The following is a 57671-nucleotide window of genomic DNA, read 5'->3' on the forward strand; positions in this document are numbered from 1 at the left end:
TCTCGTCGCGGCGAGACGCTGCGCTTCAACGCCTGGCTCAGAAGCGACAGCAGATCCCGCGTCACCGGGCGCAACGGCACGGTCTTGCGGGTGATGATGCCGAGCGTGCGCGACACCGCCGGTGACCGCAGCGGAATGGCGACAAGGTCGACGGCGTCGACGACATCGAGCGCGAGCTGGGGCACGATCGCGTAGCCGATGCGCGAGCGCACGAGGCCGACCGCCGTCACGACGCGCTGAACCTCGTAGCGCCACGTCAACGCCTCGCGCCTGGCACCGAGGGCATCATCGATCAGGATGCGGTTGCCGGTCTCGGCGCTGACGCGCACGAGCGGTTCGCCTTGCAACTGCGCCCATGTCAGCGATGTCGCATGCGCGAGTGGCATGCTGCGATGGCTGACCAGCACGAAGGGTTCCTTGACGACCGGCTTGAGTTCGAGATCCCAGCGGTTGGCCGCGACGATGGTGACCCCGAATTCGGCCTCGCCCGACTGGACCTTGTCTGCGATCTCGGACGCCGAATTGTCATGAATCCGGACACCGACGCCGGGGTGTCGCCCGGCGAAGGCGGCGATCACGGCCGGCATGCAGTGCACGGCGATCGTCGGCAAGCATCCGAGTGAAACCTGCTCCTCGCCGGCGCGCACATCGACCCTGACCTCGTCGAGGGCCGATCCAAGATCCTCGAAAATGCGGCGCGCCCGAGGCAGCAGGGTCGTGCCGGCGGCTGTCAGCGAGACCTGACGGGTCGTGCGCAGGAAGAGGGGGGTGCCGAGCGATTCCTCCAGCTTGCGGACGCGGTGACTGAGCGCTGTCTGGGACAGGTTGAGATGGGAGGCCGCAGCCCGAAAACTGCCGCGTTCCGCAATACTGATAAAGGCTTGCAAGCCGAGGACGTCCACGCGCATCGCTTACGGTAACGTCTCGCATGGCCAAATGCGAGAGCGGCGACACGCCGATCAGCGTGTCCTGGCGTGGAGAAACCGGCCCGGTCGCCATACGGGTCGCCTTCGGGCCGGCGTTCGATCCGGAAAGGTGCACGCATGGCTGGCGCGACGAAGGCGGGAGCGTGGCGTCCAGGCCCGCGCCCGCGCAACTTCTGACCGGAATTGGCGCCTGCGCTTCAATAAGATTCTCGTAGCGCAAGGCTGCAAAGCCGGCTCCAATGAAGCCAATGATGGTCCACTCTTCGCAAGGGGCGGAGATGGCCAATCAGCCGTAAATGCGGGGAGAAGACCATGACGTCGCTGAAATCCATCATCGCCACATCGGCACTCGCGGCGGGCCTCGCGGTCGCCGGCATGGGCGCTGCGGCCGCGCGCGACCTCACCGTCGTGTCCTGGGGCGGCAACTACCAGGACGCCCAGCGCAAGATCTATTTCAAGCCGTTTTCGGACAAGGCCGGCAAGCCGGTGCTCGACGAGTCCTGGGATGGCGGCATCGGCGTCATCCAGGCCAAGGTGAAGGCTGGCACGCCGAACTGGGATGCGGTGCAGGTCGAGGCCGACGAGCTGGCGATCGGCTGTGCCGATGGTCTCTACGAAAAACTCGACTGGCCCAAGCTCGGCGGCAAGGACAAGTTCCTGGCGAGCGCCGTGAGCGATTGCGGCGTCGGCGCGATCGTCTGGTCGACGCTGCTGTCCTATGATTCCGAAAAGCTGAAGACGGCGCCGACCTCCTGGGCCGATTTCTGGGACACCAAGGCATTCCCGGGCAAGCGCGGCCTGCGTCGCGGCCCGAAATACGCGCTCGAGTTCGCGCTGATGGCGGACGGCGTCGCGCCGAAGGACGTCTACAAGGTGCTGCGCGACAAGGGCGGCGTCGATCGCGCCTTCAAAAAGCTGGATGAGCTCAAGGCCGACATCGTCTGGTGGGAATCCGGCGCCCAGCCGCTGCAGCTGCTCAAATCCGGCCAGGTCGTGATGACGGCGGCCTATAACGGCCGCATCAGCGGCATCAACAAGACCGAGGGCACCAAGTTCAAGGTCGTCTGGCCCGGCAGCATCTACGCCGTCGATAGCTGGGTGATCCTGAAGGGCAGCCCGAACAAGGACCAAGCGATGGACTTCATCACCTTCGCCAGCCTGCCGGAGAACCAGTCCAAGCTGCCGCAGGACATCGCCTACGGCCTGCCGAGCAAGGCCGCTGCCGCCGCCGTCCCGGCCGATCTCGCCGCCGACCTGCCGACCGCGCCGCAGAACCTCGAAAACGCGATCGCGATCGATGTCGACTTCTGGAACGACAACATCGAGGACCTGACCAAGCGCTTCAACGCCTGGGTCGGCAAGTAACATGGGTCGGCAAGTGAGCTGGGTCGGCAAGTAAGCCGGGTCGGCAACTAACCGGCAACGCTGCGCCACTGCGCATGCCAAAGGCCCGGGCGGGCGTGGTCGCGCCCGGGCCGTTCCGGCGGAAAGCCCCGCGCGGGACGCTTCCCTGAAGCGCCCGCGCCTTGACCGCCTGACTTCGCTTTCGCCGCTACAGGACATTTAATCCTTTGCGAGATTCGGACCCGTTCATCCATTTCGAGGCCATCAGCAAGGTCTTCGGCACTGTCACGGTCGTCGACGCTCTCGATTTCCATGTCGGACGTGGCGAATTCGTCAGCCTGCTCGGCCCCTCCGGCTCCGGCAAGACAACGCTCCTGATGATGCTGGCCGGTTTCGAGACGCCGAGCGGCGGCAGCATCCATGTCGATGGCCGGCGGGTCGAGCATCTCCCGCCGCACAGGCGCGAGATGGGCGTGGTCTTTCAGAACTACGCCCTGTTTCCGCATATGACGATCGCCGAGAATGTCGGCTTTCCGCTCAAGATGCGCGGCGTGGCCCGGGCGGAGCGCGACGACAAGGTCAAACGCGCGCTGGAACTCGTGCGCCTGGCCCATCTCGCCGACCGCAAGCCCTCCCAGCTGTCCGGCGGGCAGCAGCAGCGCATCGCCTTGTCCCGCGCCCTCGTCTACGAGCCCAAGGTCGTGCTGATGGACGAGCCGCTGAGCGCGCTCGACAAGCAGTTGCGCGAACATATGCAGCTCGAGATTCGCGAATTGCATCGCAAGCTCGGCCTGACGGTCATCTTCGTCACGCATGACCAGGGCGAGGCGCTGACCATGTCGGACCGCGTCGCGGTCCTGAACCATGGCAAGATCGAGCAGTTCGATACGCCGTCGGGCCTTTACGACCGGCCGCGCACGCGCTTCGTCGCAGAATTCATCGGCGAGACCAATCTGTTCGCCGGGCAGGTCTCGCAGCGTGCCGGCCGGACGACCTCGGTCAGGCTGGCATCGGGCGACAGCGTGACCTGCGACGCGGCGACGGCGTTTGAAGTCGGCGACGCCGTGATGGTCTCGGTGCGTCCGGAAATGCTGCACATCGTCCCGGATGCGACCCTCCCGAACGCGTTGCCGGTGATCATCGAGGACCATGTCTATCACGGCGATCATATCCGCCTGCATCTGGCTTGCGGGAATGACCGCCTCGTCGCCAAGGCCGGCCGACGCGATGCCGCGCCTGCGGTGGGCAGCACGGCCTTCGCCAGCTTCGCGCCCGGCGATTGCACGCTGGTTGCGCCATGAGCGCACGCCTCAAGGCCGTGCTGCTCGTCCTGCCGCTGGTCGCGTTCCTGGGCCTGTTCTTCCTGTGGCCGCTGTGGATGATGGTCGCGACCTCGGTCCAGGGCGGCACGGTGCGCCTCGCCTTTCCCGAGACGGCCGCTGCGATCGCGACTTGGGACGGCGTCAGCCCGCCGCCGGCGCCGCTGCAGGCGGCTTTGCTGCGCGACTTGCGCCTGGACACGCCGCAGGAGCGCTTCGGCGATGCCGTCCGCACGCTGAACAGCCAGCAGGCTGGATTCCGCACGCTGCTGCCGCGCACCGTGCGTGCCGTGCGCGAGGCGGGCGAGGCCGAGGCGCTCGACCTCGCCGCGCTGGACCCGCGCTGGTCCGACCAGGCCTACTGGCTGGCGCTGAAGCGCAGCATGCCGGCCTACACCGACGCCAACCTGCTCGCTGCCGTCGATCTCAAGCGCAGCGATGACGGACGGATCGAGCCGGTCCCGGCCGATTTCGCGGTCAACCGGGTGATCATGCTGCGCACCTTCGTGATCGCCGCGCAGGTCACACTGCTCTGTGGCCTGATCGGGCTGCCTTTCGCCATGCTGGCGGCGAGCGTCACGGGCTGGAAGCGCAACCTGCTGCTGGTCGCGGTGCTGCTGCCGCTCTGGACCTCGCTGCTGGTCCGCACCGCCGCCTGGCTGATCCTGCTGCAGGATACCGGGCTCATCAACCAGACGCTGCGCGCGCTCGGGCTGATCGATGGGCCACTGTCGCTCATCTACAACCGCACCGGCGTGCTGATCGCGATGACGCATGTGCTGCTGCCGCTGATGGTGCTGCCGATCTATGCCAGCCTGATCGCGATTCCGCGCAACCTGATGCCGGCGGCGGCTGCGCTCGGCGCGGCTCCGCTGCAGGCTTTCCGCCATGTGCTGCTGCCGCTCGCGATGCCGGGCCTGCTCTCGGGCTCGCTGCTCGTCTTCATGGTGGCGCTGGGCTACTACATCACGCCTGCGCTCACCGGCGGCGCGGGCGACCAGATGATCAGCTCGGTCATCGCCTTCTATGCCACCGGCACGGCGAACTGGGGCATGGCGGGGGCGCTCGGCCTGTTCCTGCTGGTGCCGACGACGGTGCTCTACATCGTCTATGGCCGGCTCTCGCGCACCCCGCTGGTGCAGACATGAGCGGCGTTTCGCTGCGTCCGGCGGGCACTGCCTTCGGTGCGTTGCGGCTCGCCTTCGGCGCGCTCGCGGTCGCATTCCTGCTGTTGCCGCTGGTCGCGATCCTGCCGCTCGCCTTCACCGACAGCGTCTTCCTGGTCTATCCGATCAGCGGTCCGTCGATGCGCTGGTTCGGCGCGCTGGCGGAAAGCCAGGCCTGGACGCGGGCGATCGTCAATTCGCTGTTCATCGGCACCGGCGCGACCATCCTCTCGACCGTCATCGGCACGCTGGCGGCGCTGGGCCTGAGGCGGGAGCTCGTGCCGTTCTCCGGGGTGCTGCGCTCGATCTTCCTGCTGCCGATGGTGGTGCCGGCGGTCGTGCTCGGTGTCGGCATGCAGGTGCTCTACGCCCGCATGGGCCTGGCCTCGAGCTATCCCGGCGTCATCATCGCCCATGCGGTGCTGTGCGTGCCTTTCGTGCTGGTCAATGTCGCCGGTGCGCTGGCGAGCATCGACCCGGCGCTGGAGCGCGCGGCGGCGAGCCTTGGCGCCCCGCCTGTCAAGGTCTTTCGGGAGGTCACGCTGCCGCTCGCCTTGCCGGGCATCCTGACGGGGGCGGTCTTCGCCTTTGCAACCTCGCTCGACGAGGTGGTGATCACGCTCTTCGTCGCCGGCCCCAACCAGACGACCCTGGCCCGCCAGATGTTCTCCTCGCTGCGGGAGAACATCAGCCCGGCGATCGCGGCGGCGGCGTTCATCATCATGATCCTGACATTCGCGCTGCTGCTCGCCGTCAAGGGCGGTGCGGTTCTCGGCGCCTTGCGAAAGCGGCGGGAGGCGAAGGCGGGTTAGCGCGGCGCCGGGCCCGGCCAGCCGCCAGCGGCGACCGCAGGCCCTGTCGCCGGAGGTTCGAGACATTTTCAGGAGATCAGCGTTGAGCACTTCATCCTATGCAGACGGCGCGGCCTATGTCCGGGGCCGCTTCGTACCCATCGCCGAGGCGACGATCCCGGTGACCGACTGGGGCTTCACCCGCTCGGACGTCGTCTATGACGTCGTCCATGTCGTGAAGAACGGCTTCTTCCGCCTCGATGACCATCTCGACCGCTTCGAGCATTCGATGCAGCAGCGCCGGATCCGGCCGCCGGAAGATCGCGCCGCGATCGAGGCGATCCTGCATCGCTGCGTCGCGCTCAGCGGCCTGTCCGACGCCTATGTCGCGATGGTTGCCTCGCGCGGGCGGCCGCGGGTTGCCGGCTCCCGCCGGCCCGCCGATTGCGACAACCACCTCATCGCCTATGCGCTGCCCTGGATCGACGTGATCCCGAAGGATGTGCAGGAACGCGGCGCGCATATCTGGCTCGCCTCGACGCCCCGCGTGCCGGACGCCAGCGTCGATCCCACGGTGAAGAACTACCAGTGGAGCGACCTGACCTCGGGCCTGCTCGAAGCCCATGACGAGGGTTTCGACACGGCGGTGCTGTTCGACGCACAGGGCTTCCTGACCGAGGGGCCGGGCTTCAACGTCTTCATCGTTAAGGACGGCAAGGTGAGCACGCCCGATCGCGGCAGCCTGCACGGCATCACCCGCAAATCGGTGCTGGAGCTTTGTGCCGAACTCGGCATCGAGGCGGCGGTGGAGCCGATCCCCGGCACGGATATCGAGCATGCCGACGAGGTGTTCCTGGCGACCACCGCGGGCGGCGTGATGCCGGCCTCGCGGATCGGCGGGCGTATTCTCGGCAATGACCGGCCGGGGCCGATCTCGCTCAAACTGAAGCAGGCCTATTGGGCAAGGCATGACGAGGGCTGGCACCGCACGCCGGTGCGCCCGCTCGAGGCTGCGGAATAGCCGGTTCGAAACCCGACGGGAGCATCATCATGTCGAAGCCGCGCATTCTGGTCGGCCAGCTCTGGCACGAGGGCCATTCGTTCAACCCCGTCGTCACGGACCGCGACGAGGTCCAGATCCTGCGCGGCGAGCCGCTGCTGGAGCTGGCGCGACGATCCGAGACGGCTTTCAGCGGGGTCGTCCGCGCCGCCGAGCGGCTCGGATACGAATGCGTGCCCGTGCTTGGCGCCCGGGCGAGGCCCGGTGGTCCGGTCGCGCAGGAGCTCTTCGAGGAGATCGTGGCCGCGTTCGTCGCGCAAGCCGGGCAGGGCGGCTTCGACGGCATTTGCCTGGAGCTGCACGGCGCGACGATCGCGCAGGACTGCGTCGATACCGAGGGAGAACTGCTGGAACGCCTCCGCGCGACGGTCGGCCCGGAGATGCCGATCGCGGTCGCGCTCGATCTGCACGCCTATCTCACCGAGCGCATGGCCCGCAACGCGACGATCATGACGGGCTATCGCACGCAGCCTCATGCCGACATGGTCGAGACCGGCGAGCGGGCGATGATGCTGCTCGACCGCATCCTGAAGGGCGCATCGGTGCCCCGCGGCGTGGTCACCTTCGTGCCCTTCCTGATGCGCGGCAGCGACGAGACCACGGCCGAGCCGATGCGCACGATCTGCGCACAGGCCGAGGACTGGCGCGCAAAGCCCGGCCTCGTCGACCTCTCGATCTTCAACATCCATCCCTTCATCGACGGGCCGCGGGCCGGGCAGGCCGTTCTCGCCTATGACGATGGCAGCGGCATTGCGCGCGACGCCTCGCAGGCCCTGGCGGAGGTACTCTGGGAGGCGCGGGATCGCTTCACCGAAACCCTGCCGAGCGTCGCCGATGCGCTCGCCTTGGCGCGGGACTCATCCACGCCCTTCGTCCTCGGCGACCAGGGTGACCGGGTTCTCGGCGCCGGTCCGGGCGATTCCGTCGAGATCGCCCGCGTCGCCCTGGAGCAGTTCCCGGATCTGGCGGTCGCGACGGTCGTCTACGATCCGGACGTCGTCGCTGCCGCGAGCGCCGCTGGCATCGGCCAGACGGTCTCGCTGTCGATCGGCGCGAGCGTCAACAAGAGCCTCCGGCCGCTGCGGGCGAATTGGCAGGTGACGCGGCTGGGCCGGGCACGCTTCGTCAACGAGGGCCCCTACATGGCGGGCGTCGAGGCGGATTTCGGCGATTATGCGGTCCTGACGGCCGGCGCCCTCAATGTGGTGGTGACGACGCTGGTGCCCAATGTGCACGACCCCGCCTTCTACGCGGCCGTCGGGCTTCCTGTTGGATCGCAGAAGGCCGTCGTTGCGCGTTCGGCCAACCACTACAAGCTGTCCTTCGCCGGGAGCGCGGTGCCGGTGACGGTCGATACGCCGGGCATGACCGCCTTCCGGCCCCAGGATCTGCCCTTCGAGCGGATCCGGCCGGTGCATCCCCTCGATGCGGTGCAGTGGACACCGGCGCTTGGTTTCGTTGCGCTGTCCTGAGACAGCCCGTCACCCCATCTCGGCGAGGCGCAGCTCCTCCTGGGCAGCCTTGATGAAGGCACCGACATTGGGTGAGCCGCGGCGGTTCGCCGGGAAGATCAGGCTGACCGGGAGGGCAGGCGGCTCGAAATCTTGCAGGATTCTGCGCAGGCGGCCGTCGGCGAGGTCGCGCCTGACCTGATAGGACAGGACACGGCAGATGCCGAGGCCGGCGGTGGCGGCGTCGATGGCGGTCTCGACACTGTTCGTGATGAGCCGTGCCTCGACGCGTGCGGCAGGTCGTCCGCTCGCGGTGAAGCGCCATTCGCCGTTGGCGGTGAAGGTGTCGAAGGCGATGAGGTCGTGCCCGGCGAGCCCGGCCACGTCGGTCGGCTCGCCCCTTGCCGCGAGATAGGCGGGGCTGGCCACGAGAATGCGCCGTACCTGGGCCAGCTTCACCTGATGCAGTGCGCTGTCTGCGAGCTCGCCGATACGCACGGCCGCGTCGACGCCTTCCTCCGCGAGGCGGACCACGCGGTCGGCGAGCTGGAGCTGGACCGAAAGCCGCGGATGGGCGCGCAGCAGGCGGGTCACGACCGGGAGCACGTGCATGCGGCCAAAGACGACGGGAGCGGTCACGACGAGGCGCCCGCGCGGCTCGGCGTCCTCGCCGCGAATCCGGCGTGCAGCGTCGTCGAGCTGCTCCAGCGCGGACTGGCAGGCCTCCAGATAGGCGGCGCCCTCCGCTGTCAGGCTGACCGAGCGGGTGGTGCGCAGCAGAAGCGGCGTGCCGAGCTCGTCCTCGAGCAGCGCCACCGCCCGGCTGGCCGCTGTCGGCGAGAGGCGAAGCTGCCGTGCCGCCGCGGCGAAGCTGCGGAGGCGAGCGACCGCGGCGAAGGTGCGAAGCGCCAGCATCCGGTCCATGGATAATCCCGCCTGTTGAAATGATGTCGTTCAATCTTGCCGGATTATCGCCTTCATGGAAACGATGCAGAATCCCTCATCCCGAAATGCAAGGCATGAGAGACAGGTCATGACCGCTACCCTATCCAGCGACATTGCCTTCACCCCCCGGGTCAAGGCGCTCCAGCATCAGCGCGGCTCGCGGGCCACCTATGCCCGGATGGAGGCCCATGGGGGCTTCCGGACGGCCGTCAGCCCCGATCTCGTCGCCTTTCTGGCGGAGATCGACACGGCTTTCCTGGCGACCGCGACTGCGGAGGGGCAGCCCTATGCCCAGCATCGGGGCGGGCCGCCGGGCTTCATCCGGGCGCTGGACGAGCGAACCCTCGGCTTCGCCGATTTCTCCGGAAACCGGCAATATGTGACCACCGGCAACCTTGAGGAGAACGACCGGGCGTTCCTGTTCCTGATCGACTACGCCCGCCGGCGGCGCGTGAAGCTGTGGGGCCGCGCCCGTGTGGTGCAGGATCCCGATCTCGTCGCGCGCCTCATGCCGGCGGGCTACGAGGCCCGCCCCGAGCAGGCGATCCTGTTCACGGTCGAGGCCTGGGACATCAACTGTCCCCAGCATATCCCGCGGAAGATCGACGCCGCTCTCGCGGCGGAGGCGCTCGTCCGGATCGAGGCCGAGCGTGACCGTCTCGCCGCGGAGAACGCGGCGCTCCGGGCAAGGCTGGCCGGCGCCTGAGCCCCGCTTCGGCAAAGGCCTCGCAGCATCTCGACAAAGGCGCGTTCTGTCCCGATGAATGGAGCGCGGATTCTGGTCCGCTGCTTCGCGAGGCCTGATGTTCCGTTTCCTGCACAGCTCGGACCTGCATATCGGCAAGCGCTTCGGCACCATGCCCGAGGAGCTGCGCGGGCGGCTGCGCGATGCGCGTCACACCGTGCTCGACCGGCTGGTGGCGCAGGCGCGGGCCGGCGGTGCGGGGACGATCCTGCTGGCCGGCGACTGCTTCGACACGGAGACGCCGAGCCCGGCCATGCTGCGCCAGGCGCTCGCCGCCATGGCGGGCCATGCGCCGCTGCGCTGGGTCGTGCTGCCGGGCAATCATGATTCGCTGCTCGCCGACGAATTATGGGCGGCGGCGCGCGCTGCCTTGCCGGCTAATGTTCTGCTCGCGACCGAGCCCATGCCAATCGAGCTGGAGGCCGGCGTCGCGCTGCTGCCGGCGCCCTGCACGACGCGCCGCCCCGGCCGCGATCTCACCGACTGGATGGACCGGGCCGCGACCGCCGAAGGTGCGCTGCGCATCGGGCTCGCCCATGGCGCGATCCAGAGCTTCTCGGAGGATGGCGTCGGGCTCGACGTCATCGCGCCCGACCGGGCCGCGCGCTCCGGGCTCGACTATCTCGCACTCGGAGACTGGCACGGCCAGATGCGGATCAATTCGCGGAGCTGGTACAGCGGCGCGCCGGAGCCCGACCGCTTCAAGCATGACGGGCCGGGCAAGGCGCTTCTCGTCTCGCTCGCTGGCCCCGGGGCCGTGCCGGAGGTCTCAGCCGTCGAGACCGGCAGCTTCGACTGGCGCACCCTGCCGCTCGAGCTGATCTCCGGCGATGATGCGACGACGATTCTGGCCGGGCGGCTGCCCTCCGGCAGCGTCCGCCGCCAGATTCTGCTGCGCGTCGTCGCGTCGGGGCGGCTGCGCCCGCAGGCGCGTGCTGCGCTCGATGCCGCGGTCGCGGCTGTCGCGCCGGAATTCGCGCATCTGCTGGTCGAGACCGAAGGCCTGGCAAGCGATTGCGAGAGCGAGGATCTCGACGCCATCGACCGCGCCGGCGCACTGCGGCACGCCGCCGATCTGCTGCTGGCCGAAAGCCTCGACGAAGGCCGCCCGGGCGGCGAACGCCAAGCCGCGCGCGATGCGCTGGTCAGGCTGTTCACCTATTGCGAGGCGATGCCGTCATGAAGCTGACGGGCTTGCGCCTCCACAATGTCCGGCGCTTCGCCGGGCGCGGCGTCGCCGTCGAGGGCATCGGCGACGGCGTCAACGTACTCTGCGCGGTCAATGAGTTCGGCAAATCGACCTGTTTCGACGCGCTGCACGCTCTGTTCTTCCAGCCGCATACCGGCACGCCCGGCGCGGTGCAGGCCCTGCGGCCCTATAGTGGCGGCAACCCGCTGGTCGAGGCCGACATCCTGACCGGAGAGGGGCCGTTTCGTCTCACGAAGCAGTTCTATGGCGGGCGGCGGGCGATGGTGCGGGAGCTTGGCTCCGGTCGCCTCGTTGCGCAGGCCGACGAGGCGGAGCGCTTCATTGCCGGGCTGGTGCAGGGCGGCACGACGGGGCCGGCCGGGCTGCTCTGGGTGCGGCAGGGCATCACCGGCATCGAGCGGCGGGCGAAGAGCGATGAGGAGGGCGAGAAGCGGGCGCGCGAATCGGTGCTGACTTCGGTGCAGGGCGAGGTCGAATCGCTGACCGGCGGGCGGCGCATGGCGCAGGCGGTCGCGGCCTGCGAGGAGGAACTGTCGGTTCTGGTGACGGCGACGGGGCGGTCGAAGGCCGGCGGCCCCTATGCGGCGGCCATCGAGGAGCGCGACCGGCTGGTCGAGACCGAGCGGCGGCTGGCAAGCGAGGTGCGCGAACTGCGCGAGGCGCTGGACCGCCGCCGCGCCCTGCGGGCTCGGCTGGCCGAACTGGAGAGCCCCGAGCAACAGGCCGCGCGCCTGCACGATCTGATCCAGGCCGAGGCGGCCCTTGCGGCGGCCAAGGCTCATGGCGAGGCGTTGCACACGGCCGAGATCGAGGCGGCGCTGGCGCGCAATCGCCGCGAGACCGCGCGGCAGGCCCTCGACGGCCAGCGCCAGAACCTGGCGCGGTTCTCCGTGCTGCGCGATCGTGCTGCCGAAGGCACCCGCAAGCGCGACGAGGTTCTGGCGCGGCAGCGCGAGGCTGGCGAATCCGGGCGGGCTGCCGCGCTCGCCGTCGAGGCGGCCGAAGCTGCCGAGCGTGAGGCGCGCGATCTGCTGACACGGCTGGAACGGGCGTTGCAGGCGCGCGATGCGGCCGAGCATCTCGCAGGGCTGCAGCAGGCCCATGCCCGGGCCGAGGCCGGACGGGCCGAGGTCGAGACGATCCAGGCCGAGCTGAAGGCGCTGATGCTGCCGGCTCAGGCGGTCGCGCAACTGGAAGCTCAGGAGACCGAACTGGTCGGGCTGCGGGCGGTGGTCGCGGCGTGCGTGCCGCTGCTGCGGGTGGATTACCGCGAGGGCGTGGCCGGCGCGATCGGGCTCGACGGTGTGGTGCTGGCGGACGGCGAGGAACGCGCCCTGACGGGCAGCGCGGCACTCGACATTGCGGGCGTGGGCCGGCTCACCCTGACGTTGCCGCAGGGCCGCGACGGACGCGAGGAGTTGGCTCGGGCCGAGGCGCAGCGGCTGGCGTTGCTCGCGACGCTCGCCGTGGCGAGCCTGGCGGAGGCGCGCCAGCGCGAGGGCACGATCCGCGATTTGAGCGGCCGGCTCGATCTGGCAAAGCAGCGGCTGGCCTTGCTGGCGCCGAACGGTCTTCAGCTCCTGCAGGAGACGATCGCGCGGCTCGAGGCCCAGAGCTCGGGAGCGGTCGAGATCAAGGGCGATCCGGAAGCGGTGCGTGCTGCGCTTGCGACGGCGGAGGCGCGCGTCACGGCCTCTCGCAACGCGCAGCGCGAGGCACAATCGGCGCGCGATGGCGCGAGCTCGGCGGTCGTCGAGGCCGAGCGGGCGCTGGCGAGCGTGGCCTCCGAACTTGCCGGCCTGGCCGCGATGCTCGGCGCGGAGGAGGGACGACAGGTGAGGGAGGTGCAACTCGCGGACGCGCTCGCCGAGGCGGAGCAGGTTTTCGGCGTGGCGCAAGGGCAGGTCGAGGCTCTGCGCGTCGGCGCCTCCGATCTCGCCGGAGCCGAGGCGAAGTTCCGGCGGATGCGCTCCGTCGTCGATGGCGCGTCGGCCGAAACCGCGAAGCTGCGCGAGGAGGCCGCCGAGCTGAACGGGCAGATCCGGACGCGGGCGGATGCAGCCGTCGAGGAAGCCTGGCAGGAGGCCGGCGACAGGCTGGCGGCGGCGCAGCGGCGGCTTGCCGGGCTGGAGCGCGAGGTCGCGCTGCTGACCCGCCTGCGCGCGGCGCTGGAGGCGGCCCGGGCCGAGGCGCGCGATCATTACTTCGCGCCGGTGATGGCCGAACTCAGGCCACTGCTCGGCCTGCTGTTCGAGGATGCGACGGTCACCTTCGACGAGGAGACGCTGTTGCCGCGCACGGTCAGCCGCAACGGCCTGGAGGAGCCCGTCGGCGTGCTCAGCGGCGGCATGCGCGAGCAGCTCGCCGTGCTGACGCGGCTCGCCTTCGCACGGCTTCTGGCGAAGGACGGCCAGCCGGCGCCGGTCATCCTCGACGACGCGCTGGTCTATTCCGACGACGACCGGATCGAGCGCATGTTCGACGCGCTGCACCGGCAGGCCAGCAACCAGCAGATCATCGTGTTTTCCTGTCGCCAGCGCGCCTTCGCCCAGCTCGGCGGCAACATCCTGCGGATGGTGCCGTGGACGCCCGAGGTCTGAGGGCGGGATCGAGGTCTTCGTGGCGCGCTGCCCTTGCACATGACCGCGCCGTCATCCCGGAGCTGCGCGGCTTCGCCGCTTGCCCAGGATGACGCGGTGTTTCCGGGGAGAGACGACAGCCACTCAGAGGATCGTCGCGCCGAAGTTGCGGGCCGGGTCCATCTCCAGCGCGAGCTTTCCGGTCGGCTCGGCTGCGGGGCCGCCGGTGCGCGAAAGCCAGCGGCCGGAGCCGGGCCTCGCCTTCAGCGTGCCCTCGCCGACGATCTCCTCGCCGCGCCGGATCACCGTCTCGGGCCAGCCTGTGACCTTGTAGCCGGCAAAGGGGGTGAAGCCGGTGAGATCGTGCATCGCCTCGTCCGTGATCGTGACCTCGCGCTTCGGGTCCCAGATCGCGATGTCGGCGTCGTAGCCCGGCTGGATCGCGCCCTTGCCGGGGAGGTTGTAGATGCGAGCCGGCGCGGTCGCTGTCAGGTCGACGAAGGCTTCCAGCCCGCGCCCGGCGAATTCCGACCGGCCCTTCGAAACCAGCGCATCGAACATCAGCGGCAGGCGGGTCTCGAGCCCCGGCAGCCCGTTGGCGATCTGCTTGAAGTTGGCGTTCGGCCCGGCCGAGAGCTTGCCGGTCTCGTCGAAGCGATAGGGCGCGTGGTCGGAGGAGACCGTCTGGATGTCGCCCAGCGCCAGCGCCTGCCAGAGCGCATCCTGATCGGCGGCCTCGCGCGGCGGCGGCGAGCACATCCATTTCGCGCCCTCGATGCCCGGCTTGTCGAGATCGGCCTTGGTCAGGAAGAGATATTGCGGGCAGGTCTCGGCGAAGACCTTGAGACCCTGTCCGCGGGCCTGGCGGATGACGGCGGCGCCCTCGGCGGTCGAGACATGGAAGATCATGATCGGCTGGTCGATCAGCGCGGCCTGCGTGATCAGCCGGGTGAAGGCCTCCGATTCCGACCCGCGCGGATGGCTGATCGCGTGGAATTTCGGCGCGGTATAGCCGCGCTCGACCAGCTTCTTGCCCATCCACGAGATCATGCCGTGGTTCTCGGCATGGACGCAGATCAGCGCCCTGTGCTCGCGCGCGGTCAGCATCAGATCGAGCAGCGGCTCGTCGTCGACCTTGATCAGGTCATAGGTCATGAAGACCTTGATCGAGGCGTGGCCCTCTCTGATCAGGGCCGGCAGGTCCTCCCGAATCGTCTTCTCGTCCGGATTGGCGACGATCATGTGGAAGGCGTAGTCGATCAGCGCGCCGCGTTTCGCCAGCGCCGCATAATCGTCGACGACCTTGCGCAGATCGAGACCGCGATGCTGGGCGGCGAAGGAGACCAGCGTGGTGTTGCCGCCAAAGGCTGCCGAAGCGGTGGCGCTCTCGAAGGTGTCGGCATTGAGCAGGCCGCCGGCCGAGACCTGCTCGACATGGGCATGGGTGTCGATGCCGCCGGGCAGCACGAATTTGCCGGCAGCGTCGATCTCGCGCTTGCCCTTGCCGAGGCCCTGACCGATTGCCGCGATGGTGCCACCGCTGACCGCGACATCGGCGGTGAAGCTGCCCGAGACCGTGCCGACCGTGCCGCCGCGAATGACCAGATCATAGGTTTCAGTCGTCATCTCGTTCTCCTGGCACATGCGGCGCGGCAAAGGGGGCCTGCGCCGCGTGACCATAGCAAACCTCCGGCCGTCGGCGAGGCGCGGCTGGTGCAGGGCTATGATTTGTTCGCGCGAGGTATTCGCGGCGCTTATATGCGGATCCGCCGCATCGACCGCTTGCCAGAAGGCCCGATCCCCGCTCTAGCGTGAAGCATGACGATGACGCTGCATGATGGGCTCCGCTCGTGACCGGCTCCGACCAAGAACACCGTCCGCTGACGCTTGCGGCGCTGGGCTGGTCCGATTTCTTCGCGGCGCAATGCGAGCCCGACGAGGCCGGCCTCGTCCCGGTGCGGATCGCGACGGTGCACCGTGCGCGGATGAGCGCGATCTCCGAGGCGGGGCCGATCCGGCTGGAGCTGCCGGTCCACACCAATACGGGCGACTACACGGTCGGGGACTGGGTGCTGGTCGAACCCGGCACGCATCTTCTGCGGCGCCTGCTGCAACGCCGCAGTGTGCTGGCGCGGCGCGTCGAGGGCAGCAAGACGCCGCAACTGGCCGGCGCCAACATCGACACGCTGTTCATCGTCACCTCCTGCAACGCCGATTTCAACGTGGCGCGGCTGGAACGCTATCTGGCGCTCGCCAATGAGAGCGGTGCCGAGCCGGTGATCCTGCTGACCAAGGCCGATCTGGTGCCCGACGTGCGGGTCTATCGTGAGCAGGCGGCGGCGCTGCAACGCGGGCTGACGGTCGCGAGCGTGAATCCGCGCGCGCCGGACGCGGCCGAAGCGCTTGCCGCCTGGTGCGGCGCGGGGCGCACGGTCGCGCTGGTCGGCTCGTCGGGGGTCGGCAAGTCGACGCTGGTCAATGCGCTGGCAGACGCGAGCGAAACCGAGCTGCAACAGACCGGCGACATCCGTGCCCACGACGCCAAGGGCCGCCACACCACGACCTCGCGCTCGCTGCATGCGATTGCCGGCGGCGGCTGGGTGATCGACACGCCGGGCATGCGGACGCTTCATGTCAGCGATGCGGCTTCCGGCCTTGAGACGCTCTTCGCGGAGATCAGCGAACTCACCCATCTCTGTCGTTTCCGCGACTGCAGCCATGAGCACGAACCCGGCTGCGCCGTGCAAGCCGCGGTCAAGCAGGGCACCATCGACCCCGAACGCCTGGCGCGCTGGCGCAAGCTCGACCTCGAGAACAAGGCGAAGACGCCCGACGCGAGGGGGCCGAAGGGCAAGCGGCGGTAGCAGCCCTTGCCGGTGCGGCAGTCTGTCCATGCCGCGCCTTGCGTTTCCCGCGCTATCTCTGGTGCGGTCGCAACGAGGCCGATGGACTCTGAATGGCGATGCCAACTGATCCCGGAACGCAGGAGCCCTATCGGCTGGCCGCGGATGAGGTCGCCGCCACGCTCGGAGTCGAGCCGGAGCGCGGACTTTCGGCCATGGAGGCGCGGGCGCGGCTCGACCACTACGGCCGCAACGAGCTGACGGCGGAGGCGCCGACACCGGGATGGCGCAAATTCCTGGCGCAGTTCACCGACATGCTCGTGATGCTGCTGATCGCCGCCGCGCTGATCTCGGCGCTGCAGTGGTTCCTCGAACGCGATTCCGCCCTGCCATACGAGGCCATCGCGATCATCGCGATCGTGCTCCTCAACGCGGTCATGGGCTATCTGCAGCAGGCCCGGGCGGAGCAGGCCGTGGCTGCGCTGCGCCGGATGTCGGCTGCGTCCGCCAATGTGATCCGGGATGGTGCGAGGCAGCGCGTGCCGTCGGCCGAGATCGTGCCGGGCGACGTCATCCTGATCGAGGAGGGCGATACGATTCCCGCCGATGCGCGGCTGATCGAATCGACCGTGCTGCAGACGGCCGAGGCCACTCTCACGGGCGAAAGCCTGCCCGTGTCGAAGGACACCGCCGCGATCCTCGAAGATGCGGCGCTGGGCGACCGGCACAACATGGTGTTCAGCGGCACGGCGGCGAATTACGGGCGCGGGCGGGCGGTGGTCACGGCGAGCGCGATGCAGACCGAGATGGGGCGCATCGCCGGCATGCTGAAGCGCACGCCGAGCGAGGTCACGCCGCTGCAGGAGGAACTCGACCGGGTCGGGCGACTGCTCGGCATCGTGGTCGTCGCCATTGCGGTGGTGATGATCGCCACCATTCTGCTCGTCGAGGACATCAACGGCCTTCCGGCCCTCTTCGACGTCCTGATCCTGGGCGTGGCCCTGGCCGTTGCCGCGGTGCCCGAGGGGCTGCCTGCGGTGGTGACGGCGGTGCTGTCGCTCGGCGTGCAGCGCATGGCCCGGCGAAAGGCCATCATTCGCCGCCTCGCCGCGGTCGAGACGCTCGGCTCGGCCGATGTCATCGCCTCGGACAAGACCGGCACGCTGACCCGCAACGAGATGACGGTGCGCCGGATCGTCACCGCCAGTGGGAGCGTCGCCCTCGGCGGCACGGGCTATGCTCCCGAAGGGAAGGTGACGCGCCGTGGCGGCGGGGAGATCGACGGGGCGCTGCTCGTCGAACTGAGGCGCACGCTGTCGGCGGCCGACCGCGCCAACAATGCCGTGCTGCAGGAGCAGGATGGGTGCTGGTCGGTTCAGGGGGACCCCACCGAAGGGGCGCTGATCGTCGCGGCCCGCAAGATCGGCCTCGAGACGGATGCGCTCAGGGCGCGGTTTGGACGTATCGGCGAAGTTCCGTTCTCCTCCGAACGGAAACTGATGAGCACTGTCCATGCCGATGCGGAGCGACAGGACCTGCTGCGCGCCTTCACCAAGGGGGCACCGGATGTGCTGCTGGCGCGCTGTTCCCATGAGCTGGTCGGCGACGAGGCCCGGCCCCTCACGGAGCTGCGGCGCGCGGAGATCCTGTCGGCGAATGAGGGCCTGGCCGGCGAGGCCCTGCGCACGCTCGGCATCGCGTTTCGCTCGCTGCCGAGAGAGGGAGCCCCGGCCCAGGGTGGGTTCGACCACCGCCTCGAACAGGAACTCGTCTTTCTCGGACTGATCGGGATGATCGATCCGCCACGGGAGGAGGCGAAAGTCGCCATCGGCCGGGCGAAGGCCGCCGGCATCCGCGTCATCATGATCACCGGCGATCACCCCCGCACGGCCGCCGTCATCGCCGGCGAGCTGGGCATCACGGAGAATGGTCGCGCCGTGAGCGGCGCCGACCTCGAACGGATGACGGATGCCGAGCTCGACTGGACCGTGCGGGAGGTCTCGGTCTATGCCCGTGTCGATCCGGACCACAAGCTGCGGATCGTCAAGGCGCTGCAGCGCGAAGGCATGACGGTGGCGATGACCGGCGACGGTGTCAACGATGCGCCGGCGCTGAAGGCCGCCGATATCGGCGTGGCGATGGGCATCACCGGAACCGACGTTTCGAAGCAGGCTGCCGACATGGTGCTGGCCGACGACAACTTCGCCTCGATCGTCGCGGCGGTCGAGGAAGGCCGCGCGATCTTCTCGAACATCCGCAAGTTCCTGCGCTACCTGCTCTCGTCCAATATCGGCGAGGTCCTGACCATGCACTTCGGCATCCTGCTGGCCGGGGTCATCGGATTGCGGGTTGAGGGCGGCGGCGCTGTCGTGCTCCCGCTGCTGGCGACCCAGATCCTCTGGATCAACCTGATCACGGATGGCGCTCCCGCGCTGGCCCTCGGGCTGGATCCGGCAGCGCCGGGCGCGATGAACAGGCCGCCGCGACCGCGCGGCGAAGGCGTGCTGACCGCCCGGATGTGGGCCGGCATCCTCTTCGTCGGCCTGGTCATGGCGACTGGCACGCTGCTGGTGCTCGACGCATCGCTTCCCGGCGGCCTGATCGAGGGCTCCGGGACCGTCGGATACGCGCAGACGATGGCGTTCACGACATTGACGATGTTCCAGCTCGTCAACGTGTTCAATGCGCGATCCGACGAGCGAAGCGCCTTTGCCGGGCTGTTCAGCAATCGCTGGCTGTGGGCGGCGCTGGTGATGTCGCTCCTGCTGCATGCGGCGGTGATCTACGTCCCCGTCCTGCAGCGGACGTTTTCGACCACCCCCCTGAGCCCCGGCGACTGGCTCGTCTGCGCGGCTGTCGCGAGCAGCGTGCTTTGGTTGCGCGAACTGAGCAAGCTGCTTACGCGCGAGCGGGATCGCGCGGGCCGGTAGCGGCCATTTCGGCAGGTTGTCCAAGGGCGATGGCAGGTTTGGTCGCGATTGGCAGCCTTGGCCGCGATCCCTGCCTCAGCCGCCGGAGCGGGCGAAAAAGACCTCGCGCGTGATGATGATCGGCAGATGGCCGTCCGGCAGGAAATGGGGCTCGTCGGCGCGGGTCGCGGCGTATTCCGGCGTCAGCGTGCCGGCCTTCATGTCGGCCGTGGAGTCGAACCAGGTGACCGCCAGCCCGTCGAAGGGCGGTTCGCCCGCCTCATATTGTGACAGGGCGAGATGGTTTTGCTCATAGCGCCGCAGGACGGGTATCGTCGAAGCGAGCGGCCCGTGGATGCCGTGCCAGTAGTCCCTGAACGGCCCCAATGCCATGCCGGGCCTGCGATTGACGAATTCGATGTTCTTGACGGCGGGCTCCGGCACCGGGCCGTCCTTGATGACATGAACATCGACGGACATCCGCACGAGGCGCGACGGCTCGATCAGCGGACGCAGATCGGCCCCGACCACGCGCGCCGCGTCGCTGGCTGCGTAGGCGGCACTGGCCGCGTCATCGTCGAACCAGGCCTCGCTGATGCCGTCGAACAGCAGTTCGCCGCGGGCATAGCCTTTTTCCAGCGCGTGCGACTGGACATAGCGGCGGACGCCCGGCGCGAGCGCCGCGACCGGCCCATGGGCCTCGGCCCAGCGGCCCTGAAACTCCCGCACCGACAGGCCGGGCGCGCGCTTCAGCAGGGTGATGATCTTGCGCATCGTTCACTCCGACGCCTTTGGACGGTCCAGCCGCGCACGGCGCTGGAGCCACCAGCCGAAAGCCTGTGGCCAGGCGTTCCAGCCCGCCTCTCCGGCCAGGGCGACCGTCGCCCTGGCGGCCCAGTTCGGGTCGAACAGCATCTCCCGGCCGAGCGCGATGAGATCGGCCGAGCCGGCCTGCAGAATGGCCTCCGCCTGTCCCGGGTCGCGGATCAGGCCGACGGCCATCGTGGCGATGCCGGCTTCGGCGCGGACGCCGCTGGCGAAGGGAACTTGAAAGCCGGGCGTGCGGGCGGGCAGGCTCCGCTCGCGCGGCACGCGCATGCCGCCGGTGGAGCAGTCGACCAGATCTATCCCGATTTGCTTCAGCGCCCGGGCGAAGCCAACGGAATCGGCGAGGCTCCAGCCGAGGTCGACGCCGTCGATCGCGGAGATGCGCACGAACATCGGTCTCGCGGCCGGCCAGGCCTGACGCAGGGCCTGTGCGACCCGCAGCGGAAAGCGCATCCGGTTCTCGAGGGAGCCGCCATAGTCGTCCTCCCTCCTGTTGCCGAGCGGGGAGAGGAAGCCATGGAGCAGGTAGCCATGGGCGCAATGCAGTTCCAGCACGTCGAAGCCGGCCGCCTCGGCGCGCCGCGCGGCGGCGCAATACGCCGCGATCAGCCCGGCCATGCCGGCCTCGTCGAGCGCGGTCGGCGTCTGGAAGCCGGAATCGAAAGCCTCGCTAGTGGCCGCGACCAGCGGCCAGGGCTTTTCGCCACGCGCGGCGAGATCCGCTTCGCCGAGTGGGCCGCCACCATGCCAGGGCCGCTGGCCGGCCCCTTTCGCCCCGCTGTGGCAGAGCTGGATGCCGGCCGCCGCGCCGTGCTCATGCAGAAAATCGATTAGGCGCCGGAAGGGGGCGATCTGCGCGTCCTGCCAGAGGCCGAGGCAGCCTGGCGTGATCCGGCCCTTTTCGCTGACCGCCGTCGCCTCGGTCATCACCAAGCCCGCACCGCCCAGCGCGAAGCGGCCGAGATGGACGAGATGGAAGTCGCTCGCCATCCCGTCCACGGCGCTGTAGGTCGCCATCGGCGAGACCACGATGCGATTCCTCAGCGCCAGCCCGCGCAGCATCAGGGGCCGCAGCAGGAGGGGCAGCGCCGGTTCCGTCCCGGGGGGCGGGTTCAGCAGGGCCTGGCTCGACTCGGCCATCGTCAATAGGACCGCGGCAGGCCGAGATCGTGCTGGGCGACGTAGTTCAGGATCATCTCCTCGGAGACGGGCGCGACCCTGAACAGGCGGGCATCGCGCCACAGCCGCTCGACATGGTATTCCTTGGCGTAGCCCATGCCGCCGAGCGTCTGGATGGCGCGGTCGGTGGCGAGGCCGGCGGCGTGACCCGCGAGATATTTGGCCATGTTGGCCTCGGAGCCGTAGGGCTTGCCCTGGTCGTAGAGCGTGGCGGCCTTGTGGTTCATCAGCCGGGCGCATTCGAGCTGGATCTGCGCCTCCGCGAGCGGGAACTGGATGCTCTGATAGGAGCCGATCGGCGCGTTGTTGAAGATCTTGCGCTCGCGGGCGTAGCCGACAGCGAGCCTGATCGCGAGTTCGGCGGTCGCGACGAGGCCCGCCGTGGTGACGATGCGCTCGGTGTTCAGCACGTCCAGCAGTTCGCGGAAGCCGCCATCGAGCGTGCCGACGAGTTCGTGCGGTTCGACCCGGACATCCTCGAAGAAGACGGAGCTCGACGGCAGCGTGTTGGTGCCGACCTTGTCGATCGCCTGATGGCTCAGCCCGTCGCGGGCGACGTCGATGAGGAAGAGGCTGATGCCGTCGGTCTTGCGGCCGACCTCCTCGAGCTTCTTCGTCCGGGCGACGACGAGCATCTTCGTCGCCTGCGGGACCGCCGTGATCCAGATCTTCTGTCCGTTGATCCGCCAGCCATTGCCATCGGTCCTGGCGAAGGTCTTCATTGCCAGCGTGTTGGTTCCCGCGTCGGGCTCCGTCAGCGCCATGGCGAACATCGCCTTGCCGGCGACGAGGTCCGGCAGCAATTCGCGTTTCATCGCCTCGGTGCCGAAGGTGCTGATGGTGACGCCGCCGAAGACCGGATTGCACATGAACATCTGGCTCAGCGTCGAGCCGCCGCCGGCGGCGCAGAGCGCCTCGATCGCCATGGCGACCTCGGTCATGCCGAGGCCGGCGCCGCCGTACTCCTCCGGAATCGCGATGCCGCAGAGGCCGGCATCGCAGATCTCCTGCCAGATCGCGGCCGGGAAGGCCTTGCGGGCATCGAGGTCGCGCCAGTAGTCGAGGCCGAACTTTTCGCCGACGCGGCGCGCCGTATCGGCGAGCATGGTCTGCTCGTCGCTGCGGTCGAAATTCATGTCGGTCTCCCTTCGGTCGCGGGCTGGCGCAGCAGCGGCAACGGGTGTTCGAGCGTCTTGACGACGAGGTCGAGGAACTGGGCGGCGCGCACGCCGTCGATGACGCGATGGTCGCAGGACAGGACGAGCCCGAGTTCCTGCCGCAGTTGCGGCCGGCCCTGCGCATCGGGCCGGAAGACCGGCTTGGTGGCGGCCACGCCCAGGATCGCGGATTGTCCGGGGTTGATGATCGAGACGAGATGGGATGCGCCATACATGCCGATATTGGACACGCTGATGGCGCCGCCCTCGCAATCGGCTGCCGTCAGCCGGCCGTCGCGTGCCTTGGCGACGATGTCGGCGCAGGCGCCTGCGACCGCATCCAGGTGATGCGCGCCCGCGTCGCGCAGGACCGGGACCATCAGGCCGCGGGGGCCGTCCACCGCCAGCCCGACATCGCTGCCGTCCAGCGTGACGATGTCGCCCTCGTCCCAGACCGCGTTGAGCTGCGGCAGGGCGACGAGCGCGCGTCCGACCGCGGCCATGATGATATGGGTGATGCTGAGGCGCAGCCGGCCCCCCGAGGCGTTCAGCTCCTCGCGCATGGCAAGGAGGCCGGTGATGTCGGCCTCGGCCAGCACATAGAAATGCGGAATCGTCTGCTTGGCCTGCGAGAGCCGGCGCGCCACGACCTGCTCGACCGGCGTGGCTGGGCGACGCCGGCCGCCGGCAACCCGGACCGGGGAGCGGGCAGGCGCGGGGCCGGGGGCGGGCGCGGCGGCCAGTGCCGCCTCGACATCCTTGAGCTTGATGCGGCCCTGCGGCCCCGAACCGGAAAGCCGGTCGAGCGCGATTCCGCTCTGCCGGGCGACACGGCGGGCCAGGGGGGTCGCGACGATGCGTGCCCCCGCATCGGCCCCGGCGGGCAAGGCCTGCCGGGGCACGACAGCGGCGGGAGGCCGTGGTGTCGGCGCTTCGGCGGCGGGGGTTGAATCCGGCCCTGTGCCCGAGCCGGCAAGCGCGGCGTCTCCATCCGCCCAGGTCGCGAGCGCGGCTCCGACCTGCACCGTCTCGCCCTCGGCGACGAGGATTTCGCCGATGCGGCCGGCATGCTGGGCCTCGATCTCGGTCGCGATCTTCTCGGTCTCGATGATGAAGAGCACGTCGCCGGTCGCGACCGCGTCGCCCGGACCGACCCGCCACGAGGCGAGCAGGCCCTCGGTCATGGTCAGACCGAGCTTGGGCATGACGATCGCTGCGGGCCCGGCCATCTCAGGCGCCCTTGAACTGCGCGGGGCGCTTCTGAAGGAAGGCCTGGCAGCCCTCATGCGCATCCTGCGTATCGAGCACGAGGCCGATCATCGCCTGCTCGTGGCGCAGTGAGGCCGGCAGCGGCATGTCGAGGCCGTCGCTCATTGTCCGTTTGAGCAGCTTCAGCACCAGTGGCGATTTGGATGCGATCGTTTCGGCCAAGGCGAGCGCCTGCGGCAGTGCTTCGGCGTCGGGCACGACACGGTTGATCAGGCCGAGCTTTTCGGCTTCCGTCGCGTCGATCCGCGCGCCGGTGAACATCAGCTCCTTGGCCTTGCAGAGCGGGATCTGGCGGATCAGGCGTTGCGAACCGCCGGCGCCCGGGAAGAGGCCGAGATTGATCTCCGGCAGGCCGAATTTGGCCGACGCCGCCGCGATGCGGATGTCGATGCAGAGCAACAGTTCGGTGCCGCCGCCCAGTGCCCAGCCGTTCACGGCCGCGATGGTCGGCTTGTCCAGCGTCTCGATCCGGCGAAAGACCGCGTGCAGCCGCTCGCCGAGTTCGAGGTAGTGCGGCAGGCCCTGCCGGCTGTCGAGATCGGCGATGTCCCCGCCCGCGACGAAGGCGCGCTCGCCTGCGCCGGTGAAGACGACGACCCGCACCGCCTCATCCGACGCCGCGCGTGCCACCGCTTCGTCCAGGGCAGCCAGTGTTGCCATGTCGAGCGCGTTGAGGGTCGCGGGGCGGTTGATCGTGATCAGCGCCACGGCGTTGCGGCGTTCGTAGAGGATGGCGTCCGATTTTTCGGCTGTTCCAGACATGACGGTTCCTTCAGGCCAGCGTACGGCGCACGGCGGCGGCGACGCGCTCCGGGGAGGGGAGGTAGGCCGTCTCCAGCCCCTTGGAGAACGGCACCGGCATGAACGGCGCGGCGACGCGCAGGATCGGGCCATCGAGCTCGTCGAAGCCGATATCGGCCATGCGGGCGACGATCTCCGCGCCGACGCCGAAAGCCTCGACGGCTTCGTGCACGACGACGAGATGGTGCGTGCGCGAGAGCGAGGCGAGCACGGTCTCTTCATCCCAGGGCTGGATGCTGCGCAGATCGACGACCTCGGCCTCAATGCCTTCCCCGGCGAGCTGCGTCGCAGCCGTCAGCGCGGTGTGGACCGCCGCGCCATAGGCGACGATCGAGACGTCGCGGCCGTGGCGCAGGATGCCTGCCTGTCCGAGCGGGATCACCGGCAGGTCGTCGGGCACCTCGCCCTTCATCGCGTAGAGCGCCTTGTGCTCGATGAAGACGACCGGGTCGGGGTCGGCGATCGCGGCGCGCAGCAGGCCATAGGCGCTGGCGGGGTCCGAGGGGCAGACCACCTTCAGCCCCGGGACATGCGCGAACCAGGCCTCGAGGCATTGCGAATGCTGCGGGCCGGCGCCGAGGCCGCCGCCATGGGGCGTGCGCAGCACCATCGGCACGGAACGCTGGCCGCCGAACATGAAGCGGGCCTTGGCCGCCTGGTTCACCAGTGCGTCCATCACCAGCGTGGTGAAGTCCATGAACATGATCTCGGCCACCGGCCGCAGGCCACTCAAGGCGGCGCCGACGGCTGCACCCGCGAGCGCGGCTTCCGAAATCGGCGTGTCGATCACCCGCTCGGCCCCGAAGCGCTCGCGCAGGCCACGGCTGGCGCCGAAAGCGCCGCCGGCCTCCGAGACATCCTCGCCGATCAGGATCACGCTCGGATCGGCCGCCATCGCGTCGGCCAGCGCCTGATTGATCGCCCGCAGATATCGCATCTCGGCCATCAGGCGTCTCCCTGCATGGCTGGTTGCCCGATCCCGGCGCCGGTGTAGACATCCGCCATCGCCGCCTCGAACAGCGGTGCGGGCGCGGCGCGGGCCGCGGCGACCGCAGCCTCGATCCTTGCCGCGATCTCGGTTGCGATGTCTGACAGGGCAGTCTCGCCCACGCCCATTGCCGCGAGCTGGCCGGCGGCAATGCCCAGCGGATCGCGTTCGCTGAGTGCGGCCAATTCGTCCGGATCGCGGTATTTCTGGGCGTCGCCCTCGAAATGCCCGCGGACCCGCGTGGTCTGGCATTCAAGGATGCGCGGCCCCTCGCTTCGCACCTCGGCGACGAGCCGCGCCGCATGCGCCGCGACGACCGCGACGTCGTTGCCATCGATCGCGACATGGGGGATGCCATAGGCGGCGGCGAGCCCCTCCAGCGAGAAGGAGAGCTGCTTCGAGGTCGGCAGGAATTCGCCCCAGCCATTGTTCTCGCAGACGAACAGCAGCGGTAGCTTCCACAGCGCCGCCATGTTCAGGCATTCATGCATCAGCCCTTCGGCCAGCGCGCCGTCCCCGAAGAAGGCGACCGCGATCGCGTCGTTCTTCAGCGTCCTGTGCGCGAGCGCGCTGCCGAGCGCGATCGAGAGCCCGGCCCCGACGATGCCGTTGGCGCCGAGCATGCCGACTGACATGTCAGCGACATGCATCGAGCCGCCGCGGCCACGGCAGAGCCCGGTGTCGCGCGCCAGCAATTCGGCGAAGAAGCCGTCGAGCGAGAGCCCCTTGGCGATGGCGTGGCCATGGCCGCGATGCGTCGAGGCAATGGTGTCCTGCGGCGTCAGCGCCGCCATGACGCCGGCCGAGACGGCCTCCTGCCCGATGCTCAGATGGATGAATCCCGGCACCTCGCCATCGGCGAACATCGTGCTCAGCCGCTCCTCGCAGCGCCGGATCAGCACCAGCGAGCGATAGAGTGCGAGCAGCTCGGCTGCAGCGTTGTGCCCGGTGCTGGGCGCGGCCGGCGTCGTTGGCTCACTCATGAGGCTCTCGATTCCACGCCACGGAACTACCACGATATGAGTTATGAGTCATAATTCATTTTTATGCAAAGAAAGATCGCCGTCTCCGACCGGATTTGAGCGCCCGCCCGGCTAGGCCGCGACGCGGCGCGGCTCGATCGCGGTGAACAGCCCGACGACCTCCTCGATCCTGCCGTTCGGCAGGGCATCGACGACGCGCTCGATCCGCTCGAACAGCCCCGGCTCCAGCCCTTGCTCCGCGCCGGTCCGGGTCAGGAGTTCCCGCAGCGTCGCGCGGTCGAAGGCGTAGTCGGCCGGGGTCATCCGCTGCTCATGGCGATGCGTCGCGCCGTCGGCCGTATCCGCCTCGATGATGGCGCTCAGGACGGGGACGCCGGGATCTGTGACCAGCGTCGTCCTGGCGACCAGTCCGTTCACGCTCCCGTCGTCATAGGTCGTCATGTGCCGCATGCTCGGGACGCCATGGACGAGCGTCGTCGCGATGCAGAACGGGATGCTCATCAGCGTGCCGGAGATCGAGCTGAACGGGCCGGCAGCATCCATGCCGGCATAGCCGGTCTCGTAGGGGTTCATCCGCACCCTCACGGCCGCGATGTCCCGGCCGGCGAGCGCCCGGCGCAGCGCCAGCGCACCGGTCACGGGCGTCTGGTTGAAGGCGCAGACGGGATAGGGCTTGAAGGTGACGCGCAGGATCGACCAGTCCCGCCGGAGGCGGGAGGCGAGACCGGCCGGAGCTTCGGTGCCGGCAAAGCAGCGGACGAAGCCGGCGCGCCCCTCGAAGGCATGAGGCGCGGAGACCGATCCAGCGGCCGCCAGTTCCGCGGCGGCCAGCCCGTTGCGGGCGACGATTCCGACCTGATAGCGCCACTCGTCGGTGCCATCGGCGAAGGGCTGCAGGACGCCGCCGGTGAACGAGACGGCATTGGCGAGGGCGGCTGCGAGACGATCCTCGTTCAGCTCCATCAACCGGCCCGCCGCGGCGGCCGCCGCGACGCAACCATAGACGGCCGAGGAGCGGAAGCCGGCCGGTGTCGTCTGGCCGGCGAAGGCGTTCTCGAACAACCCCCCGGTCTCGTAGCCGGCGACCAGCGCCGGGATCAGCCGCGACAGCGGATAGCCGCGCGCCTCGGTCATCGCCAGCAGCATCGGGATCAGGATGGTGCCGAAATGGGCAGCGCCGCAGGTGTCCTCCTGGGCGCGGCCGTGGAACAGCGCGCTGTTGGCGAGACAGGCCGCACTGACCGTGCTGCGCCGGCCGTCGCCGAACAGCGTCGCTCCGTTTGGGATCTCGCCGTCGAGCGCGATTGCCGCCTTGCGCGCGACCGGGGCGTAAGGGGTGTCGAAGCCGTTGACGGCCATGCCCAGCGCGTTGACGAGGCAGGCGCGCGCCTTGGCCGTCACGTCGGCCGGCAGGTTCTGCGCCTCCAGTCCGGCGACGAAGCGGGCAATGTCCTGGGTCAGTGTCGGCATGGCCGGTCTCCCTGGCTTAGTCTCGATGCGGGACGTCAGAGCGCGAGGTAGCGCTGGCGGACGTCGTCATTGGCCTTGAGGTCCGCGATGGTGCCACGGAAGACGATCTGGCCCTTGTCGATCACGGTCGCGTCGCTGGCGAGGCGGAGGCAGAAATGCATGTTCTGCTCGGCGATCAGGATGGTGACGCCGGTCTTGCGCAGGGTCCGGACCAGTTCGCCGATGCGCTGGACGATGATCGGGGCAAGGCCCTCGCTCGGCTCGTCGAGCAGCAGGACCGAGGGGTTGCCCATCAGCATGCGCGCGATCGCCAGCATCTGCTGCTCTCCACCGGACAGCCGCCCTGCCATGCGCTGGCGCAGTGGCGTCAGCAGTGGGAAGACCTCGTAGATGCGCTCCAGGCTCCACTCGTCGCGGCCGTCGGGGCCAGGCTTTCTGGCGATCAGCAGGTTGTCCTCGACGCTGTGCTCGGGAAACACCTGCCGGTCCTCGGGCACGAAGCCGAGGCCGGCGCGCGCCATCTCGTAGGGCTTCTGCCGTGTCCGGTCCTCCCCGAACAGCCTGACCGCACCGCGCTTGGGCGGAGCAAGGCCGGCGATCGCCTTCATCGTCGTGCTCTTGCCGGCGCCGTTGCGGCCGAGCAGGGCCATGGTCTGGCCTTCCTGGACCGCGAATTCGACGCCGAACAGGATCTGGCTCGCGCCGTAGAAGACGTCGATGCCGGCGACCTCGATGACGGCAGGCCTGACGACGGGATCTGCGCTCATGCCGCGGCCTCGTGCTCGGTGCCGAGATAGGCTTCGATCACGGCGGGGTTGGTGCGGATCTCCTGCGGCGTACCCTCGGCGAGGACACGGCCGTAGCTCAGCACGCGGATCGAGGGGGCGATCCGGAAGACGATGTCCATGTCGTGCTCGATGAAGACGACGGTGATCTTTTGGCGCTCCCAGAGTTCGCGGACCTTCTCGATGACGCGCCAGCGCTCCTCCGGACCCATTCCGGCCGTCGGCTCGTCGAGCAGCAGGACCTTGGGCTCCAGCACCAGCGCAAGCGCGATGTCGAGCAGCTTCTGGTCGCCATGCGACAGGTTCGAGGAGAGCGTGTCGCGCTTGGCGGTGAGCCCGACCATCTCGATGCAATGGGCCGCGTGGGAGCGGGTCGAGGCCAGCGGAAAGCGCGAGCCGAGCCGGCTCGAATGGCCGTGATGGGCCGAGACCGCCGCCAGCATGGTCTCCTCGACGGTCAGCGACGGAAAGATGCTCGCGACCTGAAAGGCCCGGCCGATGCCGCGGCGCACGATCTCGCCGATTCCGAGACCGACGATCGACTGGCCGTCGAGCCTGATATCGCCGCTGTCGGGACGAAAGGCGCCCGAGAGCAGGTTGAAGAAGGTGCTCTTGCCGGCGCCGTTGGGGCCGATGATCGCCGTCAGCGAGCCGGTGACGAAGGTCATGGTGACGTCGTCGGTGGCGCGCACGCCGCCGAAGGACTTCACCAGGTTCGTGATCTCAAGCATGGGGGCCGTTCCCCGGATCTCGGAAGCCGCCATAGGTGTGCCAGGAGGTGCCGGCCATCCAGCCGCAATCGACGGGCACGTCGATGCCGGACAGGGCGGAGGCGTCCGGCGAGGCGACGAAGGCGACGACGCGGGCGATCTCGTCGGGCTCGACGAGGCGGCCCATCGGCACGCTGCCGACGAGGTTGCTGACGTCGCGCTCGCCCTTGTCGATCGCCTCCTGCAGCGCGGGCGTGCGGGTGAAGCCCGGAGACACGGAGTTGACGCGGATTCCGGCCGGGCCCCATTCGGCGGCGAGACAGCGGGTGATCGAGATCACGGCTGCCTTCGCCGGCGCGTAGGCATGCAGCGCCATCGAGCGCGAGCCCGCGATCGAGGCGATGTTGACGATGCTGCCGCTGCGCCGGCCGAGCATCGCCGCGCCGAAGACGACGCAGCCGAGATAGGTACCGCGCTGGTCGATATGGACGACATGGTCCCAGACCGACATCGGCAGTTCGGTCGGCCGCAATGGCGGCTGCAGCACGCCGGCGCTGTTGACGACGATCCCGACCGGGCCGATTTCGGCCTCGATACGGGCGGCGACGGCCTTGAGGCCGGCTTCGTCGCCGACATCGCCGAATAGGGCGTGGCCGGCGATCTCGGCGGCGACGCTCTCGGCCCGCGCCATGTCGCGGTCGAGGACAACGACCTTGTGGCCGCGCTTCGCCAGCTCGCGGCAGCAGGCTGCGCCGATGCCGCTCGCTCCGCCGGTGACGACGGCGATCATCGCCTTGCTCATGTCGCAACCCTTTCCATCTTGTCCGAAGCCTGGATCGTGTTCGTGCCCGCGATCCTGTCGGAGTTTGCCTGGGCACGGGTCCGGCGCGCCTCGCGCCAGTCCATGACGAAGTCGAGCAGTCCCTTCCGCAGGCCGAGCGCGAAGAGCAGGATCACCGTTCCGAGAACGAGGCCGTGATGCTCCGCGACGCGGGTGACGAAGTCGTTGAGCAGGAGCAGCAGAACCGTGCCGACCATGGGGCCGAGGAAGGCCGCCGTGCCGCCGAGCATGACGATGAACACCGCCTCGCCCGACATCGTCCAGAAGGCGAATTCGGGATAGGCCCCCGAGACGAACAGACTCATGATGACGCCGCCCAGACTGGCGAAGACGCCGGCCAGGACGAAGGCGGTCAGGCGCGTGCGGTAGACATCGATGCCGAGGAAGCCGGCGCGCGTCGGGTTGTCGCGCACCATGCGCAGCGTATAGCCGAAGGGCGAGGAGACGATGTGGCGCATCGCCAGCAGGCCCAGCACCAGCAGGGCAGCGCTGAACAGATAGAGCTGCTTCTGGTCGGCGAGGTTGATGCCGAGGAAGGACGGGCGCGGGATGCCGCCGCGCAAGCCCTGATCACCGCCGGTGACCGGCACCCAGGCGATGATCATGCTGTGGACCAGCATCTGGAACGCCAGCGTGACGAAGGCGAAGTAGATTTCCTTGAGCCTGACGCAGATCGCGCCGACCGCCAATGCGACGATCGCCGCGACGACGAGGGTTAGCAGGATCGCGAGCGGGATCGGCATCCCCGTCCGCTGCATGATGATGCCGAAGCTGTAGGCGCCCATCCCGAAGAACAGGCCATGGCCGAAGGAGACCATGCCGCCATAGCCGACCAGCAGGTTCAGCGAGGTCGCGAACAGGCCGAGCGCGGCACAGCGGATCACGAAATCGACCAGGGCGCTGCTCGTCGTCAGCAGCGGCAGCGCGGCCAGGATCAGGAAGGCGACGAGGCCGAACAGGACGTCGCGGAGGGCAGGACGCTTCATCTCAGGCAGCCTCGCGTCCGAACAGGCCCGACGGCTTGACGATCAGCACGATCGCCATGGCGAGGTACATCAAGGCCTCCGTGAAGAGCGGGAAGCCGAGCGCACCGAAGGTCCGGATCAGGCCGATCAGCACTGCCCCGACCAGCGCGCCGAGGATCGAGCCCATGCCGCCGATCACGGTGACGATGAAGCTCTCGATCAGGATCGAGAAGCCCATTCCGGGGGTCAGCGACCGCACCGGGGCGGCGAGTCCGCCCGCCAGCCCCGCCAGCAGGCAGCCGAGCGCGAAGACGCCGGTGAAGAGCAGGCCGGTGTTGATGCCGAGGACCGAGACCATCGCCGGGTTGTGGGCCGCTGCGCGGATCGTCTTGCCGAAGCGCGTCCGGGAGATGGCGAGGCCGAGGATGACCGCGATCACCAGCGCCGCTGCGATCAGGAAGAGATAGAAGGGCGGCACCACCCCGCCCATGATGAAGAGCGGCGGCACCCGGAAGGCGTCCGGCATGCCCATCGACTTGAATTCCGGGCCCCAGACGATGCGGACGAGGTCGTCGAGGATCAGCACGAGCGCGTAACAGACCAGAAGCTGCATCAGGACGTTGCCGCCATAGATGCGCTGCATGAAGAAGCGCTCGACGACGACGCCGAACAGGCAGGCGCCGACGGCGGCGCCGAGCAGCGCCAGCGTGTAGCTGCCGGTCGCCTGGAATACGGTCATCGCGAGATAGGCGCCGATCATGTAGAAGGCGCCATGCGTGAAGTTGACGATCTTCATCACGCCGAAGATGAGCGTAAGCCCGACCGCGACGAGGAACAGCAGCATTCCGATGATGAAGCCGCTGGTCGCCTGCGTGACCATGCAGGAGGTCGAGGACAGGCATTCCGTCAGGGCGTTGAGATCCATCACGCGCTCGTCAACAGAGGGGCGGTCAGGCCGCGCAGGAACGCGGCCTGTCTGGTCTGGAAGGCGCAGCCGGCAGCTGTCGCCGCCGGAGGCGAGGCTTCAGGCGAAGCCCTTGTCCTTCTTCCACTCGGCTTCGAGTTCGAGGATGCGCTGCCACGGAACGCTCTTCATCTCCGGAACATAGGGCTCCTTGGGGATGGTCGTGCCCCAGCCGACGGCATAGCCGATGATGGTCTGGTCCTCGGCGCGCATCGTCACGGTGCCGTCGGCGCCGAGCGGCGAGGCGATCGTCAGGCCGCGCAGGGCGTCGGCCATCTTCTTGCCATCGGCCGAATTGGCCTTCTTCGCAGCCTCTGCCAGGAAGTTGACGACGAGGCCGTTCTGCCAGGCCCAGTTCGTCGGATACTCACCGTATTTGGCGCGATAGGCGTCGCCCCAGGCCGCGTTCTGCGGCGTCGCGGGGAAGGTCTTGATGTAGCGGTTGCCCGAATGGATGCCGGCCGGCAGGTTCTTAACGACCGTCAGCGCCGTGTAGTCGGCCATGTTGACGGCGTAGAACTGCATCTGCGTGAACAGGGCGTAGATCGCGGCCTGGTCGATGAAGGAGGTCAGGTCGCCGCCCCAGAGGCAGGAGTAGAGCGCCTGCGGCTTGGCCTGCAGAAGCTTGGTGATCGATTCGGTATAATCGGGCTGGAAGATCTTCGGCCAGGCTTCGCTGATCACCTCGACCTTCGGGGCGAAGCGCTTCAGATACATCACGAATTCGCCAGTCGTGTCGCGCCCGTAGGCATAATCCGGCGAGCAGGTCGCCCAGCGCGTCAGGTTCTTCGCGGTGGCGATCTCGGCTGCGTAGCTGCCCCCGACGACCGAATCGTGAATACCCTGGCGGGCGCAGCGGAAGGCGTTCGGCAGCCTGAGCTTGGGATCGGCGGTGAGGGAGGAGGTCTCGGAATTGGTGTGGATGCAGAGGATGCCGAGATCGCGTGCGACCTCATGCACGGCGAAGGCGCCGGTCGAGGCCTCGGCGTCGATCAGCATCTCGCAGCCGTCGGAGTTGACCAGCTCGCGGGCGACGCGGGCGGCCTCCTGCGGCTGGCCCTTGGTGTCGCGGATGACCAGTTCGATCGGCCGGCCGGCGAGGCCGCCAGCGGCGTTGACCTTCTCGACCTCCATCTGGGCGGCGTTGCGCGACGAGGTGCCGAGCTGCGCGACGCGCCCCGACAGGATCGTCGGGAAGCCGACCTTGACGACCTTGGCCTGTGCACCGGCGACCCACGGCATCGAAACCGTGCCGGCGGCGACCGCACCCGCGGCGAGGAAACCGCGCCGATTCATCGCGGTCAATGATGGCTTGCTCATGATGCTCTCCCTGCTTCCGCCCTGGCCCTTCCCGTCGTTGCGCGGTGGGCATGGTTTATCGGGCGCGGCTCTCGCTGCCGGCCCTGTTGCGAGCGATAGTCGTGACGACGGGTGGTGACGTCAAGAGAAAAATGAATTACGAGTCATAAACCAGAAAATGACATGACCGGCCGCTGCGAGGGGCTGGCGCCAGGGTGGAAGTCGGGGCAGGCGGCGGACGGGAATGATCAATCTTTCGAGCTTCATCGGGTTTCATGCCGGCCGTACGCCCGAGCGCCTGGCGATCGTCTTCAACGAGACCCGCATCAGCTACGCCACGCTGGCGCGCCGCGTCGCGATCACGGCCGGCTGGCTGACGGAGCGCGGCATCGGGCCCGGTGACGTCGTGGCGGTGCTGATGAAGAACAGCGCTGCCTTCGTCGAGATCGCCATCGCGGTCGGGCATGTCGGGGCGGTGTTCCTGCCGATCAATTTCAGGCTCTCGGCCGACGAGGTGCGCTACATCGTCGAGGATGCGGGCGCGAAGCTCCTGATCGCGGATGAGGAACTCGCGGGCGGCGCTGCGCTGGCAGGGACGGTGCTGCTGCTCGACGCCGCCGCGCAGGCCGACAGCACGCGGGCGGGGCCGTCCGCCACGCCTGCGCCGCGCGTGGTGCGCAAGCCCAGCGACCTGTTCCGGCTGATGTACACCTCCGGCACCACCGACCGGCCGAAGGGGGTGATGCACAGCTACGAGAATTTCTACTGGAAGTGCAGCGACCACATCCTCGCGCTTGGGCTCGGTGCCGAAAACCGCCTGCTCGTCACCGGCCCGCTCTACCATGTCGGCGCCTTCGACCTGCCGGGTCTGGCGGTGCTCTGGATGGGCGGCATGCTCTGCATCATCCGCGACTTCTCCGCGGAGGCCGCGCTCGCCGCGATCGCCCGCGAACAACTGGACAGTGCCTGGCTCGCTCCCGTGATGACGAGCGCCATGCTGGCCGCAGCCCCGGCGAGCGGGCTCGAACTGAGCAGCCTGCGCTGGGTCATCGGTGGTGGAGAGCGGACGCCGGAGGCGCGCATCCGCAGCTTCACGGCGAGCTTCCCGAACGCGCGCTATATCGACGCCTATGGCCTGACCGAGACCTGCAGTGGCGACACATTGATGGAGGCCGGGCGCGAGATCGAGAAGATCGGCTCCGTCGGGCGGGCGCTGGCGCATGTCGAGATCGCGATCCGCGACGAGCAGGGCCGGGCGCTGCCGGCGGGCGAGACCGGCGAGATCTGCCTGCGCGGCCCCAAGATCACCCGCGGCTACTGGAACGACCCGGCCAAGACAGAGGCCGCCTTCCATGGCGACTGGTTCCGCAGCGGCGATATGGGCTATCTCGACAGCGACGGTTTTCTCTTCCTGACCGACCGGCTCAAGGACATGATCATCTCCGGCGGCGAGAACATCGCTTCGTCCGAGGTCGAGCGCGTGATCTTTGAACTGCCGCAGGTGCGGGAAGTCGCGGTCATCGGCGCGCCCGACGAGCGCTGGGGCGAGAAGCCCGTGGCCTTCGTCGTGCTGGAGCCGGGCGCCGAATTGTCGCTGGAGACGCTGACCCGCCATTGCCGGGCGAAGCTCGCCGCCTTCAAAGCCCCGCGCGACATCGTTGTTCGGGAAAGCCTGCCGCGAAACCCGTCCGGCAAGATCCTGAAAAGGCTTCTCCGCGACGAATTTCGGTCTTAGTTCAAGCAGTACACCGACAGCGAGCCCGCAACACGCATGGCCACCAGCATCTCCAAGGCAGCGACCGCCAACCGCCCGGCGAAACTGACGCGCAGCGAGAAGAACGACGACGTCAAACGTCGCCTGTTCGAGGCTGCCGCCAAGATGGTCGGCCGCCATGGCTATGCCGATGCGTCGGTCGCGCGGATCACCGACGCCGCCGGGGTGGCGCAAGGCACCTTCTACAACCATTTCGAGAACCGGCAGGAGCTGCTCGACCAGCTCCTGCCGGTCATTGGCCAGCAGATGGTCGCCTTCATCCGGATGCGGATCGACAAGGCGGATTCGGAGTTCGGCAAGGAGGTGACGCGGTTTCGCGCCTTCTTCGACTTCCTCAAGGAGACGCCGGAATTCCTGCGCATCCTGAACGAAGCCGAGGTCTTCGCCTCGGCAGGATACCAGCGCCATCTCGACAACATCTCGACGGCCTATGTCCGGCTGCTCAAGCAGGCGCGCGGGCCGGGGCGCGTCGGCGATTACAGCGACGAGGAGCTCGAGGTCATCGTGCATGTGCTGATGGGCGCGCGCGGCTATCTCAGCCGCCGCTACGCCTATGGCGAGGACGGGCTGCAGGCGGTGCCGGAGCATGTCTTCTCGGCCTATGAGAAGCTGATCTCGGCGGGCCTCTTCGACAAGGCGAAGCCCGGCGGGTGACCGGCCGGCGGCGGGGCGTGAGGGCGCTCGACGCGCCAGCGCTCGACGCATCAAATCTGACCTCACATGATGCGGTGTCTTGTCGACGGTGTCGAGGTCTTGTGTGCGTCTACGGGGACCAAGCGCGAAACCTCGGCGAATTCGAGCCCTGACGTTTCCGATCGTCAGCCTTCGACGCGACGAACCCGATCGTCCGGCCGGGTTGAGGCCTCGGAGGCACCGGTGTCGGTTGCCGTGTTGGCTGCGGTTGCCGATGGCGCGCCGCTCAACCGCACCATTTTAAGGACGAGCTCGGCGGCCGAGCCCTGGAGAGCTGTCACGAGCGAGCACGTCGTCATACCGGCCGCAATGCCGGCCGCCGCCCGCGACGCCGAAGCGGCGCTGACCCATGCGAGATCGTGCGCGGCAAGCCGGGCCGCGTCGTAGGCTGCGGCCCAGGCCGACGCCCAGCAGTCATCCGATGCCTTGATCCAGCCCGCCCCGTCCACGCGCGATGCTTCCGCATTGGCTTCGTGACTGACCTTGGCCAGCACGGCTCTCATCTCGAACGCCTGAGCGATCTCCGATACTTGCGGCAATTCGTAGAGCAGACGTGCCTGTTCGCGCATGCCCGCAAGATTGAGCCATGCCGGAGCATAGGTTCGCACAAGCCAATCCGCGGCCATGAGCGCGCGCTGCTCCTGGATAAGAGCATTGGCGCTTGTGCGGACAATTTTTGGATACAGGGAATGGAGGATGTCACGCTCCTCCTTCGGCAACCCTTCGTTCCAGGCCAGCAAAAAGGTGCGGATCACCGGGCAGACGCATTTCGATGGATCTGACCATGGCTCAATTCGGTTCGCCGCGAATGGTTCGAGCCCACGAATGTTGTCCTGGGCATTGCCTCGCACGGTGCTGCTCTTCGCCCTGGCAATCCTTCGAGCCCGCTCCACTGTCGACGTTTCATCGCCCATAAGCATGCGCATCGAATTCCCTCTCGTTGGAGGGGGTGTCTGAGCGCTGTATCTTGCGCCTTGCTTACATCTGCCGCGCGGCGCGGCCCGGGCATTTCGCGCAAGCGACAGGCATTTGTTGCTCTCCCTGGAACCGTCTTGTCGCCCTGTGGACAGAGAGCCGCATCGTCACGCGGGGGCACGCAACGATCCCTGCCTGTGCCTCAGGCGCTCGCGCCATCCCGGAAATCCAGCGCAAACGTCACCGTTCCATCGGAGGAGGTGACGTCGACCGAGCCGCCAAAGCGTTTCATGATGGCATCGATGATCGAGAGGCCGAGACCGCTGCCGCTGCTGCGGCGATCCTGCTTCCAGAACCGCTCGAACATCGTCGCCTGCAGCGCTTCCGGAATGGAGCTGCCGGTATTGGCGACCGAGATGCGGGCCTCGTCGACGATGACGCGTATCGCGCTGCCGGGTCTGGAGTGGCGAACGGCATTGTCGATCAGATTGCGCAACGCGATCTCCGCCAATCCCAAATCACCGCGGACGTCCGTCGGCTTCTCGCTGTCGCGATCGAGGGAAATCTCCCGGCCGGAGGCGATGGCCGCCGGCGCCATGTCGGCGACCACTCCGCGTGCCAACGCCATGAGATCGAAGCGACCCCCGGCATCGATCGGTCTGCTGTCGGCTTCGGCCAGCGCGAGAAGCTGTGTCAGCAGGCGAGCGACCTTGTCGAACTGGATGGCCAGGACAGAGCGTGTCTGCGCCGGAACGACAGCCTCGACCTCCGCTCTGAGAGCGGCGATCGGCGTGCGCAGTTCATGCGCGGCGTTGGCGGTAAACTCGCGCTGGAGCCGCCAGGCCGTGTCGAGCCGCGCGAAGAGTTCGTTGAAGGTGCGGACGAGCCCGTCCATCTCGGACGGCACGCGATCGAGCGAGAGACGGCGATCGAGCGTCGCGGCCTCCATTTCGGCTGCCTCGCGAGAGACCCGGCGAATGGGCTTCAGCGTAAGCCTGACGATGATCGGGATGGCGACCAGGGTCAGGATCAGCGGCAGGAGCACCGCGACCACCGACGCCTCGGTCAGGGTGTAGAGCACGTCCGCTTTCGAGATGGCGTTGCCGAGCAATGGCATCGAGACCTGCACCAGGAGACGATCCCGCGCGGGGTACGTCACGACGATGCGCTGGGCGCCGCTCGTATCGGGCAGGATCAACATGACGGAATCGCCGCTGTTGGGATCAAGCCATCTCTCGATGGAGAAACCGAACGGATCGTCGATATCGTAGCGCCTTAGAGTGGCGGGCGAGACCTCGACGCCCCTGAGCCCATAGGATTCCACCACCTGTCCCCGAGAATCGAGCAGCGCGTAGGAAACTGGCTTGCCGGCCTCTGCGGCGAGGTTGCCAAGCTCCAGCGTCGGGCTGCCGTCAACGAACCGGATGCGCTCCGCGAGGCCTTCCGCCTGGACTGTTAGGCTGTTTTCCTGGATTCGGAAGAAGCCGTATTTGGCTTCGCGCGCGAGAACCAAGAAGGTCCCGATCAAGGCCGTCAAAAAAACGAATGCCGTGGCAAGAACGATCCTGGAGCTGAAGGATTTCAATTGCGCCGCCTATGACGTCTTGTCAGCAAGCATGATGTAACCCAGCCCGCGAACCGTCTTGATCGATGGGCGGGCGCCACTGTTCTCCAGCTTGCGCCTGACGCGGTGGACATGCACCTCGACTGCGTTGTCCGTGTAATCCTCGTTGAACGAGTAGATGCTCTCCGCCAACTGCTCCTTCGTCAGCACACGCCCCAGGCAGCGCATGAAACGTTCGACGATAATGCCCTCGGCGCGCGACATGGCGATGCTGTCGCCGTCGACCGACATCATGCGCGAGAGCGGGTCGAAGGTGGTGTTCTCCACGGTCAGTGCCATCGTCGGCGATGCCATCAGCCGCCGCTGCAGCGCCCGCAGCCGCGCGATCAATTCGTCGACCGCAAATGGCTTCACGAGATAGTCGTCGGCTCCGGCATTGAGGCCGTTCACACGGTCGCCCACGGAGCCAAGCGCAGTCAGAAGCAGGACCGGGAGATCGAAACCCAGGCGCCGCGCTTCGGCGAGCGCCGCGAGTCCGCTGCCGTCCGTCAACAGGATGTCGAAGATGGCTGCGTCATAGCGGTGCGATTTCAGCGCGTGCAGTGCGTCGCTGCGACTGTCGACGAGATCGACGACGAAGCCGGCGGCCGTCAGGGAGGCGGCGGTTGCCCGGCCCATGGCCTCGTCATCTTCCGCGAACAAGATCCGCATCCCGAAACCCCCCACTCGCCGGCGCCGATCGCAGTTCGAACATCAAGCTTGCAGCAACCTTGCAGCGCGGGTGCGATGGCAAATTGATCCGCGTAAGGGGCTTGTAAGGTTGGCGGCCGATCAGCGCAGGGCGAGGCAGAGAGCCTTTCGTTGACGGAGATACTGAATGCGAATCCTGGGACCAGCCATCTTTCTGGCAATCATCGCCGGGCCTGCCGCCTCGCTCGCCGCCGACGTGTCCAGGCCCGCTGCGCGGCAGCCGGAACCTCAGCCGCCGGCTCCCCGTTCGCCCTGGAGCGCCTATATCGCGCTCGGCGGCGGGATGATGCCGGAGTTTCCAGGGTCGAAGGACTACAAGTTCATGCCCATCGGGATCGGTCGTCTGGCCTATCACGACTACTACATTGAGGTTGTCGGGCCACGGGCCAAGATCAACGTGATCCCCGGCGGGATGTTCGAGGCCGGTCCGTTGGTGGGATATGATGGCGGGCGCGACAGCGATGTGAAGAATCGCCGCGTCAAGCTTCTTCCCGAGGTGGACAGCTCGGTCGAGTTCGGCGGCTTCGCGAAGGTGAACTTCAAGCAGGTGATGATGCCGACCGACACGCTCTCCTTCGGGGTGGAGTTCGCGAAGGCGTCCGAAGGTCATGAAGGCTACACCGCCAGCCTGAAGACGAGCTACGGCATCCAGATCGCCAAGCCCTTCTTCGTGTCGGTCGACGCCGAGATCGAGTTCGCTGACAAGAAGTACTCGAACGCATATTTCGGGGTGACGCCGGTCGGCGCCGCAGCGAGTGGTTTGCCGACCTATACGGCCTCGGCTGGCCTTACGAAGGCCGAGATCGGCTTGAACGCGCGGTACCTCTTCTCGCCAAACTGGGGAATCACCGGTCGCGTCGCTTATGGCCGACTGCTCGGGGATGCCGCCAAGTCCCCCATCGTCAAGCAGGAGGGGTCGGCGAACCAGTTCAGCACTGTCGTCGGTGTTCTTTATCGGTTTTGACCGTCCTGTGGACGGCAGACCGCCTCTGCCGTCCACAGGCCGTCTTGAATAGCCTCCCGTGACCCCGCCGCCGACCCGGTGCCACCCTCTCGATAAGCGCGATGCGCGCAGGTCACAGGCGCACCATCCGGATCTCACCACGCTTCGCCAACCCGCTGTCGCTCGACAAGCGCGGTCACGAGGGGCGGTGGCGCCGCCGATGCCTGCGGCTCCGATCAGACTGAGAGTTTCGCCCGATGATTTCGGCCTGCTCCACCGTGCTCGTCCTGGCCCTCGTGGTCGGCCTGGCCGCGCCAGCCGGTGCAGTCCTGCAAGCGCAGTCTCCGGCTCGACAGGGAGCGCCTGGACCTTCCGTCGCGGTCACCAGGGCGAGCTTGAGCGAAATCGTCCAGGGCGTCGTCGTCCCGGCTCGACAGTGGCGCGCGACGAGGTTCTTCGCCTGCTTCATCGGCCAAGCCGAGCATGACGGCCATCGGCAAGCACATGGCACGACCGCAGCGGCGACTCCGGGTGAAGTGAGGGCGAAGGCGATGCTGCGCTCGATGCCGCGACCGCTGGCTGCCGAATGAACGGCGAGTGGCACTCCGCTGACATGTCAAACCCAAAGCAACCGGACTTACTCTCGGGAGCAACACAATGATCAGTATCCCTGTCTTCGACGTCGCCACATCCAACCCGGACCCATCATTCCGGCAGCCGAGGACGAAGCGTCATTGTCCCGCGGCGAAATCGATCTCCGCGCAGGGCTGCGTCTCGCCGCGCGGTCGGGGCGTTTCAGGTGACTGGGGCAAGACCGTCATGACCGTGGCGATGCTGGCATCGTTTGCCGCCGGCGGCGCAGCCCGGTTCCACGCTGGAAAACAGGGACGTTCAACCACAGCCCGCCGCGCCCTCGGCATGCGACACGGCCATATGATCGAAGCGTGCGGTGAGGGCTCGACGCGATCGTTCGGCAGCGCCGGGTTCGTTGGTCTGCTGGCCATGGTCGGTTCTCTGGCGGGCTGCGCCTCCGCGCCACTCGTACAAGGTGCCGGCCTGTCCTCCTACGACGCGATGACGCCTTCCGACGGGCTCATGACGAAGTCCCGAGCGCGCGTTCGCAAGGATCAAGTCTTGACGGCCAAGACGGTCAAGATCGTACCGACGTTATTCCCCGCCGCTCTTGCGCCGAATCTCTCCAATCAGCAGCGCCAACTTGTTGCGAACGCCGCGGATCGAGCACTCTGCGTCAGACTTAGTGATCGGTTCAAACTCGTGATGGCGGACGAACCGGCCGACCTGCTCGTGGGCGCTTCCGTCACCCAGGCGACCGAGACGAACGAAATTGCCGCGGGTGTTTCGGTCGCCACGTCAATCGGCATGAATTTCGTGGATATCGGCGTCCCGGTTCCGACACCGCGCATCCCGATCGGATTGGGGAGCCTCTCAATGGAGGCGGAAGCGATCGACCCAACGGGGCGGCAGCAAGCGGCCATGCTTTGGGCGAGGGGAGCGAACGTGCTCTTCAGCTCGGCCAGGGTCTCCAAGACGAGCGATGCCTATGATCTCGCGGACACATTCGGCGACGATTTCGGTTCGCTGCTCGTGAAAGGGGAAAGCCCTTTCGGCTCTTTTGGAATCGACCTCCCGTCCTTCCAGAAGATCGGATCGACGATGGGGCTCGCCCCGAAGTTCGTGGCCTGCGAACGGCACGGCCGGTACCCGGGCGTCTTCGGTCTCGTCGGAGATCAGCTCGGGTTGCCTCCCGAATGGACCGACAAGGGCGCCCGGCAGGCAGCCCGCTAGAGTTGGTCAGGCGGTGGTCGTCATGCCTCGGCTGGTCGCTATCCTCATAGCGGTATTCCTGGCTGGCTGCCTGGCGCCGGGCCGTATTCCCTATGGGTCGGGAGCCGCATCGACGGCCAGCATCGATGGGTTCGGCGATGTCCGGATCTATGCGGATTCGGGTGGAACACTGCCCCGAGCACGGACCTGGCTCCCGGTCTCGCGAAAGAAGGACGTCGACTACCTTGTCCTGTCGGGCGGTGGCGCGGGAGGCGCGTTCAGCGTCGGCGCGCTCAAGGCCTGGTCGGACAAGGGAGGACGACCCGAATTCGACATCGTCAGCGGCGTCAGCACGGGGGCGCTGATTGCGCCCTACGCCTTTCTCGGCCGCAGCTACGACAAGGCTCTCGTGGACCTCTACACGAGCGGCATTGCCGAGAAGCTCGTCGACATGGGTTTCCTGCCGCTCGGGCTGCTCGGCGCCAGTCTGCTGAAGCAGGAACCGCTCCGCGAAATGGTCGAACGCTATCTGACCCGCGACATCGTCGCGAAAATCGCTGCCGAGCATCGCAAGGGGCCCCGTCTGCTCGTTTTGACGTCGAACCTCGACTCCCAGAGAGCGGTGATCTGGAACATGGGCGCGATCGCGAACAGCAACCGGCCTGACGCGCTGACCCTGTTTCAGGACATCATCATGGCTTCGGCCAGCATTCCCGGGCTTTACCCGGCCGTGCTCATCAAGGTCAGGGCTGGCGGGCAGGTGTTTGAGGAAATGCATTCCGATGGCGGCTCGGCTTCCCAGATCCTGACTATTCCGGAGGGATGGATCGCCAATGCGGAGAACGAAGAGTGGCCCAAAGGGCCGAAAATCAACATTTATATCCTCATCAACAACGCCCTCATGCCGGAATTCTCGATGACCACGAACAACATGTTCATCGTCATGGCCAGAGCAAGTTCGTCGCTGATCAAAGCCCAGACGCGCAGCGCTCTGCTGGCCACTTACGCCTATAGCAAGAAGGCAGGCTTTCGGTTTCGAATGGCTTCGATCGATCGGGAGATATCCTATAACATGACAGAACCGTTCGGCACGAATTACATGCGCGCCGTATACACGCTGGGTTATGAAAAGATGGCCGGCGGCAGCTTCTGGAAGGACCGCCCTTCGTTTTCCGACAATGTCGCGGACATGCAGCGAGCGCCGGCACAATAGCTGCTCTGCCGTCGACCAAAGGATCGCCGATCGATCGGCACAGTTTTGCCCGGAGCACCCTGATGAACGTCCGCCCGACCAGCCACGGAATCGACGCCGCTTTCATCGTGCGCAAGCGCCTCGTCATCTTCGATTTCGACGGCACGCTGGCAGACAGCATCAACTGGTTCGGCGGTGTCGTGAACGAGCTGGCTCGACGCTACGACTTCAAGGAGACGACACCCGAGCAACGCGACGAACTTCGGCGCAAGTCGCCGCTGGAGATCCTTTCCGCGCTGGGAATTCCAAAGTGGCGATTGCCGTCGATCGTGAAGCACACGCGCGCACTCGCGGCGCAGAATATCGACCAGATCAAGCTTTTCGGATGGGTCGGCGATCTGCTTTCCGAATTGAAGTCGAATGGCATGCTGATCGCGGTCGTGAGCTCCAACTCGGCCGCAAATGTAAAATCGGTGCTCGGGCCCCATGCGTCGCTGATCGACCATTACGAGACGGGATCGTCGCTCCTGGCAAAATCGGCGAAATTCAAGCGGGTGCTCAAGCTGCTCGACATTCATCCTGGCGAGGCCGTATCGGTCGGCGACGAGGTCAGGGACATCGATGCGGCCGGCGGCGCGGGTATCGTGAGCATCGGGGTCGCATGGGGCGCGTCTCATTCCGATGCCCTGGTCGCGGCCAAAGCGGCCATCGTGGCGATAACATCAGAAGATCTGAGAACGTTGTTGTTGCCCCGATAGCTGGCCGCTGGACGAAAAATTCTCATCGTGCCTGTATTGCTGACGAATTACTGTCGAACGACGAAGAAAATAAGAGATACACATATAACGACCATTACTGCGGCGCAAACCCAGCAATCCACCAAGGGACCGATCAGGAATTCGTTGACCAGCAAGATCCCCCAAAGGGTGTTGTCCATGAAAATCTCCGCGTCACTCAAACGAGCGCGGACGATATGATCTGACAACCTTTCAGCAACCTGTCAGAGATATGCGCTGCAAACGCGCCTCCAGCATCGACGCATTGCCTGCCGGCGAGCACGCCGTGTCGGCCTGAACGATACCGGCAAGGTTCATCGGGCCGGCGCCTCAGCCCCGCTCAGAACCGCAAATCTCGATCAGAACCACCGCGGCTGCCAAATGCGGAGCGTCCGATGCCCGTCGACCGGCAGATCATTCGCCGCCGGCGGTTCGTATCGCGACACTCCGAAACGCCGCTTGCGGCGATGGGAAGGCGAGCACTACTGTATCCATGGGGGCCGTGTGATGAAAAACAGGCTTGGCGGGGAAACGGCATGTCGGATGCCTTGCGCATCGCGCATGGAGCTTTTGGGCGGGTGGCGCTGCTGGATATGGACCGAAGCCTGGTCCGTCACGCGCACCCCCATTGCCATGTCCTGCTCAAGGTCGATGGCGACGACACCCAGTTTCTGGTTGGAGATCACGTCGCGTCGCTGACCGACGATCTCGCCGTTCTGGTCAATGCCTGGGAACCGCACGCCTATATCCACGACCCGCGCCGCAAGAACGCGCTGATCCTGGCGCTCTATATCGAGCCTGAATGGCTGCGGAGCTTCCGGCCGAACTGGGCCGCCAGCGGCGCGCCCGGCTTCTTCGAGCACTCGGCCGGGGAGGTGACCGCACCGATCCGCCAGACCGCGCTCGATCTCGCCGCCGAGATGGTCCATGAGCCGGGCGCGTCGCGCCGGCAGGAGAATCTGCTCTCGGAGCTGATGATCGCCGTGATCGAACGCTTCACGCCGTGGCGGACGGTCGGCGCTTCGCTGCGCGAGATTGCCCGCTCCAGTGCGATCGACTGGCGGGTTGGCCGCGCGATCTCGTTGATGCGCTCGAACCCGTCAGCCACGCTGAGCACCGAGAAGCTGGCGAAGGAAGCCGGCCTGTCACGGGCGCATTTCTTTCGCGTCTTCGAGGATTCGACCGGCGTGACCCCCCATGTCTTCCTCAACGTGCTCAAGGTCGAGCTGGCCGTGGGAGCGATCGTCGAGGGCGATGAGACCTTCGCGGCGATTGGAGACAGGCTGGGCTTCAGCGCTCCGGCTCACTTCACCCGGTTTTTTCGCGACCATTGCAGCGTCGCGCCCAGCGAGTTCCGCCAGGTGGCGCGGCTGGGGAGATAGCACCCGCTTTTTGAGACTTTTCGGTAAGTCGCGAGACCCTGCGGGATCGCGCCGGCGCGGCTGATCGCCGAGCCTCGTTCCCAGACGCCGTTTGCAAGAGCGTCATCGGGAGCAGGCACCAGGTGAAGAGCGAAACCATCTCGTGGACGGGTCAGTCCGTGGAGCGCGTCGAGGACGCGGCCCTGCTGACCGGTCGCGGGCGTTTCATCGACGATCTCGGCGTCAGGCCCGGCACGCTCCATGCGGCAATCCTGCGCTCGCCCCACGCCCATGCCGAAATCCTCGGGATCGACATCGCCACGGCCGCCGCCATGCCGGGCGTCGCTGCGGTCATCACAGGGCGCGACCTGGCCACGCTCACGACACCGATGGTCGCGGGGCTCAAGGTTGCGGTCGAGAACTGGCCGATGGCGGTCGAGCGCGTGCGCTATGTCGGCGAGCCCGTCGCCATCGTCGTGGCGCAGGACCGCTACCTCGCGGAGGATGCAGTCGATGCGGTCGAGGTCGAATACGACCCGCTTCCCTGCGTCGTCGATACGCTCGCGAGCCTCGAAGCGGGAGCGCCTGTGCTCCATGACAAGACCGGAGCCAACCTCGTCAGCGACCGGTATTTTCGCTATGGCGATCCCGATGCCGCCTTCGGCGAGGCCGCGCATCGGGTGTCCGTCTCCGTCTCCTATCCGCGCAACACCGGCGCGCCGATGGAGACCTTCGGGGTCGTCGCCGAATATGACCCGCATGAGGATGTCTACGACATCCTCGCCAATTTCCAGGGTCCGTTCAGCATCCATGCGGTGCTTGCCCGCTGCCTGAAGGTGCCGGGCAATCGCTTGCGGCTACGCATGCCGCCGGATTCGGGCGGCAGCTTCGGCGTCAAGCAGGGTGTTGCGCCCTATGCGGTGCTGCTTGGCGTCGCCGCGCGGATGACAGGGCGGCCGGTGAAATGGATCGAGGACCGGCTCGAGCATCTGGGCGCCGCCGTCGCGGCCACCAACCGCGTCACCACGCTGAAGGCGGCGGTGACGGTGCAGGGCCGCATCACGGCGCTGGACTGGGACCAGGTCGAAGATTGCGGCGCCTATCCGCGCGCGCCCGAGCCCGCCACGCTCTACCGCATGCACGGCAATATGACCGGCGCCTACGACATCCGAAACCTGGCGATCCGCAACCGCGTGGTCCTCACCAACAAGGCCCCGACGGGCCTCGTGCGCGGGTTCGGCGGCCCGCAGGTCTATTACGCGCTGGAGCGGCTGATGCAGCGCATCGCGGTCGAACTTCGGCTCGATCCGCTGGCGGTGATCCGCGCCAACCTGATTCCGGCCGGCGCCTTTCCCTACCGCACGGCCTCGGGCGCGCTTTACGATTCAGGCGATTACATCAAGGCCTTCGATCTCGCTCTCGCCGAGGGGCGACTCGCCGATCTCCAGGCCCGTCGCGATGCCGCCCGCGCCGCGGGCAAGCGCTACGGCATCGGTTTTGCCGCCGCCGTCGAGCCCAGCGTTTCCAATATGGGCTACATCACCGCGGTCCTGACCGCTGCCGAGAGAAAGAAGGCCGGGCCGAAGAACGGCGCCCAGGCCACCGCGACGGTGTCGCTCGATCCGGTCGGCTCGGTCAGCGTTCATGTCGCCTCCGTTCCGCAGGGGCAGGGCCACCGCACCGTGCTGGCGCAGGTCGTCGCCGATGTCTTCGGCCTGCCGCACCACGACATCCGCATCGTCGCCGATCTCGACACCGGCAAGGATGCCTGGTCGATCGCCTCGGGCAACTACTCCAGCCGTTTTGCCGCCGCCGTTGCCGGCACGGCGCATCTCGCGGCAACCCGCCTGCGCGACAAGCTCGGCCTGATCGCGGCGAGCCAGGTCGGCGTCGATCCGGACCAGATCGGCTTCGCCGGAGGCGCCGTCTTCGCCAAGGGCGAGCCCGGGAAGGCGATGCCCTTCGCCCGCGTCGCGGCGCTGAGCCACTGGTCGCCGGCGCTGCTGCCCGCGGGCGTCGATCAGGCGATCCGTGAGACCGCCTTCTGGACGCCGCCCGAGCTTTCGGCGCCGAGCGAGGACGATCAGGTCAACTCCTCACTTTGCCACGGCTTCATTTTCGACATGGCCGGTGTCGAGGTCGATCCTGTCAGCGGCAAGGTTCGTATCGATCGCTACGTCACCATGCATGATTGCGGGCGGATCCTGCATCCCGGCATGGTCGAAGGGCAGATCAGGGGCGGTTTCGCCCAGGCCCTCGGTGCGACGCTCTACGAGGAACTCGCCTATGGCGAGGACGGCGCCTTCCTGACCGGAACCTTCGCCGACTATCTGCTGCCGACGGCGACCGAAACGCCCGACATCGACATCCTGCATATCGAGACGCCGTCGCCGTTCACGCCGCTCGGCGCCAAGGGGGTCGGCGAAGGCAACTGCATGTCGACGCCGGTCTGTCTCGCCAACGCGATCGCCGACGCGCTCGGGGTCGCGGAACTCGACCTGCCGCTCAACCCCGCCAGGGTCGCGGCGCTCGCGGCCGCGCCGGAACCTCCGCGCCCCGAGACGGATCGCGCGGCCGTGACGGCCAGGCCCGGCGACCGCGCCTTGCGCGGTGAGGGCCAGGCCAGGGTCGCGGCGGCGCCGGAGGCGGTCTGGGCGATGCTGCTCGATGTCGACACGCTCGCCTCGATCATTCCAGGCTGCCACGGCGTCAAGCAACTGTCGGACACGCATTTCAAGGCCGATGTCACGCTCGGCGTCGGACCGGTGAAGGGCCGCTACAAGGCCGAGATCAAACTCTCCGATCTCGTCGCGCCGCAAGCTGCGACCCTGACAGGCTCGGTCTCGGGGGCGCTCGGCACCGGCGGCGGCTCCGGCCGCGTCACGCTCGCGGCGGGCGAGGGTGGCGGCACGCTCATCGCCTATACCTACGAGGCTGCCGTTGGCGGCAAGGTCGCCGCGATCGGCGGCCGGCTTCTCGACGGCGCGGCCAAGGCCATCATCGGCCAGTTCTTCGCTGCACTCGCCCGCAAGGCGTCGCCCGCCCGGCCGGGCCTCATCGCCCGCCTGTTTCGGAGGCGTGCATGAAGCCCGCTGCCTTCGACTACATCCGGGCCGGCGACCTTCAGGAGGCGCTCGACGCGCTGGACCGGCACGGTTCCGACGCCCGCATCATCGCCGGCGGTCAGTCGCTGCTGCCGATGCTGAACATGCGGCTGGCGAGGCCGTCGGTGCTGATCGACATCATGGGCATTGCCGGGCTGGACGCGGTCAGGCGCGACGGTGACGCGATCGTCGTGCCGGCCGGCGTCCGCCAGGCCGCACTGATGAAACGTGCCGACCTTGCCGGCGAGCAACCGCTGTTGGCGGCTGCACTGCCTTGGCTCGGCCATTACCAGACGCGGGCGCGGGGCACGGTCTGCGGCTCGGCCGCCCATGCCGATCCCAGTGCCGAAATCCCGCTCTGCCTCGTCGCGCTCGACGGCGAGATCAGGCTGCGTTCGCGCCGCAAGCGCCGCAGCGTCAAGGCGAGCGGCTTCTTCGGCGGCATGATGGTGACGGACAAGGGCGATGACGAACTGATCGAGGCGGTCGCCTTTCCCGCCGCCAGGCCCGGCACCGGCTACGCCTTCCGCGAGGTTGCGCGCCGCCATGGCGACTTCGCCATCGTCGCCTGCGCGGCGGTCGTGACGCCAGACGCGATCCATCTCGCCGTCGCTGGCGTTGCCGACAAGCCGGAGCGCCGCAGCCTCCCGCTGCTCGACGGCTCGGCGCTCACCGATGCGCTGAACGCCTTCGCCTGGGATCTCGATGCTCGCGAGGATCTGCACGCCACCGCGCGGCTGCGGCGCGATCTCGTGCGTTCGCTCGGCCTGTCGACGATCGAGGAGGCCAGGCGATGCCGCGCCTGAACGCTGCAAGCCGCCACCGCATCGGCTTCACCCTGAACGGCAGGCAAGTCTCGCTGGAGGCAGAGCCGCGCCTGCTGGCGAGCGATGCGCTGCGCCATGGACTCGGCGCCACCGGCACCCATGTCGGCTGCGAGCATGGCGTCTGCGGCGCCTGCACGATCCAGATCGACGGCCAGCCGGCCCGCGCCTGTCTGACGCTCGCAGTCCAGCTCGAAGGCCGCGACGTGACCACGGTCGAGGGGCTTGCCCCGGGACAGGACCGGCTCTCGGTGATGCAGGCCGCGTTCCGGCGCCATCACGCGCTGCAATGCGGCTTCTGTACCGCCGGCATCCTGATGTCGCTCGACGCCTATCTGCGCGAGGAGCCCGAGCCCAGCGAACAGGCGCTTCGCGAGGTCGTCGGCGGCCATCTCTGCCGCTGTACCGGCTACACGCCGATCATCCAGGCGGCGCTCGAAGCCGCCGCCCTCCTGCGGGGCGAGCCTGCGCTGAAACCTCAACTTCGGGGGCCTGCCCATGTTTGATCTCGGCACCAGCTTCCTTGCGAGCGTGGCGCGCGACCCCGATGCGCTCGCCATCGTCGACGGCGATGTCCGGCTGACCTACGCGCAGTGGCTCGGGCGGATTTCGTCGCTGGTCGCCGCCTTCGACACGATGGGCCTGAAAGCCGGAGACCATTTCGTCACCATCCTGCAGAACCGCTGGGAGGCGGCGAGCCTGCACTGGGCCTGTCAGTTCGCCGGGCTGACGATTACGCCGATCAACTGGCGCGCGAAGCCGGACGAAATCGATTTCGTGATCGAGAACTGCGGCGCGAAGGCCATCGCCTTCGAAGCCGTGGCCGCGCACGCCTTGGCCGAGAGCGAAACGGCGGCTGCGATCCCGCGCATCGCGGTCGGGGCCGATGCCGGGCCGGGCGGCCTGACCTTCGACGAGATGGCAGCCGCCCCGGCGCTCGCAGCCACGCCGCGCGTGGCGGCCGACGCGCTGTCGCTGATGCTGTACACCTCCGGCACGACCGCGAAGCCCAAGGGCGTACCGCGCCGGCATCGGGCCGAGCGCATGGCAGGCCTCGCCCATGTCGCGCAGAACCTCTACGGGCGCGGCGAGCGCACGCTCGGCGTGATGCCGCTCTATCACACCATGGGCGTCCGCTCGCTCGTCGCCATGTCGCTGATCGGCGGCGTCTTCGTCTGCCTGCCGCGCTTCGACGTCGCCAGGGCGCTGGAACTGATCGAGGCGGAGAGGATCACCAACCTCTACCTCGTGCCGACGCTGTATCACGACGTCGTCCACCACCCGCGCTTCACGCAGACGGATGTCTCCAGCGTGCGCAAGCTCGGTTTCGCCGGCGCGCCGATGACCGACGGCCTGCTCGGAAAGCTGACCGAGGCCTTCTCACCCGAGCTCTTCGTCAACCATTACGGCTCATCGGAGATCTACACCTTCACGATCAACCAGAGGGCGGCCGAAAAGCCGGGCTCTGCCGGCAAGGCCGGCCTCAACCAGCTCATCCGCGTGGTCAGGCTCGGCGCGAGCGGCGCCGACGATCTCGCCGCGCCGGGCGAGGAGGGCGAGATCGTCGCGCTCGCCAAGAGCGACGAGGCCTTCGAGGGCTACTGGAAGCGCCCGGAAGCCGACGCCAAATCGCTGCGCGGCGGCTGGTACTTCACCGGCGATACCGGATATTTCGACGCCGATGGCGATCTCTACGTCTCCGGCCGCGTCGATGACATGATCATCACCGGCGGCGAGAACGTCTCGCCCGTCGAGATCGAGAGCTGCCTGTCCCTGCACCCCGGCGTTCTCGAGGTCGCGGTCGTCGGTCTGCCCGACGAGCGCTGGGGCAAGATCGTCGTCGCCTTCGTCCAGCGTGGCGGGCCGGTGACGGCCGACGAACTCGACGCCCATTGCAAGGCCACCGGGCTGGCCAACTTCAAGCGGCCGCGCCGGTTCGAGTTCGTCAAGGCCATTCCGAAATCGCCGGTGGGCAAGCTGCTGCGCCGCCAGCTCGTCGCAGGCGAGTTCGAGCCCGAACAGCCCGGCAGCGCCGCCGCCTGACAACATGTTCAAAACCTCAGACCCCCAAGCCAAGACGCTGCCAAGAAAGGTTTCTCATGAATTCGGTTACACCCACGCACCCGGCTCTGATCGATCTCGACGGCTTCTCTGTCGAGATCGATGCGACCCGCGAGCGCGCCGACATCATCCTCAACCGTCCGCCGATGAACGTGATCTCGATGCCGCAGCGCGACCAGCTGCGGAAGGTCTTCGAGGCGCTCGACGAGGATGATCGCGTCCGCGTCATCGTGCTGCGCGCCATCGGCGAGAATTTCTCCTCCGGGGGCTACATCAAGGGCTTCCTCGAGGCCTCGCCGGAGCATGTCTCGAAGCTCGCCTGGAACATCGCCGCCCCGGCGCGCTGCGCCAAGCCGGTCGTCGTCGCCAATCGCGGCTATGCCTTCGGCGTCGGCTTCGAGATCTCGCTCGCCTGTGATTTCCGGATCGTCTCGGAGACCTGCCAATACGCGCTGCCCGAGCAGAAGCTCGGCCAGATCCCCGGCTCGGGCGGCTCGGCCCGGCTGCAGAAGATGGTCGGCATCACCCGCACCAAGGACATCGTGATGCGCTCGAAGCGCATTCCCGGGCGGCAGGCTCTGGACTGGGGCGTCGCCACGGAATGCGTGCCCGATGGCGAGCTGGAAGCGGCGACCGACAGGCTGGTCGACGAACTGCGCGGCTTTTCGCCGATGGCCCAGCGCACCGCCAAGAAGCTCCTCAACGATACCGAGGATTCGACCCTCTCGATCGCGATCGAGCTGGAGGGGCATTGCTACAGCCGCCTGCGCCAGTCCGACGATTTCCGGGAGGGCGTCGAGGCCTTCCACGGCAAGCGCGCCCCGAAATTCATCGGGAGCTGAAACGATCCGCGCGGCGGGATCACCGCCGCGCGGCCGCCTGAGCCTTCGAGAAGCACAACAAGCACAACATAAAGGGAAACGTCATGGCATCCGCAATCATCAAGACCCTCTTCGGTGGCCTGCTTGCCGCCACCGCCCTGTCGGGCGGCGCGCTCGCCCAGAGCGGCCCGATCAAGATCGGCGTCGTCACGCCGCTTTCGGGCACCTACACGCCGATCGGCCAGCAGGTCCGCTGGGGTCTGGAGCTCGCCGCCAAGGAACTCAATGCAGCTGGCGGCATTGCCGGCCGGCAGGTCTCGCTGGTCTTCGAGGACGAGGAGGCCAACCCCGCGGTCGCCGTGCAGAAGGCCGAGAAGCTGTTCCAGGTCGAGAAGGTCGATTTCCTCACCGGCACGGTGAATTCCGGCTCGACCCTTGCCGTTGCCCAGCTCGCCGAGCGTAACGGCAAGCTTGCGGCAACGACCGTTTCCTTTGCCGACTCGATCACTACCGACAAATGCTCGCCCAACATGTTCCGGGTCAACGCGCGCGCCGAGCAGCAGTCCGTCGCACTTGCCGCCTGGCTCGCCAAGGAGAAGCCCAAGGCGAAGATCTATTATCTCGGTCCCGACTACGAGATGGGCCGATCGACCGTGGCGGCCTTCAAGTCGAGCGCCGAGAAGTCCGGTGCGCAGACGGGCGGCGAGGTCTTCGCCCCGCTCGACAGCAAGGACTACACCCAGTATTTCGGCCAGATTCGGGCGACTCGTCCGCAGGTCATCTACACCTCCGTCGCCGGCAACGACACGGTGCGCCTGCTGACCCAGCTTCAGGATTTCGGCCTGCTGTCAGGCCTCAGCGTCGTCGGCGCCTCCGGCACCGTGACCTCGCAGAACATTACGGCGATCGGCGCCGCCGCCGAGGGCTTCGCCACCGGCGTCGGCTATTCGCCGCAGATCGACAGCCCCGAGAACAAGACGTTCGTCGCCGCTTTCCGCGAGGCCAACAAGACCGATCCGGACCTGTATGGCGCCGACAGCTACGGCTTGCTCTTCGCCTACAAGGCGGCCGTCGAGAAGGCGGGCTCGACCGAGACCGACAAGGTCCGCGAGGCATTGCGCGGCCTGACCTGGCAGACCCCGCAGGGGGCGAAGACGATCCGCGCCGGCGACCATCAGGCGATGCAGCCGATGTATGTGGTGCGCGTCACCAAGGGCAAGTTCGACATCATCGACAACGTCTCCGCCGAAAACGCGATCGGGCCGGACGCCTGCGCACGCTTCTGAGCGCCCAACCGGCCCCTTCCCCTCCGGGGGAAGGGGCGTCGCGCCGCGTTCCGCATGGAGGCACCGCCATGACCGCTATCGACTATCTCCAATTCGTCCTCGCCCCGCAGGTCGTGAACGGGCTCGCACTCGGGGTCGCGGTCGTGCTGGTGGCGCTCGGGCTGACGATCATCTTCGGCATGCTCGACGTCATCAACATGAGCCATGGCGAGTTCTACGCCATCGGGGCCTATGCGGCGCTCGCGCTGGGTGCGGCCGGCATCGGCTTCTGGTTCCTGCTCGTACTGGTGCCGGTCCTGATGGTTCCGCTCGGCATGGCGGCCGAGCGCCTGCTAATACGGCCGGTCTTCGACACGAAGGACCGCCACGTCACGACCCTGCTCGTCACCTTCGGTCTCGGACTCATCGTCGAGGACGTGCTGAAGATCATCTTCGGTGCCAACACCCAGCGCCCGCCGACCCCGATCCCCGGTGCGACCGAGATCCTCGGGATCATCCTGCCGAACTACCGGCTGTTTCTGATCCTGGTCGGAGCGGCCATCGTCCTGGCCGTGGCGTATGTGGTCTACAAGACGCGGCTGGGGGCGATGGTCCGCGCCGCTGCCTTCGACCGCAACATGGCAGCCTCGCTCGGCGTGCCCGTCTCGCTGGTCTATGCGGGCACCTTTGCCTTCGGTGTCGGCCTCGCCGGTCTCGCCGGCGTTCTGCTCGCGCCGATCTATTCGGTGTTCCCGACGATGGGGCGGGACTTCATCCTGCTTGCCTTCACGGTCGTGATCGTCGGCGGCATGGGCTCGATCTGGGGCGCGGTCGTCGCTGGCCTTCTGCTAACGCAGGTGCAGGCGCTCGCGAGCCTCGTGATCTCGCCGGTCTGGACCGACCCGATCGTCTTCGGGACGATGGTCGCCTTCCTGGTTTTTCGCCCGCAGGGCCTGTTCGGGAGGCTCGGCCATGCATGACCGGCTGACGCAATCCATGCGCGCGAGCCATCTGCTCGCCGCGTTCTTCGTCCTCGCCGCCCTTGGGCTCGCCGCGACAGGCGCCGCCACCGGGGACAGCTTCTATCTGCGGCTCGGCACCGAAGCGCTGATCTTCGCCGGGCTCGCCCTGTCGGTCGATCTGCTGCTGGGCTATTCCGGCGCGCTCTCGCTCGGACAGGCGCTCTATTTCGGCGTCGGCGCCTATGTCTCGGCGCTGACCTTGATGAAGGTTCCGTCCTTCTGGCTGGCGATGGGCGCGGCTTTCGCGGCATCGCTGGTCACGGCGATCATCGGCGGGCTGATCGCCAACCGGGTGAGGGGGGTCTATTTCGCGCTGATCACCTTCGGACTGGCGCAGGTCATGGCCAAGGTCGTCTACAACACCCGTGAACTGGGCGCCTCGGACGGCATGATCGGCATCCCGGTCGTCGAGATCGGCTTCGGGCCCGTCTCGGTCTCGGCCGGCAGCCCCGCCGGGTTCTTCCTGATCGTCCTCGCTATCATCATGGGCCTCTACGCCCTGACCGCCTATCTGGTCGATACGCCCTTCGGGCGCGTGCTGACGGCGCTGAAAGCCAATGAGCGGCGCGTGCCCTTCCTCGGATACTCCGTCTGGCGCGCGCGCATGGCGGCCTATGTGCTGGCGGGCGTGATCGCCGGGCTGTCGGGCGCGCTCTACCCGATGCTGCGCGGCTTCGTCTCGCCGGAGCTGATGTTCTTCGCCACCTCGGGCAATGCGGTGATCTCCGTGGTGCTCGGCGGTGTCGGGACGCTGATCGGCGCGATCTACGGGGCGGTCCTGCTGGTGGTCCTGAAGTCGATCATCGGGAGCTGGACCGAGCACCATCTCATCGTCATCGGCCTGCTTTTCATGCTGTGCGTGATGTTCCTGCCCAAGGGGCTGGCCGGGCTCGTCAGGCCGCGCATCGCTGCGCTGCTGGAGCGCCGCAAACAGGGCCCACGGGCCGGCGCCGCGCCGGCCGATCTCGGCTCCGTCGCCGTCAAACCCGGGAGCACATCGTGACCACCCCCGTCCTCGACATCCGCGACCTCGGCATTTCCTTCGGCGGCCTGAAGGCCGTCGACCAGGTCAGCTTTCAGGCCCGGCGCCACAAGATCACGACCGTGATCGGGCCCAATGGCGCGGGCAAATCGACCCTGTTCAACCTGATCAGCGGGGCGCTGAAGCCCCATCGCGGTCAGATCATGATCGATGGCGTCGACATGACCGGGGCTGCGCCCGAGCGCACCAAGGCCGCGGGCCTGTCGCGCTCGTTCCAGATCACGAGCCTGTTTCCCGAACTCACCGTCGCGGAAAACCTCAGGCTTGCGGCGCAGGTGCTGGAGCCGACCGGGCGAGCCTTCCTGCCGATCCGCCGTTCGGTCCGGGCGATGAGCAAGACGGAGCAGATGCTGGAGCGCTTCCAGCTCTCCCGCCGGCGCGACGAACTGGCCGGCAATCTCTCGCATGGCGACCAGCGCCGGCTCGAGATCGCGGTCTGCCTTGCCTCGGAGCCCAAGATTCTGCTGCTCGACGAACCCACCCAGGGCATGAGCCATGGCGACACGGCCGATACGGCCAGGCTCGTCCGGAGCCTGACCGAGGACGTCACCGTGCTCCTGATCGAGCACGATATCGGGCTGGTCATGGATCTGTCGGACCATGTCGTCGTCATGCATCAGGGCCGCAAGCTGGCGGAGGGGCCGCCCGACGTCGTGCGCGCCGACCCGGCCGTGCAGGCCGCCTATTTCGGACATCACTGACATGCTCGACATCAGCGGACTGCACAGCCATTACGGGCGGAGCCACATCATCCAGGGCATCGACCTCAGCGCCGGACCGGGCGAGGTTATCGGCATCTTCGGCCGCAACGGCGTCGGCAAGACGACCTTGCTGAAGACCATCGCCGGCTGGGTGAAGCCCAGCCATGGAGCGATCCGGCTCGACGGCAAGCCGCTCGGCGACCTGACGCCCGACCAGATCTGCCATGCCGGCGTCGGCTTCGTGCCGGAGGACCGGCGCATCTTCCCGGGGCTGACAGTGGAGGAAAACCTCTCGCTCGGCCTGCTGCAGGTGAAAGGCCGCTCGTCACGCGACGGGAAACGCGCCGTCGAGGGCATCTACGACCGCTTCCACCGTCTGGGCGAGCGGCGCCACCAGCTTGGCACGACCCTGTCGGGCGGCGAGCAGCAGATGCTCGCGATGGCCCGCGTCATGGTCGGCAAGCCTCGCCTCGTCCTGATCGACGAACCCAGCGAGGGCCTTGCGCCGATGATCGTCGCCGAAGTCTTCGCGATCGTTCGGGAGCTTCGCGACCGCGGCGCGATCATCCTGCTCGTCGAGCAGAACGTCCATGAGGCGCTATCGGTGGCCGATCGATTCCATGTCGTCGAACGCGGCCAGATCGTCTTCAGCGGCGAGGCCGAGGACCCGGCCGATCGCGAGCGTCTGCAGCAGTTGATCGCCGTCTAGACACGATGCCACGACGCTTCATCCCGGGGCGCTCGTGGCGCGGGGATCTCAGCCGCCGCTACGCCTTCGGCGAGGACGCCAGACGGCGCCGAGATCGATTTGACCAGCCAAACGCCGCGGCCCCGCAAGGCAGCGGCGTCGATGGCTTTGCAAGCGTCGGTAAGTCGCGGCGGCGAGCGCCGTTTTCACCCGCGCTTGACGTTGTAAAACAGCGGGAAGCCCTTGAGCATCCCCGTCAGGCTGCTTCTGTAAGCTGTTGGCTGGTAGAAGACGCCGAGCGGAATATAGGGCAGGTCCTGGAACGCCTGGACCTGCATGCGCTTGCTGATGTCGAGACGCGAAGCCTCGTCGGGAGCTGCGAACCAGTCGCCACGCATCTGTTCGAGTTCGGGGCTCGTCGGCCAGCCGAAGGTGCCGGTGCGGCCCACGCCGCGCAGATAGGTGTGGGCGGCCGGATTCACGGCGCTGACGCCGGTCGAGTAGTTGCACCACAGGTTCCAGCCACCGCGATCGATCGGCTGCTGTGAAGCGACCTTCTGCAGCACCGTTCCCCAGTCGAGCGCCTGGTAGTCGAGATTGATGCCGGCGCGCCGCATCATGTCTCCCGAGACCTCGCTCATGGCGTTGAGCGCCGGGAAGTCGGTCGGCACCGGGAAGACGATGCGCTCGCCGGCGTAGCCGGCCGCCTTCAGCGCCTCCCTGACGCGTGCGATATCGGGTGTCTTCGGCAGGGCGTCGAGCCCGGCATCGTTGGCCATGGGCGAGCCCGGCGCGAAGAAGCCGACGCCGTCGGCCCAATAGCTGCGATCCTCCCCCGCCACGGCGATCATGTAGTCGTCCTG

The 57671-nt window shown here is 67.6% G+C and carries 50 protein-coding genes (2 of these 50 running past the window's edge); 29 read left to right on the forward strand and 21 right to left on the reverse strand.

What is annotated here, in order from left to right:
- Window positions 1–887, reverse strand: partial view of a LysR family transcriptional regulator gene (locus C8D03_RS21320; protein ID WP_181301156.1) — the 5' portion only. 7 nt of this gene lie to the left of the window's left edge; only the first 887 of its 894 coding nucleotides appear in the window; it begins with the start codon at window positions 885–887; its stop codon lies beyond the left edge, outside the window.
- Window positions 888–1247: 360 nt separating this feature from the next.
- Here C8D03_RS21320 and C8D03_RS21325 point away from each other — a divergent pair, with 360 nt between their 5' ends.
- The 6 genes from C8D03_RS21325 (at window position 1248) to C8D03_RS21350 (ending at window position 8078) form a co-directional block, all read left to right on the forward strand.
- Complete coding sequence (locus tag C8D03_RS21325; RefSeq protein WP_465246479.1) at window positions 1248–2291, forward strand: ABC transporter substrate-binding protein; 1044 nt, start codon at window positions 1248–1250, stop codon at window positions 2289–2291.
- Between the two features lie 206 nt (window positions 2292–2497).
- Window positions 2498–3571: an ABC transporter ATP-binding protein gene (locus C8D03_RS21330; RefSeq protein WP_108049470.1), complete on the forward strand. Its 1074-nt coding sequence runs from the start codon at window positions 2498–2500 to the stop codon at window positions 3569–3571.
- Complete coding sequence (locus tag C8D03_RS21335) at window positions 3568–4737, forward strand: ABC transporter permease (RefSeq protein WP_108049472.1); 1170 nt, start codon at window positions 3568–3570, stop codon at window positions 4735–4737. The genes C8D03_RS21330 and C8D03_RS21335 overlap by 4 nt, the downstream gene beginning before the upstream one ends.
- The gene (locus C8D03_RS21340) at window positions 4734–5567 is read left to right on the forward strand and encodes an ABC transporter permease (RefSeq protein WP_108049474.1); all 834 of its coding nucleotides are present in this window, start codon (window positions 4734–4736) and stop codon (window positions 5565–5567) included. Before C8D03_RS21335 ends, C8D03_RS21340 begins: the two co-directional genes overlap by 4 nt.
- Before the next feature lie 82 nt (window positions 5568–5649).
- Window positions 5650–6567: an aminotransferase class IV gene (locus tag C8D03_RS21345; RefSeq protein WP_108049476.1), complete on the forward strand. Its 918-nt coding sequence runs from the start codon at window positions 5650–5652 to the stop codon at window positions 6565–6567.
- 29 nt (window positions 6568–6596) lie between these two features.
- The gene (locus C8D03_RS21350) at window positions 6597–8078 is read left to right on the forward strand and encodes a M81 family metallopeptidase (RefSeq protein WP_108049478.1); all 1482 of its coding nucleotides are present in this window, start codon (window positions 6597–6599) and stop codon (window positions 8076–8078) included.
- Between the two features lie 9 nt (window positions 8079–8087).
- Here C8D03_RS21350 and C8D03_RS21355 read toward each other — a convergent pair whose 3' ends face one another.
- On the reverse strand, window positions 8088–8981 hold the full coding sequence (locus C8D03_RS21355) for a LysR family transcriptional regulator (RefSeq protein WP_108049480.1): 894 nt from the start codon (window positions 8979–8981) through the stop codon (window positions 8088–8090).
- Window positions 8982–9090: 109 nt separating this feature from the next.
- Here C8D03_RS21355 and C8D03_RS21360 point away from each other — a divergent pair, with 109 nt between their 5' ends.
- The 3 genes from C8D03_RS21360 to C8D03_RS21370 all read left to right on the forward strand — a co-directional run bounded on the left by C8D03_RS21360 (window position 9091) and on the right by C8D03_RS21370 (window position 13557).
- The gene (locus C8D03_RS21360; protein WP_108049482.1) at window positions 9091–9708 is read left to right on the forward strand and encodes a pyridoxamine 5'-phosphate oxidase family protein; all 618 of its coding nucleotides are present in this window, start codon (window positions 9091–9093) and stop codon (window positions 9706–9708) included.
- A 97-nt stretch (window positions 9709–9805) separates the two neighbouring features.
- The gene (locus C8D03_RS21365; protein WP_108049484.1) at window positions 9806–10930 is read left to right on the forward strand and encodes a metallophosphoesterase family protein; all 1125 of its coding nucleotides are present in this window, start codon (window positions 9806–9808) and stop codon (window positions 10928–10930) included.
- On the forward strand, window positions 10927–13557 hold the full coding sequence (locus C8D03_RS21370; protein ID WP_108049486.1) for an AAA family ATPase: 2631 nt from the start codon (window positions 10927–10929) through the stop codon (window positions 13555–13557). Before C8D03_RS21365 ends, C8D03_RS21370 begins: the two co-directional genes overlap by 4 nt.
- Window positions 13558–13680: 123 nt before the next feature.
- Here the strand turns inward: C8D03_RS21370 and hydA are convergent, their stop codons facing one another.
- Window positions 13681–15162 (reverse strand): dihydropyrimidinase, encoded by a 1482-nt coding sequence (gene hydA / locus C8D03_RS21375; protein WP_108051874.1) that lies wholly within the window; start codon window positions 15160–15162, stop codon window positions 13681–13683.
- Between the two features lie 224 nt (window positions 15163–15386).
- Between hydA and rsgA the strand changes: the two genes are divergently transcribed.
- Both rsgA and C8D03_RS21385 read left to right on the forward strand, forming a co-directional pair.
- On the forward strand, window positions 15387–16400 hold the full coding sequence (rsgA, locus tag C8D03_RS21380) for a ribosome small subunit-dependent GTPase A (protein ID WP_248308563.1): 1014 nt from the start codon (window positions 15387–15389) through the stop codon (window positions 16398–16400).
- 92 nt (window positions 16401–16492) lie between these two features.
- Window positions 16493–19309 (forward strand): cation-translocating P-type ATPase, encoded by a 2817-nt coding sequence (locus tag C8D03_RS21385; RefSeq protein ID WP_108049488.1) that lies wholly within the window; start codon window positions 16493–16495, stop codon window positions 19307–19309.
- A gap of 75 nt (window positions 19310–19384) precedes the next feature.
- Here C8D03_RS21385 and C8D03_RS21390 read toward each other — a convergent pair whose 3' ends face one another.
- From C8D03_RS21390 to C8D03_RS21455, 14 genes are all read right to left on the reverse strand, one after another.
- The gene (locus C8D03_RS21390; RefSeq protein ID WP_108049490.1) at window positions 19385–20062 is read right to left on the reverse strand and encodes an EthD family reductase; all 678 of its coding nucleotides are present in this window, start codon (window positions 20060–20062) and stop codon (window positions 19385–19387) included.
- Between the two features lie 3 nt (window positions 20063–20065).
- Window positions 20066–21256, reverse strand: coding sequence for an NADH:flavin oxidoreductase/NADH oxidase (locus C8D03_RS21395; protein WP_108049491.1), 1191 nt, complete (start codon window positions 21254–21256; stop codon window positions 20066–20068).
- Window positions 21257–21258: 2 nt separating this feature from the next.
- A complete protein-coding gene (locus tag C8D03_RS21400) occupies window positions 21259–22431 on the reverse strand; it encodes an acyl-CoA dehydrogenase family protein (RefSeq protein ID WP_108049493.1) in 1173 nt (390 codons plus the stop codon).
- Window positions 22428–23681, reverse strand: a complete 1254-nt coding sequence (locus C8D03_RS21405) for a dihydrolipoamide acetyltransferase family protein (RefSeq protein ID WP_108049495.1) — start codon at window positions 23679–23681, stop codon at window positions 22428–22430. Before C8D03_RS21405 ends, C8D03_RS21400 begins: the two co-directional genes overlap by 4 nt.
- A gap of 1 nt (window position 23682) precedes the next feature.
- Window positions 23683–24483 (reverse strand): enoyl-CoA hydratase/isomerase family protein, encoded by an 801-nt coding sequence (locus C8D03_RS21410; protein ID WP_108049497.1) that lies wholly within the window; start codon window positions 24481–24483, stop codon window positions 23683–23685.
- Between the two features lie 10 nt (window positions 24484–24493).
- On the reverse strand, window positions 24494–25468 hold the full coding sequence (locus tag C8D03_RS21415; protein ID WP_108049499.1) for an alpha-ketoacid dehydrogenase subunit beta: 975 nt from the start codon (window positions 25466–25468) through the stop codon (window positions 24494–24496).
- A complete protein-coding gene (locus tag C8D03_RS21420; protein WP_108049501.1) occupies window positions 25468–26493 on the reverse strand; it encodes a thiamine pyrophosphate-dependent dehydrogenase E1 component subunit alpha in 1026 nt (341 codons plus the stop codon). The genes C8D03_RS21415 and C8D03_RS21420 overlap by 1 nt, the downstream gene beginning before the upstream one ends.
- A gap of 111 nt (window positions 26494–26604) precedes the next feature.
- A complete protein-coding gene (locus C8D03_RS21425) occupies window positions 26605–27963 on the reverse strand; it encodes an MmgE/PrpD family protein (protein ID WP_108049503.1) in 1359 nt (452 codons plus the stop codon).
- 35 nt (window positions 27964–27998) lie between these two features.
- The gene (locus C8D03_RS21430) at window positions 27999–28730 is read right to left on the reverse strand and encodes an ABC transporter ATP-binding protein (protein ID WP_108049505.1); all 732 of its coding nucleotides are present in this window, start codon (window positions 28728–28730) and stop codon (window positions 27999–28001) included.
- Window positions 28727–29479 (reverse strand): ABC transporter ATP-binding protein, encoded by a 753-nt coding sequence (locus C8D03_RS21435; protein ID WP_108049507.1) that lies wholly within the window; start codon window positions 29477–29479, stop codon window positions 28727–28729. The genes C8D03_RS21430 and C8D03_RS21435 overlap by 4 nt, the downstream gene beginning before the upstream one ends.
- Entirely contained in the window at window positions 29472–30260 is a 789-nt protein-coding gene (locus C8D03_RS21440) for an SDR family NAD(P)-dependent oxidoreductase (RefSeq protein WP_108049509.1), read from the reverse strand. The genes C8D03_RS21435 and C8D03_RS21440 overlap by 8 nt, the downstream gene beginning before the upstream one ends.
- Window positions 30257–31285 (reverse strand): branched-chain amino acid ABC transporter permease, encoded by a 1029-nt coding sequence (locus C8D03_RS21445; RefSeq protein WP_108049511.1) that lies wholly within the window; start codon window positions 31283–31285, stop codon window positions 30257–30259. The genes C8D03_RS21440 and C8D03_RS21445 overlap by 4 nt, the downstream gene beginning before the upstream one ends.
- 1 nt (window position 31286) lies before the next feature.
- Window positions 31287–32189: a branched-chain amino acid ABC transporter permease gene (locus tag C8D03_RS21450; protein WP_108049512.1), complete on the reverse strand. Its 903-nt coding sequence runs from the start codon at window positions 32187–32189 to the stop codon at window positions 31287–31289.
- Between the two features lie 99 nt (window positions 32190–32288).
- Window positions 32289–33524 carry an ABC transporter substrate-binding protein gene (locus C8D03_RS21455; RefSeq protein ID WP_465246480.1) on the reverse strand — a complete coding sequence of 412 codons (1236 nt, stop codon included), beginning with the start codon at window positions 33522–33524 and terminating at the stop codon, window positions 32289–32291.
- Between the two features lie 247 nt (window positions 33525–33771).
- Here C8D03_RS21455 and C8D03_RS21460 point away from each other — a divergent pair, with 247 nt between their 5' ends.
- Window positions 33772–35262, forward strand: a complete 1491-nt coding sequence (locus tag C8D03_RS21460; protein ID WP_108049516.1) for an AMP-binding protein — start codon at window positions 33772–33774, stop codon at window positions 35260–35262.
- A 36-nt stretch (window positions 35263–35298) separates the two neighbouring features.
- Window positions 35299–35955 (forward strand): TetR/AcrR family transcriptional regulator, encoded by a 657-nt coding sequence (locus C8D03_RS21465; protein WP_108049518.1) that lies wholly within the window; start codon window positions 35299–35301, stop codon window positions 35953–35955.
- A gap of 164 nt (window positions 35956–36119) precedes the next feature.
- On the opposite strand, the gene C8D03_RS21470 is transcribed toward C8D03_RS21465, so the two are convergent.
- The 3 genes from C8D03_RS21470 to C8D03_RS21480 form a co-directional block, all read right to left on the reverse strand.
- Window positions 36120–36920, reverse strand: a complete 801-nt coding sequence (locus C8D03_RS21470) for a hypothetical protein (protein ID WP_146170253.1) — start codon at window positions 36918–36920, stop codon at window positions 36120–36122.
- A gap of 191 nt (window positions 36921–37111) precedes the next feature.
- Window positions 37112–38422 (reverse strand): ATP-binding protein, encoded by a 1311-nt coding sequence (locus C8D03_RS21475; protein ID WP_146170254.1) that lies wholly within the window; start codon window positions 38420–38422, stop codon window positions 37112–37114.
- Window positions 38423–38503: 81 nt separating this feature from the next.
- A complete protein-coding gene (locus C8D03_RS21480) occupies window positions 38504–39175 on the reverse strand; it encodes a response regulator transcription factor (protein WP_181301158.1) in 672 nt (223 codons plus the stop codon).
- A gap of 175 nt (window positions 39176–39350) precedes the next feature.
- On the opposite strand from C8D03_RS21480, the gene C8D03_RS21485 reads away from it, so the two are divergent.
- The 16 genes from C8D03_RS21485 to C8D03_RS21560 all read left to right on the forward strand — a co-directional run bounded on the left by C8D03_RS21485 (window position 39351) and on the right by C8D03_RS21560 (window position 56829).
- Entirely contained in the window at window positions 39351–40187 is an 837-nt protein-coding gene (locus C8D03_RS21485) for a MipA/OmpV family protein (protein WP_108049531.1), read from the forward strand.
- Between the two features lie 374 nt (window positions 40188–40561).
- On the forward strand, window positions 40562–40756 hold the full coding sequence (locus tag C8D03_RS26535; protein ID WP_108049533.1) for a hypothetical protein: 195 nt from the start codon (window positions 40562–40564) through the stop codon (window positions 40754–40756).
- Between the two features lie 67 nt (window positions 40757–40823).
- On the forward strand, window positions 40824–41972 hold the full coding sequence (locus C8D03_RS21495) for a DUF3313 domain-containing protein (protein WP_248308564.1): 1149 nt from the start codon (window positions 40824–40826) through the stop codon (window positions 41970–41972).
- Between the two features lie 22 nt (window positions 41973–41994).
- Entirely contained in the window at window positions 41995–43164 is a 1170-nt protein-coding gene (locus C8D03_RS21500) for a patatin-like phospholipase family protein (protein ID WP_108049534.1), read from the forward strand.
- A gap of 62 nt (window positions 43165–43226) precedes the next feature.
- Entirely contained in the window at window positions 43227–43901 is a 675-nt protein-coding gene (locus tag C8D03_RS21505) for an HAD hydrolase-like protein (RefSeq protein ID WP_108049536.1), read from the forward strand.
- A gap of 554 nt (window positions 43902–44455) precedes the next feature.
- Complete coding sequence (locus C8D03_RS21510; protein ID WP_108049538.1) at window positions 44456–45301, forward strand: helix-turn-helix domain-containing protein; 846 nt, start codon at window positions 44456–44458, stop codon at window positions 45299–45301.
- Between the two features lie 122 nt (window positions 45302–45423).
- Window positions 45424–48366, forward strand: a complete 2943-nt coding sequence (locus C8D03_RS21515; protein WP_108049540.1) for a xanthine dehydrogenase family protein molybdopterin-binding subunit — start codon at window positions 45424–45426, stop codon at window positions 48364–48366.
- The gene (locus C8D03_RS21520; RefSeq protein WP_108049542.1) at window positions 48363–49190 is read left to right on the forward strand and encodes an FAD binding domain-containing protein; all 828 of its coding nucleotides are present in this window, start codon (window positions 48363–48365) and stop codon (window positions 49188–49190) included. The genes C8D03_RS21515 and C8D03_RS21520 overlap by 4 nt, the downstream gene beginning before the upstream one ends.
- Window positions 49178–49714: a (2Fe-2S)-binding protein gene (locus C8D03_RS21525; RefSeq protein ID WP_108049544.1), complete on the forward strand. Its 537-nt coding sequence runs from the start codon at window positions 49178–49180 to the stop codon at window positions 49712–49714. The genes C8D03_RS21520 and C8D03_RS21525 overlap by 13 nt, the downstream gene beginning before the upstream one ends.
- Window positions 49707–51251: an AMP-binding protein gene (locus tag C8D03_RS21530; RefSeq protein ID WP_108049547.1), complete on the forward strand. Its 1545-nt coding sequence runs from the start codon at window positions 49707–49709 to the stop codon at window positions 51249–51251. The genes C8D03_RS21525 and C8D03_RS21530 overlap by 8 nt, the downstream gene beginning before the upstream one ends.
- A 56-nt stretch (window positions 51252–51307) precedes the next feature.
- On the forward strand, window positions 51308–52111 hold the full coding sequence (locus C8D03_RS21535) for an enoyl-CoA hydratase/isomerase family protein (protein WP_108049549.1): 804 nt from the start codon (window positions 51308–51310) through the stop codon (window positions 52109–52111).
- An 83-nt stretch (window positions 52112–52194) separates the two neighbouring features.
- Window positions 52195–53376, forward strand: coding sequence for an ABC transporter substrate-binding protein (locus C8D03_RS21540; RefSeq protein ID WP_108049551.1), 1182 nt, complete (start codon window positions 52195–52197; stop codon window positions 53374–53376).
- Window positions 53377–53444: 68 nt separating this feature from the next.
- Window positions 53445–54335 carry a branched-chain amino acid ABC transporter permease gene (locus tag C8D03_RS21545; protein ID WP_108049553.1) on the forward strand — a complete coding sequence of 297 codons (891 nt, stop codon included), beginning with the start codon at window positions 53445–53447 and terminating at the stop codon, window positions 54333–54335.
- The gene (locus C8D03_RS21550) at window positions 54328–55380 is read left to right on the forward strand and encodes a branched-chain amino acid ABC transporter permease (protein WP_108049555.1); all 1053 of its coding nucleotides are present in this window, start codon (window positions 54328–54330) and stop codon (window positions 55378–55380) included. Before C8D03_RS21545 ends, C8D03_RS21550 begins: the two co-directional genes overlap by 8 nt.
- Window positions 55377–56120, forward strand: coding sequence for an ABC transporter ATP-binding protein (locus tag C8D03_RS21555; RefSeq protein ID WP_108049557.1), 744 nt, complete (start codon window positions 55377–55379; stop codon window positions 56118–56120). The genes C8D03_RS21550 and C8D03_RS21555 overlap by 4 nt, the downstream gene beginning before the upstream one ends.
- 1 nt (window position 56121) lies before the next feature.
- Complete coding sequence (locus C8D03_RS21560; RefSeq protein ID WP_108049559.1) at window positions 56122–56829, forward strand: ABC transporter ATP-binding protein; 708 nt, start codon at window positions 56122–56124, stop codon at window positions 56827–56829.
- A 185-nt stretch (window positions 56830–57014) separates the two neighbouring features.
- On the opposite strand, the gene C8D03_RS21565 is transcribed toward C8D03_RS21560, so the two are convergent.
- A protein-coding gene (locus C8D03_RS21565) for an ABC transporter substrate-binding protein (protein ID WP_108049561.1) crosses the window boundary here: on the reverse strand, window positions 57015–57671 show its 3' end. The gene runs 936 nt beyond the window's last position; 657 of the gene's 1593 nt are visible here — the last part of the coding sequence; its start codon lies off the right edge, out of view; it ends in the stop codon at window positions 57015–57017.

The organism is Bosea sp. 124, from assembly GCF_003046175.1.
Classification (GTDB): Bacteria; Pseudomonadota; Alphaproteobacteria; order Rhizobiales; family Beijerinckiaceae; genus Allobosea.

Bases quoted from the DNA above. Each gene is read 5' to 3' on its own strand.
- C8D03_RS21335 (WP_108049472.1), top strand. From the start codon at position 3,568: ATGAGCGCACGCCTCAAGGCCGTGCTGCTCGTCCTGCCGCTGGTCGCG.
- C8D03_RS21340 (WP_108049474.1), top strand. From the start codon at position 4,734: ATGAGCGGCGTTTCGCTGCGTCCGGCGGGCACTGCCTTCGGTGCGTTG.
- C8D03_RS21350 (WP_108049478.1), top strand. From the start codon at position 6,597: ATGTCGAAGCCGCGCATTCTGGTCGGCCAGCTCTGGCACGAGGGCCAT.
- C8D03_RS21355 (WP_108049480.1), bottom strand. From the start codon at position 8,981: ATGGACCGGATGCTGGCGCTTCGCACCTTCGCCGCGGTCGCTCGCCTC.
- C8D03_RS21360 (WP_108049482.1), top strand. From the start codon at position 9,091: ATGACCGCTACCCTATCCAGCGACATTGCCTTCACCCCCCGGGTCAAG.
- C8D03_RS21365 (WP_108049484.1), top strand. From the start codon at position 9,806: ATGTTCCGTTTCCTGCACAGCTCGGACCTGCATATCGGCAAGCGCTTC.
- C8D03_RS21370 (WP_108049486.1), top strand. From the start codon at position 10,927: ATGAAGCTGACGGGCTTGCGCCTCCACAATGTCCGGCGCTTCGCCGGG.
- hydA (WP_108051874.1), bottom strand. From the start codon at position 15,162: ATGACGACTGAAACCTATGATCTGGTCATTCGCGGCGGCACGGTCGGC.
- C8D03_RS21385 (WP_108049488.1), top strand. From the start codon at position 16,493: ATGGCGATGCCAACTGATCCCGGAACGCAGGAGCCCTATCGGCTGGCC.
- C8D03_RS21390 (WP_108049490.1), bottom strand. From the start codon at position 20,062: ATGCGCAAGATCATCACCCTGCTGAAGCGCGCGCCCGGCCTGTCGGTG.
- C8D03_RS21395 (WP_108049491.1), bottom strand. From the start codon at position 21,256: ATGGCCGAGTCGAGCCAGGCCCTGCTGAACCCGCCCCCCGGGACGGAA.
- C8D03_RS21400 (WP_108049493.1), bottom strand. From the start codon at position 22,431: ATGAATTTCGACCGCAGCGACGAGCAGACCATGCTCGCCGATACGGCG.
- C8D03_RS21405 (WP_108049495.1), bottom strand. From the start codon at position 23,681: ATGGCCGGGCCCGCAGCGATCGTCATGCCCAAGCTCGGTCTGACCATG.
- C8D03_RS21410 (WP_108049497.1), bottom strand. From the start codon at position 24,483: ATGTCTGGAACAGCCGAAAAATCGGACGCCATCCTCTACGAACGCCGC.
- C8D03_RS21415 (WP_108049499.1), bottom strand. From the start codon at position 25,468: ATGGCCGAGATGCGATATCTGCGGGCGATCAATCAGGCGCTGGCCGAC.
- C8D03_RS21420 (WP_108049501.1), bottom strand. From the start codon at position 26,493: ATGAGTGAGCCAACGACGCCGGCCGCGCCCAGCACCGGGCACAACGCT.
- C8D03_RS21425 (WP_108049503.1), bottom strand. From the start codon at position 27,963: ATGCCGACACTGACCCAGGACATTGCCCGCTTCGTCGCCGGACTGGAG.
- C8D03_RS21430 (WP_108049505.1), bottom strand. From the start codon at position 28,730: ATGAGCGCAGATCCCGTCGTCAGGCCTGCCGTCATCGAGGTCGCCGGC.
- C8D03_RS21435 (WP_108049507.1), bottom strand. From the start codon at position 29,479: ATGCTTGAGATCACGAACCTGGTGAAGTCCTTCGGCGGCGTGCGCGCC.
- C8D03_RS21440 (WP_108049509.1), bottom strand. From the start codon at position 30,260: ATGAGCAAGGCGATGATCGCCGTCGTCACCGGCGGAGCGAGCGGCATC.
- C8D03_RS21445 (WP_108049511.1), bottom strand. From the start codon at position 31,285: ATGAAGCGTCCTGCCCTCCGCGACGTCCTGTTCGGCCTCGTCGCCTTC.
- C8D03_RS21450 (WP_108049512.1), bottom strand. From the start codon at position 32,189: ATGGATCTCAACGCCCTGACGGAATGCCTGTCCTCGACCTCCTGCATG.
- C8D03_RS21455 (WP_465246480.1), bottom strand. From the start codon at position 33,524: ATGAATCGGCGCGGTTTCCTCGCCGCGGGTGCGGTCGCCGCCGGCACG.
- C8D03_RS21460 (WP_108049516.1), top strand. From the start codon at position 33,772: ATGATCAATCTTTCGAGCTTCATCGGGTTTCATGCCGGCCGTACGCCC.
- C8D03_RS21465 (WP_108049518.1), top strand. From the start codon at position 35,299: ATGGCCACCAGCATCTCCAAGGCAGCGACCGCCAACCGCCCGGCGAAA.
- C8D03_RS21470 (WP_146170253.1), bottom strand. From the start codon at position 36,920: ATGCGCATGCTTATGGGCGATGAAACGTCGACAGTGGAGCGGGCTCGA.
- C8D03_RS21485 (WP_108049531.1), top strand. From the start codon at position 39,351: ATGCGAATCCTGGGACCAGCCATCTTTCTGGCAATCATCGCCGGGCCT.
- C8D03_RS21495 (WP_248308564.1), top strand. From the start codon at position 40,824: ATGATCAGTATCCCTGTCTTCGACGTCGCCACATCCAACCCGGACCCA.
- C8D03_RS21500 (WP_108049534.1), top strand. From the start codon at position 41,995: ATGCCTCGGCTGGTCGCTATCCTCATAGCGGTATTCCTGGCTGGCTGC.
- C8D03_RS21505 (WP_108049536.1), top strand. From the start codon at position 43,227: ATGAACGTCCGCCCGACCAGCCACGGAATCGACGCCGCTTTCATCGTG.
- C8D03_RS21510 (WP_108049538.1), top strand. From the start codon at position 44,456: ATGTCGGATGCCTTGCGCATCGCGCATGGAGCTTTTGGGCGGGTGGCG.
- C8D03_RS21520 (WP_108049542.1), top strand. From the start codon at position 48,363: ATGAAGCCCGCTGCCTTCGACTACATCCGGGCCGGCGACCTTCAGGAG.
- C8D03_RS21525 (WP_108049544.1), top strand. From the start codon at position 49,178: ATGCCGCGCCTGAACGCTGCAAGCCGCCACCGCATCGGCTTCACCCTG.
- C8D03_RS21530 (WP_108049547.1), top strand. From the start codon at position 49,707: ATGTTTGATCTCGGCACCAGCTTCCTTGCGAGCGTGGCGCGCGACCCC.
- C8D03_RS21535 (WP_108049549.1), top strand. From the start codon at position 51,308: ATGAATTCGGTTACACCCACGCACCCGGCTCTGATCGATCTCGACGGC.
- C8D03_RS21540 (WP_108049551.1), top strand. From the start codon at position 52,195: ATGGCATCCGCAATCATCAAGACCCTCTTCGGTGGCCTGCTTGCCGCC.
- C8D03_RS21545 (WP_108049553.1), top strand. From the start codon at position 53,445: ATGACCGCTATCGACTATCTCCAATTCGTCCTCGCCCCGCAGGTCGTG.
- C8D03_RS21550 (WP_108049555.1), top strand. From the start codon at position 54,328: ATGCATGACCGGCTGACGCAATCCATGCGCGCGAGCCATCTGCTCGCC.
- C8D03_RS21560 (WP_108049559.1), top strand. From the start codon at position 56,122: ATGCTCGACATCAGCGGACTGCACAGCCATTACGGGCGGAGCCACATC.